This window comes from Vibrio sp. 1CM24A, assembly GCF_023161725.1.
GTDB classification, from domain to species: Bacteria; Pseudomonadota; Gammaproteobacteria; order Enterobacterales; family Vibrionaceae; genus Vibrio; species Vibrio coralliirubri.
The window spans coordinates 1-57,671 of sequence record NZ_JALNTS010000013.1; the positions used below are offsets into that span (position 1 = coordinate 1).

The 57,671-nt window shown below is 45.8% G+C and carries 53 protein-coding genes and 1 riboswitch (1 of these 54 running past the window's edge); of the genes, 35 read left to right on the top strand and 18 right to left on the bottom strand.

The genetic code is table 11. From position 1 onward, the window contains the following. Positions 1 to 59: 59 nt before the first annotated feature. From hemG to MSG38_RS22100, 3 genes are read right to left on the bottom strand one after another with little or no spacing between them, the layout of a single operon-like run. On the bottom strand, positions 60 to 587 hold the full coding sequence (hemG, locus tag MSG38_RS22090; RefSeq protein WP_048611256.1) for a menaquinone-dependent protoporphyrinogen IX dehydrogenase: 528 nt from the start codon (positions 585 to 587) through the stop codon (positions 60 to 62). Between the two features lie 10 nt (positions 588 to 597). Next, entirely contained in the window at positions 598 to 2,055 is a 1,458-nt protein-coding gene (locus MSG38_RS22095) for a TrkH family potassium uptake protein (protein WP_017077285.1), read from the bottom strand. A gap of 34 nt (positions 2,056 to 2,089) precedes the next feature. Further along, positions 2,090 to 2,713, bottom strand: coding sequence for a YigZ family protein (locus MSG38_RS22100; RefSeq protein ID WP_060983439.1), 624 nt, complete (start codon positions 2,711 to 2,713; stop codon positions 2,090 to 2,092). A 227-nt stretch (positions 2,714 to 2,940) separates the two neighbouring features. Here MSG38_RS22100 and fadB point away from each other — a divergent pair, with 227 nt between their 5' ends. The 3 genes from fadB to MSG38_RS22115 all read left to right on the top strand — a co-directional run bounded on the left by fadB (position 2,941) and on the right by MSG38_RS22115 (position 7,525). Continuing rightward, positions 2,941 to 5,112: a fatty acid oxidation complex subunit alpha FadB gene (gene fadB, locus MSG38_RS22105; RefSeq protein WP_086971988.1), complete on the top strand. Its 2,172-nt coding sequence runs from the start codon at positions 2,941 to 2,943 to the stop codon at positions 5,110 to 5,112. A gap of 26 nt (positions 5,113 to 5,138) precedes the next feature. Beyond that, on the top strand, positions 5,139 to 6,302 hold the full coding sequence (gene fadA / locus MSG38_RS22110) for an acetyl-CoA C-acyltransferase FadA (RefSeq protein WP_017058821.1): 1,164 nt from the start codon (positions 5,139 to 5,141) through the stop codon (positions 6,300 to 6,302). 242 nt (positions 6,303 to 6,544) lie between these two features. After that, positions 6,545 to 7,525: an MDR family oxidoreductase gene (locus MSG38_RS22115; RefSeq protein ID WP_248402632.1), complete on the top strand. Its 981-nt coding sequence runs from the start codon at positions 6,545 to 6,547 to the stop codon at positions 7,523 to 7,525. Positions 7,526 to 7,653: 128 nt separating this feature from the next. Here the strand turns inward: MSG38_RS22115 and MSG38_RS22120 are convergent, their stop codons facing one another. Together MSG38_RS22120 and MSG38_RS22125 are read right to left on the bottom strand one after the other, a co-directional pair. Then, complete coding sequence (locus MSG38_RS22120; protein WP_004736673.1) at positions 7,654 to 8,595, bottom strand: LysR family transcriptional regulator; 942 nt, start codon at positions 8,593 to 8,595, stop codon at positions 7,654 to 7,656. Positions 8,596 to 8,751: 156 nt separating this feature from the next. Beyond that, positions 8,752 to 8,937: a hypothetical protein gene (locus tag MSG38_RS22125; protein ID WP_004736674.1), complete on the bottom strand. Its 186-nt coding sequence runs from the start codon at positions 8,935 to 8,937 to the stop codon at positions 8,752 to 8,754. 149 nt (positions 8,938 to 9,086) lie between these two features. Here MSG38_RS22125 and tusA point away from each other — a divergent pair, with 149 nt between their 5' ends. Next, positions 9,087 to 9,338, top strand: a complete 252-nt coding sequence (gene tusA / locus MSG38_RS22130) for a sulfurtransferase TusA (RefSeq protein WP_004736675.1) — start codon at positions 9,087 to 9,089, stop codon at positions 9,336 to 9,338. A gap of 83 nt (positions 9,339 to 9,421) precedes the next feature. On the opposite strand, the gene MSG38_RS22135 is transcribed toward tusA, so the two are convergent. Together MSG38_RS22135 and MSG38_RS22140 are read right to left on the bottom strand one after the other, a co-directional pair. Beyond that, positions 9,422 to 9,676 (bottom strand): hypothetical protein, encoded by a 255-nt coding sequence (locus MSG38_RS22135; RefSeq protein WP_017058818.1) that lies wholly within the window; start codon positions 9,674 to 9,676, stop codon positions 9,422 to 9,424. 151 nt (positions 9,677 to 9,827) lie between these two features. Beyond that, positions 9,828 to 10,382, bottom strand: coding sequence for a TMEM165/GDT1 family protein (locus tag MSG38_RS22140; RefSeq protein WP_017055491.1), 555 nt, complete (start codon positions 10,380 to 10,382; stop codon positions 9,828 to 9,830). Positions 10,383 to 10,416: 34 nt separating this feature from the next. After that, positions 10,417 to 10,592, bottom strand: a riboswitch (yybP-ykoY riboswitch). Positions 10,593 to 10,802: 210 nt separating this feature from the next. Between MSG38_RS22140 and glyQ the strand changes: the two genes are divergently transcribed. From glyQ to MSG38_RS22160, 4 genes are all read left to right on the top strand, one after another. Beyond that, positions 10,803 to 11,717: a glycine--tRNA ligase subunit alpha gene (gene glyQ, locus MSG38_RS22145; RefSeq protein ID WP_017632669.1), complete on the top strand. Its 915-nt coding sequence runs from the start codon at positions 10,803 to 10,805 to the stop codon at positions 11,715 to 11,717. A gap of 2 nt (positions 11,718 to 11,719) precedes the next feature. Next, a complete protein-coding gene (gene glyS, locus MSG38_RS22150; RefSeq protein WP_050622178.1) occupies positions 11,720 to 13,786 on the top strand; it encodes a glycine--tRNA ligase subunit beta in 2,067 nt (688 codons plus the stop codon). Between the two features lie 202 nt (positions 13,787 to 13,988). Then, entirely contained in the window at positions 13,989 to 16,076 is a 2,088-nt protein-coding gene (locus MSG38_RS22155) for an alpha-amylase (RefSeq protein WP_248402633.1), read from the top strand. A 254-nt stretch (positions 16,077 to 16,330) separates the two neighbouring features. Further along, entirely contained in the window at positions 16,331 to 17,581 is a 1,251-nt protein-coding gene (locus MSG38_RS22160; protein ID WP_048618375.1) for a valine--pyruvate transaminase, read from the top strand. Between the two features lie 218 nt (positions 17,582 to 17,799). Here the strand turns inward: MSG38_RS22160 and MSG38_RS22165 are convergent, their stop codons facing one another. Further along, positions 17,800 to 18,234, bottom strand: a complete 435-nt coding sequence (locus tag MSG38_RS22165) for an Hsp20 family protein (protein WP_009848140.1) — start codon at positions 18,232 to 18,234, stop codon at positions 17,800 to 17,802. 421 nt (positions 18,235 to 18,655) lie between these two features. Between MSG38_RS22165 and MSG38_RS22170 the strand changes: the two genes are divergently transcribed. Continuing rightward, positions 18,656 to 19,582 carry a patatin family protein gene (locus MSG38_RS22170; RefSeq protein ID WP_048611242.1) on the top strand — a complete coding sequence of 309 codons (927 nt, stop codon included), beginning with the start codon at positions 18,656 to 18,658 and terminating at the stop codon, positions 19,580 to 19,582. Positions 19,583 to 19,641: 59 nt separating this feature from the next. Here the strand turns inward: MSG38_RS22170 and gyrB are convergent, their stop codons facing one another. From gyrB to dnaA, 4 genes are all read right to left on the bottom strand, one after another. Next, entirely contained in the window at positions 19,642 to 22,059 is a 2,418-nt protein-coding gene (gene gyrB, locus MSG38_RS22175) for a DNA topoisomerase (ATP-hydrolyzing) subunit B (protein WP_017058811.1), read from the bottom strand. Between the two features lie 17 nt (positions 22,060 to 22,076). Next, positions 22,077 to 23,156, bottom strand: coding sequence for a DNA replication/repair protein RecF (gene recF / locus MSG38_RS22180; protein WP_019825571.1), 1,080 nt, complete (start codon positions 23,154 to 23,156; stop codon positions 22,077 to 22,079). A 53-nt stretch (positions 23,157 to 23,209) separates the two neighbouring features. Next, positions 23,210 to 24,310 carry a DNA polymerase III subunit beta gene (dnaN, locus tag MSG38_RS22185; RefSeq protein WP_017058809.1) on the bottom strand — a complete coding sequence of 367 codons (1,101 nt, stop codon included), beginning with the start codon at positions 24,308 to 24,310 and terminating at the stop codon, positions 23,210 to 23,212. 81 nt (positions 24,311 to 24,391) lie between these two features. Continuing rightward, a complete protein-coding gene (dnaA, locus tag MSG38_RS22190) occupies positions 24,392 to 25,813 on the bottom strand; it encodes a chromosomal replication initiator protein DnaA (protein ID WP_019825569.1) in 1,422 nt (473 codons plus the stop codon). Between the two features lie 311 nt (positions 25,814 to 26,124). Between dnaA and MSG38_RS22195 the strand changes: the two genes are divergently transcribed. The 24 genes from MSG38_RS22195 (at position 26,125) to MSG38_RS22310 (ending at position 48,157) form a co-directional block, all read left to right on the top strand. Beyond that, entirely contained in the window at positions 26,125 to 26,874 is a 750-nt protein-coding gene (locus MSG38_RS22195; protein WP_050649810.1) for an amino acid ABC transporter substrate-binding protein, read from the top strand. A 135-nt stretch (positions 26,875 to 27,009) separates the two neighbouring features. Continuing rightward, the gene (locus MSG38_RS22200) at positions 27,010 to 27,681 is read left to right on the top strand and encodes an amino acid ABC transporter permease (protein ID WP_009848134.1); all 672 of its coding nucleotides are present in this window, start codon (positions 27,010 to 27,012) and stop codon (positions 27,679 to 27,681) included. Then, entirely contained in the window at positions 27,678 to 28,415 is a 738-nt protein-coding gene (locus MSG38_RS22205) for an amino acid ABC transporter ATP-binding protein (protein WP_215407469.1), read from the top strand. The genes MSG38_RS22200 and MSG38_RS22205 overlap by 4 nt, the downstream gene beginning before the upstream one ends. 207 nt (positions 28,416 to 28,622) lie before the next feature. Further along, positions 28,623 to 28,757, top strand: coding sequence for a 50S ribosomal protein L34 (rpmH, locus tag MSG38_RS22210; protein WP_004735800.1), 135 nt, complete (start codon positions 28,623 to 28,625; stop codon positions 28,755 to 28,757). A 45-nt stretch (positions 28,758 to 28,802) separates the two neighbouring features. Continuing rightward, positions 28,803 to 29,126, top strand: coding sequence for a ribonuclease P protein component (gene rnpA, locus MSG38_RS22215; RefSeq protein ID WP_017055478.1), 324 nt, complete (start codon positions 28,803 to 28,805; stop codon positions 29,124 to 29,126). After that, positions 29,093 to 29,350: a membrane protein insertion efficiency factor YidD gene (gene yidD, locus MSG38_RS22220; protein WP_004735802.1), complete on the top strand. Its 258-nt coding sequence runs from the start codon at positions 29,093 to 29,095 to the stop codon at positions 29,348 to 29,350. Before rnpA ends, yidD begins: the two co-directional genes overlap by 34 nt. 2 nt (positions 29,351 to 29,352) lie before the next feature. Then, a complete protein-coding gene (yidC, locus tag MSG38_RS22225; protein WP_248369665.1) occupies positions 29,353 to 30,972 on the top strand; it encodes a membrane protein insertase YidC in 1,620 nt (539 codons plus the stop codon). 130 nt (positions 30,973 to 31,102) lie between these two features. Then, the gene (gene mnmE / locus MSG38_RS22230) at positions 31,103 to 32,464 is read left to right on the top strand and encodes a tRNA uridine-5-carboxymethylaminomethyl(34) synthesis GTPase MnmE (RefSeq protein WP_029235098.1); all 1,362 of its coding nucleotides are present in this window, start codon (positions 31,103 to 31,105) and stop codon (positions 32,462 to 32,464) included. A 50-nt stretch (positions 32,465 to 32,514) separates the two neighbouring features. Next, the gene (gene mioC / locus MSG38_RS22235) at positions 32,515 to 32,949 is read left to right on the top strand and encodes an FMN-binding protein MioC (protein WP_048611234.1); all 435 of its coding nucleotides are present in this window, start codon (positions 32,515 to 32,517) and stop codon (positions 32,947 to 32,949) included. A gap of 482 nt (positions 32,950 to 33,431) precedes the next feature. Then, a complete protein-coding gene (gene mnmG / locus MSG38_RS22240) occupies positions 33,432 to 35,327 on the top strand; it encodes a tRNA uridine-5-carboxymethylaminomethyl(34) synthesis enzyme MnmG (protein ID WP_017058802.1) in 1,896 nt (631 codons plus the stop codon). Beyond that, the gene (rsmG, locus tag MSG38_RS22245) at positions 35,327 to 35,959 is read left to right on the top strand and encodes a 16S rRNA (guanine(527)-N(7))-methyltransferase RsmG (RefSeq protein WP_017058801.1); all 633 of its coding nucleotides are present in this window, start codon (positions 35,327 to 35,329) and stop codon (positions 35,957 to 35,959) included. Before mnmG ends, rsmG begins: the two co-directional genes overlap by 1 nt. A gap of 14 nt (positions 35,960 to 35,973) precedes the next feature. Next, a complete protein-coding gene (locus MSG38_RS22250) occupies positions 35,974 to 36,747 on the top strand; it encodes a ParA family protein (RefSeq protein WP_019825554.1) in 774 nt (257 codons plus the stop codon). Positions 36,748 to 36,770: 23 nt separating this feature from the next. Then, a complete protein-coding gene (locus tag MSG38_RS22255; protein WP_048611230.1) occupies positions 36,771 to 37,652 on the top strand; it encodes a ParB/RepB/Spo0J family partition protein in 882 nt (293 codons plus the stop codon). A gap of 192 nt (positions 37,653 to 37,844) precedes the next feature. Next, complete coding sequence (locus MSG38_RS22260) at positions 37,845 to 38,234, top strand: F0F1 ATP synthase subunit I (RefSeq protein ID WP_017058798.1); 390 nt, start codon at positions 37,845 to 37,847, stop codon at positions 38,232 to 38,234. Between the two features lie 8 nt (positions 38,235 to 38,242). Next, a complete protein-coding gene (atpB, locus tag MSG38_RS22265) occupies positions 38,243 to 39,040 on the top strand; it encodes a F0F1 ATP synthase subunit A (RefSeq protein WP_017632650.1) in 798 nt (265 codons plus the stop codon). Between the two features lie 51 nt (positions 39,041 to 39,091). Continuing rightward, a complete protein-coding gene (gene atpE, locus MSG38_RS22270) occupies positions 39,092 to 39,349 on the top strand; it encodes a F0F1 ATP synthase subunit C (protein WP_004411110.1) in 258 nt (85 codons plus the stop codon). Between the two features lie 58 nt (positions 39,350 to 39,407). After that, entirely contained in the window at positions 39,408 to 39,878 is a 471-nt protein-coding gene (gene atpF / locus MSG38_RS22275) for a F0F1 ATP synthase subunit B (RefSeq protein WP_010433231.1), read from the top strand. 15 nt (positions 39,879 to 39,893) lie between these two features. Further along, positions 39,894 to 40,427 (top strand): F0F1 ATP synthase subunit delta, encoded by a 534-nt coding sequence (gene atpH, locus MSG38_RS22280; protein WP_009848122.1) that lies wholly within the window; start codon positions 39,894 to 39,896, stop codon positions 40,425 to 40,427. Between the two features lie 13 nt (positions 40,428 to 40,440). Then, positions 40,441 to 41,982, top strand: a complete 1,542-nt coding sequence (gene atpA, locus MSG38_RS22285) for a F0F1 ATP synthase subunit alpha (protein WP_010433235.1) — start codon at positions 40,441 to 40,443, stop codon at positions 41,980 to 41,982. A gap of 48 nt (positions 41,983 to 42,030) precedes the next feature. Beyond that, positions 42,031 to 42,897 (top strand): F0F1 ATP synthase subunit gamma, encoded by an 867-nt coding sequence (gene atpG / locus MSG38_RS22290; RefSeq protein ID WP_016794171.1) that lies wholly within the window; start codon positions 42,031 to 42,033, stop codon positions 42,895 to 42,897. A gap of 34 nt (positions 42,898 to 42,931) precedes the next feature. After that, on the top strand, positions 42,932 to 44,335 hold the full coding sequence (gene atpD, locus MSG38_RS22295) for a F0F1 ATP synthase subunit beta (protein ID WP_048610850.1): 1,404 nt from the start codon (positions 42,932 to 42,934) through the stop codon (positions 44,333 to 44,335). Positions 44,336 to 44,353: 18 nt separating this feature from the next. After that, the gene (locus MSG38_RS22300; RefSeq protein WP_004735742.1) at positions 44,354 to 44,776 is read left to right on the top strand and encodes a F0F1 ATP synthase subunit epsilon; all 423 of its coding nucleotides are present in this window, start codon (positions 44,354 to 44,356) and stop codon (positions 44,774 to 44,776) included. 182 nt (positions 44,777 to 44,958) lie between these two features. After that, positions 44,959 to 46,317 (top strand): bifunctional UDP-N-acetylglucosamine diphosphorylase/glucosamine-1-phosphate N-acetyltransferase GlmU, encoded by a 1,359-nt coding sequence (gene glmU, locus MSG38_RS22305; RefSeq protein WP_048610853.1) that lies wholly within the window; start codon positions 44,959 to 44,961, stop codon positions 46,315 to 46,317. Between the two features lie 220 nt (positions 46,318 to 46,537). Further along, positions 46,538 to 48,157 (top strand): sensor domain-containing diguanylate cyclase, encoded by a 1,620-nt coding sequence (locus MSG38_RS22310; protein ID WP_248402634.1) that lies wholly within the window; start codon positions 46,538 to 46,540, stop codon positions 48,155 to 48,157. A 71-nt stretch (positions 48,158 to 48,228) separates the two neighbouring features. On the opposite strand, the gene punC is transcribed toward MSG38_RS22310, so the two are convergent. Beyond that, complete coding sequence (punC, locus tag MSG38_RS22315) at positions 48,229 to 49,440, bottom strand: purine nucleoside transporter PunC (RefSeq protein ID WP_017063021.1); 1,212 nt, start codon at positions 49,438 to 49,440, stop codon at positions 48,229 to 48,231. 163 nt (positions 49,441 to 49,603) lie between these two features. On the opposite strand from punC, the gene punR reads away from it, so the two are divergent. Beyond that, positions 49,604 to 50,518, top strand: coding sequence for a DNA-binding transcriptional activator PunR (gene punR, locus MSG38_RS22320; RefSeq protein ID WP_248402635.1), 915 nt, complete (start codon positions 49,604 to 49,606; stop codon positions 50,516 to 50,518). Positions 50,519 to 50,617: 99 nt separating this feature from the next. Here punR and ilvA read toward each other — a convergent pair whose 3' ends face one another. The 5 genes from ilvA to ilvG are packed head-to-tail and all read right to left on the bottom strand — an operon-like array spanning position 50,618 to position 56,953. Then, positions 50,618 to 52,162, bottom strand: coding sequence for a threonine ammonia-lyase, biosynthetic (gene ilvA, locus MSG38_RS22325; protein ID WP_048611225.1), 1,545 nt, complete (start codon positions 52,160 to 52,162; stop codon positions 50,618 to 50,620). Positions 52,163 to 52,164: 2 nt separating this feature from the next. Next, positions 52,165 to 54,006, bottom strand: a complete 1,842-nt coding sequence (gene ilvD / locus MSG38_RS22330) for a dihydroxy-acid dehydratase (protein ID WP_048610861.1) — start codon at positions 54,004 to 54,006, stop codon at positions 52,165 to 52,167. Positions 54,007 to 54,039: 33 nt separating this feature from the next. Next, a complete protein-coding gene (locus MSG38_RS22335) occupies positions 54,040 to 55,008 on the bottom strand; it encodes a branched-chain amino acid transaminase (RefSeq protein WP_050642868.1) in 969 nt (322 codons plus the stop codon). Between the two features lie 12 nt (positions 55,009 to 55,020). Beyond that, complete coding sequence (ilvM, locus tag MSG38_RS22340) at positions 55,021 to 55,305, bottom strand: acetolactate synthase 2 small subunit (RefSeq protein WP_017055442.1); 285 nt, start codon at positions 55,303 to 55,305, stop codon at positions 55,021 to 55,023. Between the two features lies 1 nt (position 55,306). Continuing rightward, positions 55,307 to 56,953, bottom strand: coding sequence for an acetolactate synthase 2 catalytic subunit (gene ilvG / locus MSG38_RS22345; RefSeq protein ID WP_248402636.1), 1,647 nt, complete (start codon positions 56,951 to 56,953; stop codon positions 55,307 to 55,309). Between the two features lie 472 nt (positions 56,954 to 57,425). Here ilvG and MSG38_RS22350 point away from each other — a divergent pair, with 472 nt between their 5' ends. Further along, positions 57,426 to 57,671, top strand: the beginning of a protein-coding gene (locus tag MSG38_RS22350; protein WP_086971967.1) for a YifB family Mg chelatase-like AAA ATPase. The gene runs 1,278 nt beyond the window's last position; the window shows 246 of its 1,524 coding nt (coding positions 1–246); its start codon is at positions 57,426 to 57,428; its stop codon lies beyond the right edge, outside the window.

Consider the following 57,671-nt stretch of genomic DNA (forward strand, 5'->3'; position numbering starts at 1 on the left):
CGTTTTTTTATTCGTTCGATTAAAAAGAACTCAAAACGCCTCAAAAGTAGGCTTTTCTCTTACATCTCTTGTAGTTTCTTAGAGAATAAAGAGACTTTTTCCCAGTTTGTGTACTCAACTTCCTTGGTTGTATCCGTTTCTCCACCTGTCATATTCATAATGAAGCGAATCATGGTTTTATCGAACCAGTTATAACGTGGGTAATAGAGAGCCCCCGCGAATACACCGATCAAAGTTGGCTGCCACGGTGACTTAAGAAGAAACTTCTTAATATAAGCGCTACCTTCAGGGGTATCTTTACCTTGGTCTTCTTTACGAGCCGTTAAGTTAACGCAGAAGAAAGCGACCTTGTTTGATTGCAGCTGAGCAAGGTTGGCATCAATGAACTGATATAGCTTCTTATTAAGGTGGCCATAACGAATAGATGCGCCAATCAAAACTCTGTCGTATTGAGCAAAGTCGACACTAGTAATAGTGTGCAGATCTTGAAGCTCACATTCGAACTCATTCATTTCTTCTTTTATATAGTTCAAGATTTTCTTGGTCTGCCCTTCACGGCTTGAATACAAAAATAGAGCTTTTGCCACAATGTTGTCCTTAGCTACGCCAAAACGTAGGGGTCAATAAAATTAATAAGGTGAATATCTCTAAACGACCAAACAGCATAGATACGATCAACACCCACTTAGCCTTGTCATTCACATCGCCGAAGTGCATTGCCACTTCACCCAAGCCCGGGCCAAGGTTATTCAATGTTGCCGCTACGGCAGAGAAAGCACTCAGCTCATCCATACCGGTTGCAATAAGAGCCAACATACAAACCACAAAAACCAAGGCATAAGCAGAGAAGAAACCCCAAACTGCATCAACAACACGTTGTGGCAGTGCAGAACCGCCAACCTTGATGGTATAGACAGCACGAGGGTGAACAAGACGCTTCATTTCACGAGCACCTTGCAGAGTAAGCAGTAAGATTCGAATGACTTTCATACCACCGCCCGTTGAACCTGCACAGCCCCCTATAAAAGAAGAGAACAGAAGCAGAACAGGTAAGAACAATGGCCACTCGGAGAAACCAGTAGTGGTGAAGCCTGCTGTCGTAGATATAGATACTGTTTGGAACAAGGCTTGATCAAAGGCATCGTAATACGAGTCATAAGAGTGGTGATTAAGCAGTAATAAGAAACAAACTAAGAACAAGACCGCCTGAATAAAGATAAAGGCGCGGAATTCAGGGTCTTTCCAGTAATACTTAGGATGTACACCACCAGAAGCAAACGCAGCAAAGTGAAGCGAATAGTTACATGCGGATATAAGAAGGAACACGACTGTAATCATGTTGATCGCAGGGCTATTGAAATACCCCATGCTCGCATCGTGAGTAGAGAAGCCACCAATCGCAATAGTAGAGAAACTATGACTGATGGCATCAAAGAAGCTCATCCCAGCAAGCCAAAACGCTACTGCACAAGCAATCGTTAGACTCAGATAGATGTACCAAAGCGCTTTTGCCGTTTCAGCAATACGCGGAGTCATCTTACTATCTTTTACTGGACCCGGGATTTCAGCACGATATAGCTGCATACCACCGATACCCAGAACAGGGAGGATGGCTACCGCTAATACGATGATACCCATACCACCGAACCATTGTAGGAACTGACGGTAAAACAGAATCGCCTTAGGCAGATCATCAAGGCCAACAATCACAGTCGCGCCGGTGGTAGTTAATGCAGAGAAGGATTCGAAGAAAGCATCGGTTACCGACACATTGGGGTTATCGGCGATCAAAAACGGCAGCGCACCCGCACTACCGATTACCGTCCAAAACAGAACAACAATCAAAAAGCCATCGCGCGCTTTCAATTCATGCTTATAACGTCGGTTTGGAAACCAGCAAGTTGCTCCACAGAATAAGAGAACGAAGAAGGTCGTCACAAATGGCACACCCGCACCATCTCGATAGATCAGTGCGACGAGCGCAGGAGCAAGCATTGATACACTAAAAAGTGCTAATAATAATCCGACGATTCGAATAATTGAGCGAAATTGCATGAGCTATTGAACGAAGCGAAATGCTTCACACTTCCTAGTTGTCTTTGACTTTCGTTACCAGTGCCTTAGCACCGCTTTTATTGATCATGGTTTGGGTAAACGAATCTACCTGAAGGAGCTCTATTTCAATAATAAGCTCAACTTGAACACCATAATCCGCTTGGACCTCAACAGCCTGATGCTGAGCCATAATGGATTGTGCGATCGGCACAAAGCCATAGTCTAACTCTAGCCGTAATTTTGTGGTTATTTTTTTCTCGATAGTTTGAAGCAGCTTGAGAGCTTGTTGCACGCCACCACCATAAGCCTTAACCAGACCACCGGTACCAAGCTTGATTCCACCAGAATAACGAGTGACCACAGCCGTTAACTCGCCAACACCAGACCCAGATAGTTGTGCCAAGATGGGCTTACCAGCAGTCCCAGAGGGTTCACCATCGTCACTAAAGCCCCATCGCATTGAGTCTTCAGGTCGCCCAGCCACAAACCCCCAGCAGTTATGTCGTGCTGAAGAGTGCTCTTTTTTTACCTGCTCTACGAATTGTTTAGCAGTTTCTATACTTGGTGTATGAGCAAGGTGCGTAATAAAGACGCTCTTTTTTATCTCTTCTTCAAACAGAGCTGACGCTGACGGTATTAAATAGGGCTGTTCATTCATATCGTTAACTTAGTAAATAAGAGCGGAGAAGTGTATCACGCGTGAATAATAAGGGTTAGAGGATCTGTGCTATCGCACAATGTTAAACAATTGTTTAAAAAATGTATTGAAATTAATCAAGCAGAGGTACAGACTAAGATAACTGGTCTTACCAGGTATTCTACAATAATAGAAAGATAACAAGATTCTCTCAAACAATCGTGGATTGTATGTCATGGAGATAGACAATGATTTACCAAGCTAACACCCTACAGGTAAAGGAATTACAAGATGGTATTGCGGAATTAAGCTTCTGTGCACCAGCCTCTGTAAACAAACTCGACCTTGCTACTTTAGAATCACTAGATAAAGCGTTAGATGCTCTTAATGCTCACGCTGGATTACGTGGTTTAATCTTAACTTCAAACAAAGACGCGTTCATTGTAGGCGCAGACATCACTGAATTTCTTGGCCTATTTGCTAAGCCAGAAGCAGAACTTGATGAATGGTTAAGATTCGCTAATTCAATCTTCAGCAAGCTCGAAGACCTTCCTGTCCCAACTCTTTCAATGATGCGTGGCCATGCCCTTGGCGGCGGCTGTGAATGTGTACTCGCTACTGATTTCCGTATCGGTGACAAGACCACCAGCATTGGCCTACCTGAAACCAAACTTGGCATCATGCCTGGTTTTGGTGGTTGTGTGCGCTTACCTCGTGTTATCGGTGCTGACAGCGCAATGGAAATTATCACACAAGGCAAAGCATGCCGTGCAGATGAAGCGCTTAAAGTTGGCTTGTTAGATGCGATTGTTGAAACAGACCAGTTACTAGAATCGGCAATCAACACCGTTTCTCTGGCTGCTAATGAAAAATTAGACTGGCAATTACGCCGTAAACAAAAAACATCAGCGCTTTCGCTAAGCAAACTCGAAGCGATGATGAGCTTTACCATGGCTAAAGGCTTAGTTGCTCAAAAAGCAGGGCCTCACTACCCAGCTCCAATTACTTCTGTGATTGCGATTGAAGAAGCAGCACGTAGCGATCGCGATGCAGCACTCGACATCGAACGTAAACACTTCGTTAAGCTAGCAAAATCTGAAGAAGCGAAAGCACTGGTTGGTCTGTTCTTAAATGACCAATATATTAAAGGCTTAGCAAAACAGGCTGGTAAATCTGCAAATAAAGCGACTGAACGTGCTGCAGTACTTGGTGCTGGCATCATGGGCGGCGGTATTGCTTACCAGTCAGCATTGAAGGGCGTGCCAGTGATGATGAAAGACATTGCACAGGCGTCTCTTGATCTTGGTATGAACGAAGCTTCTAAGCTGTTGAATAAACGCTTATCACGCGGTCGCCTAGATGGATTCAAGATGGCAGGCATTCTGTCTTCTATTACTCCAAGTCTGCATTATGCAGGTGTTGAGCAATCAGATGTGATTGTGGAAGCCGTTGTAGAAAACCCTAAAGTAAAAGCAGCAGTGCTGAGTGAAGTTGAAGGTCTCGTGGGTGAAGATACAGTTCTTACATCAAACACCTCAACGATTCCAATCAACCTATTAGCGAAATCTTTGAAGCGCCCAGAAAACTTCTGTGGCATGCACTTCTTTAACCCTGTGCATCGCATGCCTTTGGTTGAGATCATCCGTGGTGAGCACACTTCAGAAGAAACAATCAATCGCGTAGTCGCTTACGCTGCGAAGATGGGTAAATCTCCTATCGTTGTTAACGACTGCCCAGGCTTCTTCGTTAACCGTGTACTTTTCCCTTACTTTGGCGGTTTCAGCATGTTGCTACGCGACGGTGCTGACTTCACTAAGATCGATAAAGTGATGGAGCGTAAGTTCGGTTGGCCAATGGGCCCAGCATACTTGCTAGACGTTGTGGGCCTAGATACAGCACACCACGCACAAGCCGTAATGGCGCAAGGTTTCCCAGAGCGTATGGGCAAAGAAGGTCGTGATGCGATCGACGCGCTTTATGTCGCTGAAAAATACGGCCAGAAGAACGGCAGCGGTTTCTACACATACAGCGTAGACAAACGCGGTCGTCCTAAGAAGACCTTCTCTGAAGAGATTCTTCCTATCTTGGCTGACGTGTGCCAACAGCCGCAAGACTTTGATGACCAGACAATTATCCAACGTGTGATGATTCCAATGATCAACGAAGTAGTGCTTTGTCTAGAAGAGGGCATTATCGCGACACCGCAAGAAGCGGATATGGCACTGGTTTACGGTTTAGGCTTCCCTCCATTCCGAGGCGGCGTATTCCGCTACTTAGACAGTGTGGGTATTGGTAACTTCGTTGAAATGGCGAAAGGCTACCAAGACTTAGGTGCAATGTACCAAGTTCCTCAACTATTGCTTGATATGGCAGCGAAGGGCGAAAGCTTTTACGACAGCCAACAAGCCAGTTCTCTGTAACCCACATTTGGAAAAGGAATAGCAAAATGAAAAATGTAGTTGTTGTTGATTGCCTTCGTACCCCAATGGGACGTTCCAAAGGTGGAGCTTTCCGTCACACTCGTGCTGAAGATCTGTCGGCACATTTGATGAAAGGCATTTTAGAGCGCAACCCAGAAGTAAACCCTGTCGAAATTGAAGATATTTACTGGGGCTGTGTACAACAAACGCTAGAGCAAGGCTTCAACGTTGCACGTAACGCTGCCTTGCTTGCTGGTCTACCGATTGAGATTGGTGCGGTAACAGTCAACCGTTTATGTGGTTCATCTATGCAAGCTCTGCATGATGCAACCCGCTCTATCATGGTTGGTGACGCTGAAATCTGTCTGATTGGTGGTGTGGAGCACATGGGCCACGTACCAATGAACCACGGTGTTGATTTTCACCCTGGCATGTCAAAACACGTAGCAAAAGCGGCCGGCATGATGGGTCTAACGGCTGAGATGCTAGGTAAAATGCACGGTATCAGCCGTGAAGACCAAGACGCATTCGCAGCACGCTCACATGCTCGCGCTCAAGCAGCTACTGTTGAAGGTCGTTTCAAGAATGAAATCCTACCGACAGAAGCTCACGCTGCAGACGGTTCTCTGTTCACTCTGGATTACGACGAAGTCATTCGTCCAGAGACAACAGTTGAAGGCCTATCTCAGCTGCGTCCGGTGTTTGACCCAGCAAACGGCACAGTAACAGCAGGTACTTCATCAGCTCTGTCTGATGGCGCTTCTGCAATGCTTATCATGAGCGAAGAGAAAGCCAACGCACTTGGCCTTAAGATTCGCGCTCGCGTGAAGTCTATGGCTATCGCTGGCTGCGATCCTTCAATCATGGGTTATGGCCCAGTACCAGCAACCCAAAAAGCGCTGAAGCGTGCAGGTTTAACGATTGAAGACATGGGTGTGATTGAGCTGAACGAAGCGTTTGCTGCTCAATCTCTTCCATGTGCGAAAGACCTAGGTTTACTGGATGTGGTTGACGAGAAAGTAAACCTTAACGGCGGTGCCATTGCTCTTGGTCACCCACTAGGCTGTTCTGGTTCTCGTATCTCGACGACGCTAATCAACCTGATGGAAGCCCAAGACGTGAAATACGGCCTGGCGACTATGTGTATTGGTTTAGGCCAAGGTATTGCAACGGTATTTGAACGCCCATAGCGTTTACTGACTGTAATACTTGAAGGGTAATCTTTTGTGCAGCTATATTTATATAGCTGCACTTTTTATTACTTGGCATCCAACAATGCATCGGTTGCGTTCAGCGAACTCAACGAGAGAAAAACCAACTCTGACATCTATGCACAAAACGCATATATTCAATGTTGATGTTTCATTATTTTTTCTCGGATGATTCAACTAAAGTTACTTCAGTTTCCTAATATTCCTCCACGGAGCAGATCATGTTTAAAGCACTTGTACTAAACCAAGAAGACAAAAAAACTATCGCGTCAGTTTCTCAAATTGAAGAGTCTCAATTACCAGAAGGTAACGTGAAGATTGATGTTAGCTACTCTTCTTTGAACTACAAAGATGGTTTGGCGATTACAGGTAAAGGGCGCATTGTTCGTAACTTCCCTATGGTTCCTGGTATCGACCTTTCAGGTGTGGTTTCACAATCTGATGATCCACGCTACAAAGCAGGCGACGAAGTTGTGCTAACGGGTTGGGGTGTTGGTGAAGGTCACTGGGGCGGCATGGCTGAGAAAGCGAGCCTAAACGGTGATTGGTTAGTGCCACTGCCTGCAGGTCTAGACGCTAAGAAAGTCATGGCGATCGGTACAGCAGGCTTCACAGCAATGCTTTGTGTGCAAGCTATCGTAGATGCAGGCATCAAGCCAGAAGACGGTGAAATCCTAGTAACAGGTGCAAGTGGCGGCGTAGGTAGCGTATCTATCACTCTACTAAACCAACTGGGCTACAAAGTGGCAGCAGTGACTGGCCGTGCTTCTGTAAACGGTGAACTACTTAAATCACTAGGCGCGACACGCATTGTAGAGCGTGCTGAACTAGAAGAACCAGCAAAACCACTAGAAAAACAATTGTGGGCTGGCGCTATCGATACGGTAGGCAGCAAAGTGCTTGCGAAAGTGTTAGCGCAAATTGATTACAACGGTGCGGTTGCGATGTGTGGTCTAGCAGGCGGTTTTGACTTACCAACTACGGTAATGCCATTCATTCTGCGTAACGTTCGCCTACAAGGTGTTGATTCTGTAATGTGCCCTCGTGAAAAACGTATTAAAGCGTGGGAACAACTGGCTGAGCTACTACCAGAATCTTTCTACGCTCAAGCAACCAAAGAAGTGTCTTTAGACGGTGCAATTCAAGCAGCAGAAGACATCACTAACGGTCAAATCACTGGTCGCGTAGTCATTAAACTATAGGTTCTCAAACATAAAGTTATCAAACCTTAAGCAACAACTTTAGGCTTGAATAACCCAAAACAACAAAGGGCTGATTTTTATCAGCCCTTTTGCGTTTTTGTCATTCAGGTCCGTGAACCCAGCCCCGGTTAACCCAAACCGACATCCGCAATCCGTTTTTGAATCAACTCACCACACTCCTCTTTTACCACTCTTCTTAACCATTGTTGTGAAGCAGAAGAATCGCAACGCGAATGCCAGATCAGTGAGTAATCAAACGGCATGAATTCAAATGGTAATGGCTTAACAACCAAGTCATAACGCTCAGCCACCAAATAAGCCAAATCAGCAGGTACCGTAATCACTAATGGCATTCTATCGACAATCGCCAATGCAGCTTCAAGGTGATAAGCACGCAACACCATTTTTCGTGGTTGTTGATTGGCTAAGGCATTGTCTAATAAAGCCTTAACACCATCACTGATCGCAATCATCGCGTGCGGGAGTGACACATAGTCTTCAAGGCTTAAAGGTTGATCCGCCAACGGGTGGTTTTTAGATAACAGACACGACACACCAACCGGCCCCAAGACCTCTTGATGAAGTGGTGCAATGCTGCCACTCGGACGACAGATCGCCATATCAACGCGTTCGGTGCTGAGTTGTTTAAACAAATGCTCATGCTGCAACGGAGCAAACTCCAAAGATATATTGGGTGCTTGTTCATAAATCTTCGGCAACGCATAAGGCAAGATGGTTTGCATCGCATAGTCGGTGGTTGCGATCAGAAAACGTTCGCTGCAATAGTAAGGATCAAAGTCACTCGGACTCAGCAATTGGCGAAAAGACTCCAAAGGCTGATCAATACGCTGGCTGATCTCGAGTGCTTTCTTGGTAGGAATAAGGTGCTGACCTTGGCGTGTAAACAGCGGATCGTTGAGTAATTCTCTTAAACGCCCTAGTACTCGACTGGTTGCCGACTGGCTTAAGTTAAGACGAAGCGCGGCCTGGCTTACGCTGCCCTCTTCAATCAATACCTTTAAAGCGACCAATAAATTAAGGTCTCTACGATAGATGTCTTCTAATTCCACGCCACTTACCTAGCTGTATACGATTGCCATTAGTCACTAAGTTGTTTATAGCATGCTTTAGATAAAAAAAATCCCGCAATTACGCGGGGAAGCCCAAGAAAATTTGGGGATAGTGTCGGAATGTTGTCGTATCGGAATTCGCTTGCTGTATTCGGGTTAGTGCTCTTGCTCTTCGGCTATGCCTTGCCAACGGCGCATCTCTACCCAAATACCAATAATCGTTGCTACTATGCCAAAAATAGGCATCAGTGAGGTCTCTGTCGATGAGCGTAGTACTAACGCACAAAAAGAAATAAAACAGAGAACCGAATAAATTGTTAATCTATCTAATCCTGTCAACATCGCCACTCCTTAGCTAGTTGCCTTTGTTTCAAGTTGTTATCAACTTGTTAACTAAGTTATAGGAAATGATTCTGTTTGCCAAGCACTTATTGCATATTTTTTCTGCAGACGTATTATTCACTCGTTAGATAGATATAGAGATACAAACCATGACATTCAAACCTGAACTGGCAACCCATACTTTAGAAGCTGAAGGCCTGCGTTGCCCGGAACCAGTAATGATGGTCAGGAAGACAATTAGAAACATGCAGGATGGCGATGTGTTACTGGTAAAAGCTGACGATCCTTCGACAACTCGAGATATTCCGAGCTTTTGTCGATTCATGGATCACCAGTTGGTAGGCCAAGCAACAGAAACGTTGCCTTACCAGTATTTGATCAGAAAGGGATTGGAGGCGTAACGCCCCACCGACTATCAAGTATCAAAAAAGCCGCTCGTACCTTATGTTCTTAAACAGAACTCAGAGTACGAGCGGCTTTTTGTTTATTCGCTTCTAGATTTGTTTTGCAGATGCTCCAGCTGATGCTGAATTTCTCGGATATCTTTGCGCATCGGAATAATATGCGCGACCCGAATCCAAGCCTCAACCGCAAGTGCAGTCATGATGATGGCACCCGCGACCATTGGCAGCCACATGTCCGTCAACACCATGCCTAATAGTGTAAGTGCAAGACCAAAAGTAAATAGATAACTTTGGCTTTGTGGAGTAATACCCATATAACGCGTCAACATAATCATGCCCTCGTGTTCTTAACTCACAAGATTAAAATATCATGACAAGTATGACAGTTATATGTCCATTCGCTCGATAAACCCCACAATACTTTAAGAGTATGACCTACAACACATTACTCTACTGATTGAGTATAATAAGACTCAATACCGGCTACTAATAGAAAGCCGCAGCGATAGCTAAGCCCACGAATAGTAAGGCTGTGATCTTACGAATCAGATCAAGAGGCATCTTATCCGCAGACAGCTTACCGATGATCACCACTGGCACATTCGCCAGCAACATACCGATCGTAGTACCCAGAATCACCCACGTTAATGCATCAGAGTATTGAGCCCCTAGAATGGAGGTTGCGATCTGGGTTTTATCACCGATCTCAGCAATGAAGAAGGCGATGAAACTGGCGACAAACGGGCCTCGATTCGAGATCTGCTCATCGTCATCCAACTTATCCGGAATCAGAATCCAGCCCGCCATAGCGATGAAACTGACCACCAGCACCCACTTTAATACTTCAGGTGAAAGATAGTCGGCGACCACAACCCCGAGCCATGCAGCAAGGGCATGATTGGCAATGGTGGCAAAGAAGATAGCCGCGATGATAGGTATCGGCTTGCGATATCGACTGGCTAATAAAAGAGATAGCAACTGAGTCTTATCACCGATCTCGGCTAAGGCGACAGTTGTAATTGAAATTGCTAAAACGCTCACGACATGCTCATTTGGGATGGAGATTATTATATTTAACCAAAGACAAACCTCGCGCCCCATCCCGGTTCACGATGCTTGTCTAAGGTCTTGCTAAGCGCCACCAAGGTGGTGGTTGCCTCGAACGCCATGATGATTTTGCATCAATTATGTTGACGAACGAACTCATTCAATAGGATATGAATAAGTAAGCTACTCCCCAAAGACCGCGAGATTTTAATCACCCACGCTTTCAAACACAAGTGTCAAACTTATCAAAATATCCACTTGTGCCGAAAAACAAACATTAAAGGCAAAAAAATCCACTAAACGACATTTTAGACCACTAATTAAACAAGATTACCCCTACTCGCTTTACGAATATCTCGGTATACTCAGAAGTTATTTTTCTCATTCATTTAAAAGAATCGCGCGAACCTGACTATGCAAAAATACGATATCAAAACCTTCCAGGGAATGATCCTCGCGCTGCAGGATTACTGGGCTCAAAACGGTTGTACCATTGTTCAACCTCTAGATATGGAAGTAGGTGCAGGCACCTCTCACCCAATGACATGTCTACGAGCACTTGGCCCAGAGCCAATGTCTACAGCTTACGTTCAACCTTCTCGTCGTCCGACCGATGGCCGTTACGGTGAAAACCCTAACCGTCTGCAGCACTACTACCAATTCCAAGTAGCGCTAAAACCATCGCCAGACAATATCCAAGAGTTGTACCTAGGCTCCCTAGAGGTTCTTGGTGTTGACCCACTTGTTCACGACATTCGCTTCGTTGAAGATAACTGGGAAAACCCAACACTAGGCGCATGGGGCCTTGGTTGGGAAGTATGGCTAAACGGCATGGAAGTAACTCAGTTTACTTACTTCCAACAGGTTGGCGGCCTTGAGTGTAAGCCAGTAACTGGCGAGATCACTTACGGTATCGAGCGTCTAGCAATGTACATCCAGGAAGTAGATTCTGTTTACGACCTAGTATGGAACGTAGCACCAGACGGTTCTAACGTGACTTACGGTGACATCTTCCACCAAAACGAAGTTGAGCAATCAACGTACAACTTCGAGCACGCAGACGTAGATTTCCTATTCACTTTCTTCGACCAGTGCGAGAAAGAGTGTAAAGAGCTACTTGAGCTTGAGAAGCCACTGCCGCTTCCAGCTTACGAGCGCATTCTAAAAGCAGGTCACGCATTCAACATCCTTGATGCGCGCAAAGCTATCTCTGTAACAGAGCGTCAACGTTACATCCTTCGTATCCGCAACCTGACTAAATCAGTTGCTGAGGCGTACTACGCGTCACGTGAAGCGCTTGGCTTCCCAATGTGTAAGAAGGATAAATAATCATGGCGAAGAATTTTCTAATTGAACTGGGTACGGAAGAGCTTCCACCAACAGCACTTCGTTCTCTAGCAGAAGCATTTGCTTCTAACTTTGAAGCAGGCCTTAAAACGGCTGAACTTTCTCACGAAGGCATCAAGTGGTACGCAGCACCTCGTCGTCTAGCACTTAAAGTAACTGCACTGGCTGAAGGCCAAGCAGACAAAGTGGTTGAGAAGCGTGGCCCTGCTGTTTCTGTTGCATTCGATGCTGAAGGCAACGCGACCAAAGCAGCACAAGGTTGGGCTCGTGGTAACGGTATTACTGTTGAGCAAGCTGACCGTCTGAAAACAGACAAAGGCGAGTGGCTTCTTTTCAAACAAGAAGTAGCTGGCAAACCTGTTCAAGAATTGGTGATGGACATCGCTGCGAAAGCACTAGCTGGCCTACCAATTCCTAAAGCAATGCGCTGGGGTAACTCAGACATTCAATTTATCCGTCCAGTGAAAACACTGACAGTACTACTAGGTGATGAGCTTGTTGAAGGCGAAATCCTAGGCGTAGCATCTGCTCGTACTATCCGTGGCCACCGTTTCATGGGCGAACAAGAGTTCACAATCGATTCTGCTGACCAATACCCTGCGATCCTAGAAGAGCGCGGTAAAGTAATGGCGGATTACGAAGCGCGTAAAGCGATCATCCTTGCTGATTCGCAAAAAGCGGCAGCTGCGGTTGGCGGTACAGCTGACCTAGAAGATGACCTTGTTGAAGAAGTAACGTCTCTGGTTGAATGGCCAGTAGTACTTACAGCGAAGTTCGAAGAAGAGTTCCTAAAAGTTCCTTCTGAAGCTTTGGTTTACACCATGAAAGGTGACCAAAAGTACTTCCCTGTTTACGATGACAACAAGAAACTACTACCAAACTTCATCTTCGTATCAAACATCGAGTCTAAAGAGCCTCGTCACGTTATCGAAGGTAACGAAAAAGTGGTACGTCCGCGTCTTGCTGATGCTGAATTCTTCTTCAACACAGACCGTAAGCGCCCGCTTATCGACCGTCTTGCTGAACTAGACCAAGCTATCTTCCAGAAGCAATTGGGTACGATCAAAGACAAAACAGACCGCATCACAGAACTTGCTGGCTACATTGCTGAGCAAATCGATGCTGACGTTGAAAAGTCTAAGCGTGCTGGCCTACTGGCTAAGTGTGACCTAATGACATCAATGGTATTCGAATTTACGGATACACAAGGTGTAATGGGCATGCACTACGCAACTCACGATGGTGAAGACGAGCAAGTTGCACTAGCACTTTACGAGCAGTACATGCCTCGTTTCGCGGGTGACGACCTACCAAGCACAGGCATCTCTTCAGCAGTTGCAATGGCAGACAAGCTAGACACTATCGTAGGTATCTTCGGTATTGGCCAAGCACCAAAAGGTTCTGACCCATTTGCTCTACGTCGTGCATCACTCGGTGTGCTTCGTATCATCGTTGAAAACGGCTACAACCTAGACCTAACAGACCTTATCGGTAAAGCGAAAGAGCTACTAGGCGACAAGCTAACCAACGACAACGTAGAAGCTGACGTTATCGACTTCATGCTAGGTCGTTTCCGCGCATGGTACCAAGATGCTGGTTTCAGCGTTGATATCATCCAAGCGGTACTAGCACGTCGTCCAACTAAGCCAGCTGACTTTGACCAACGTGTTAAAGCGGTTTCTCACTTCCGTGAACTGGAAGCAGCAGAAGCACTAGCAGCAGCGAACAAACGTGTAGGTAACATCCTTGCGAAATTCGATGGCGAACTACCAGCAGAAATCGACCTAACGCTTCTTCAAGAAGACGCAGAGAAAGCACTGGCTGAGAACGTTGAAGTCATGACGGAAGCACTAGAGCCAGCATTCGCAACAGGTAACTACCAAGAAGCCCTAAGCAAACTTGCTGACCTACGCGAACCAGTTGATGCATTCTTCGATAACGTAATGGTTATGGCTGATGATGAAGCGCTTAAGAAGAACCGTCTAACGCTACTGAACAACCTACGTAACCTGTTCCTACAGATTGCTGACATCTCTCTACTGCAAAAATAAGCACGAGTGAGACTGTTGCTCTAAGTCATACTCTGAGTAACTAACTATAAACACCCAAAGGGAAGCGAAAGCTTCCCTTTTTGTTTTTGTGAACCAAGCATTTGTTTGTAGAGGTGTTATTGATTAACTGAATGAATCAGCACTCAGACTGTAGAGGGCATTGTTTGCTATAACTGATCTGTTTATTCAGGGGAAGGGAACAATGAAAAAAACAGTACTCGCGCTTTCAATACTCGCACTCAGCGCATGCAGCCAAACCAGTGATGACAGCTTATTGCTGACGATTGATAACAACACTGTCGTATTTGAATCGACAGGAAAAGGCACTGTTATTGCTGAACAGGAACTCGCTAAAGGTAGCTATACCTTCTCTATCAGCGATACTCAAAATACCTGTGGCACCAACTATGCGCTGGCTGAAGAAAACCGCATCAAATTCAATAAACCCCTTCGCCTAGACGACTGCGCCGAGAAGTCTGAATTAGATATCAAGGTCTTTCGCGCTAACACCTATCAGTTTACGCTCAACCCACAGACCAATGAACTCACGGTTCAGATAAAGCCGAAGCAACAACAAGTTCAAAGCTTTGCCTGTCCTGTACCCAGTGATCAACCAACCACCATCGATGTTACTCAAACCTTTGATGATGGCACCGTGGTAAGAGACGCTCTTTCGGGCAAACAAGTCACAGTAACGAATGGCAGCGTCACCATGCAGCCTGCAGAAAACAGCCAAGGTGTTCTGCTGCTTGAGAAAGTAGAACCAGAAACCAAGGCAGACTTTAGTTGGGACAACGCCACGGTATACTTCGTAATGACCGACCGTTTCCATAATGGTAATCCTGATAACGACAACAGCTATGGTCGCAGCCAAGACGGACAAGATGAAATCGGCACCTTCCACGGTGGTGACTTGGCAGGCTTAACCGAAAAACTCGACTATATAGAATCGCTAGGTGCCAATGCTATCTGGATTACCTCTCCACTAGAGCAGATCCATGGCTGGGTTGGCGGCGGTGATCGCGGTGACTTCAAACACTACGGCTACCACGGCTACTACCATCAAGATTGGACTAAGCTCGATGACAACATGGGCACCGAAGATGAGCTGAAAACCTTCATCGATACCGCGCACAGCAAAGGCATTCGCGTTGTTTGGGATGTGGTAATGAACCACACGGGCTATGCGACACTTGCCGACATGCAAGAGTTCGACTTCGGCAAGCTCAACCTTACCGATGAACAAGCCAAACAAACCCTCGGCGAAAACTGGACAGATTGGCAACCAGAAGCAGGCCAGAACTGGCACTACTTCAATAACTACATCTCTTACAGTGACAAAGAAGCGTGGGAAAAGTGGTGGGGCAAAGCTTGGTTGCGCAGCGATATCGGCGCCTATGACTCTCCGGGTTACAATAACCTCACCATGTCTTTGGCGCACCTGCCCGATTTCAAAACAGAGTCGACAGAGACAACCGGGCTGCCTAATTTCTATCGCAATAAGTCCACCAGCGCGACCGATGAACTCAAAACACCTCGTGACCATTTAATCACTTGGTTATCAGATTGGGTGCGCGAATACGGCGTGGATGGTTTCAGGGTCGATACCGCTAAACACGTTGAACTCGAAGCATGGGCAGAACTGAAAGAGAGCACCAACCAAGCACTTGCCGAGTGGAAACAGAACAACCCAGACAAGGCCTTGGATGACTTACCCTTCTGGATGACTGGCGAAGTATGGGCACACAGCGTGGTCAAATCAGATTACTTCGCTAACGGATTTGATTCGATCATCAACTTTGAATTCCAGAGTGATATCGCACCCAAAGCACTTAAGTGTCTATCCGATCTCGATGCTGACTACCTTCGCTATGCAGAGAAGATCAACAGTGACAGCGAGTTCAACGTGTTGAGTTACCTTTCATCTCACGACACCTCGTTATTCTGGACACAACACGGCAGTGACTTTGCCAAGCAGACCAAAGCCGCGAATGCACTGATGCTGGCTCCAGGCGCGGTACAGATCTATTACGGTGATGAAATAGCCCGTGACTTTGGCCCAACAGGTTCCGATCCAATGCAAGGCACGCGTTCAGACATGCCTTGGGACAAAATCACCGGAGAGCGTGCCGAGTTGCTAGAACACTGGCAAGCGCTTGGCCAATTCCGCCAACGCCACCCAGCTGTCGCGCAAGGTAAGCACATCATCCGTAACAGCAAGGGTTATTACGCCTTCGAGCGCCAATACCAAGATGACAAGGTGTTGGTTGTGTATACAGGTTCGAAGTAAACACGCACGGTTATCAAACGACATAAATTAAAAGGGAAGCTTGGGCTTCCCTTTTTTGATCACCAAAAGCGCGTTCAATAAGCAAGCTGTCACTCATTAGCCAAACTTTATAGAAGTTTTTTTCGTGTTAGAGCATTTGGCGCTATGCGTCGCAAAAACATTGCGGTATGTTCAAGGAATACACTGATGGCAGGCATAAGGTCTGCCTTACTGACACATAACAAGCAATCACAATGAATTAGGTAAAATAAGTAATGCAGTTCTCTAAGTTTGGTGAAAAGTTTAATCGATACTCTGGAATCACTCGTTTAATGGATGATTTAAATGATGGCCTGCGCACTCCAGGCGCAATCATGCTCGGTGGTGGTAACCCAGCCGCTATCCCAGCCATGCTCGATTACTTTAACCAAGCCAGTGCCGACATGCTCGCCAGTGGAGAACTCATCGCCGCCCTCGCCAACTACGATGGTCCGCAGGGCAAAGACAGCTTCATCAAGTCGTTAGCGGCAATGCTGAAAGAGACCTATGGTTGGGACATCAGCGAAAAGAACATCAGCCTGACTAACGGCAGTCAAAGTGGCTTCTTTTACCTGTTCAACCTTTTAGCAGGTCAACAGCCTGACGGCTCACATAAGAAAATCCTACTGCCGATCGCACCGGAATACATCGGCTACGGCGACGCGGGCATTGATGACGATATCTTTATCTCTTACCACCCAGAGATCGAGCTGCTAGAAAACCGCCAGTTCAAATACCACGTCGATTTTGAACAACTAAAGGTTGATGACTCAGTAGCGGCTATCTGTGCATCTCGTCCAACCAACCCAACGGGTAACGTACTGACCGACGAAGAAGTACGTAAATTGGATAAACTGGCGCGTGAAAACAACATCCCACTGCTGATCGACAATGCTTACGGCCTGCCGTTTCCAAATATCATCTTTGAAGATGTCGAACCGTTCTGGAATGAAAATACGATTCTGTGCATGAGCCTTTCTAAGCTTGGTTTGCCAGGTGTGCGTTGCGGTATCGTGATTGCGAGTGAAGAAGTAACACAAGCATTGACCAACATGAATGGCATCATCAGCTTAGCGCCAAACAGCGTCGGCCCTGCGATTGCCAACCACATGATTGAAAAAGGCGATTTACTACGCTTGAGCAGTGAGGTGATCAAACCTTTCTACAAAGAAAAATCGCTACGTGCAGTTGAACTGCTACAAGAGGCTATCGATGACCCACGCTTCCGCATTCACAAACCTGAAGGCGCTATCTTCTTATGGCTATGGTTTGATGAGTTGCCGATCACCACAATGGAATTGTACGACCGCCTTAAAGCTCGCGGCGTATTGATTGTTCCGGGTGAATACTTCTTTATCGGTCAAGAAGACGAGTGGGATCATGCTCACCAGTGCTTGCGTATGAACTACGTACAAGACGATGAAGCGATGCAGAAAGGTATTGCTATCATTGCTGAAGAAGTGAAAAAGGCTTACTCAGAGCAGTAATAAGAGCTTTTAGCTTACCGTAGGTCAAATACAAAAAGAGCACCTCATGAGGTGCTCTTTCACTTTTACTTCCCGATGATGTTTGTCACTTGAATACCCTAAATAATTGAGGGTTCAGCTAGGCGACTAGAAAATTCAGCCCTATGAGCATAGGGAACCTATGTGATTAGGGGGGATTTACGACGTCAACAACGCTGTAGCTTCAAGTATGACGGGTATTAGCCTTCTAGTAGACTATTACCATTAATAGCAATCTTGCGTGGTTGCATCGCTTCTGGGATTTCGCGTTCTAGGTCGATGTGAAGAAGACCATTTTCCATGCTTGCACCTACCACTTTTACGTAGTCAGCCAGTTGGAATTTACGCTCGAAATCGCGCTCTGCGATACCTTGGTATACGAAGGTTTTCTCTGCTTCAGCTTTACGCTCACCTTTCACAATTAGCATGTTCTCTTTCTGAGTCAGGTCTAATTGGTCATCAGCAAAACCAGCGACTGCCATAGTAATACGGTAGTTGTTCTCGTCTTTTTGCTCGATGTTGTATGGAGGGTAACCGCCAGAAGAGTTCTTCGATGTGTTCGCTTCCATCATGTTGAATAGACGATCGAAGCCGATTGCGTTGCGGTAAAGTGGAGTGAAATCTACAGTTCTCATAATGCTATCCTTTTAGTAAGCAATAGTCTTAGCTGCGAATTTTACTTAGATCGAACCTGTGTGTGATCCAGTAAACAGCTAAGAGATTCAATTCGCATTCCTCGGGTTTCACCTCTATTGGCGACAACGCTGGGACATGGCAATGAATCAATTTTTAAATTGTGTGCTGCCAAAGCTATCCTCTATTGAGCGATACTTCGTTAGCGGTAATGAAGGTTCTGTTTCTTCTCTTTTGAGCAAGACAGTCATCCTCTTCATAAATAGATATGTGGTGCCACAAAGCGCTTTTCAAGCAGCTTGATTCAACTTTTAGTTAAGAAAAACCAAACGCTGTATAAATATTACTTAATTTTAATTAACCACCATTGGTCATATCCTAATCAGGTTGAATCCTTTTTTATCGCTTTTGGTGGCAATTCTGATGTCTTCTACGCATATTTCTTACGCACTCCACTCCTACGATGCCTTGGCGCACCTAGATATCCACATCGATAAGGTGGCTCTGGTAACGGAAGGCGGCGGCCAGCGCGGAATTTTCACAGCGGGCGTGTTGGATGCCTTTCTCGAACAAGGCTTTAATCCGTTTTCATTGATGATTGGCACATCAGCGGGTTCTCTTAACCTAGCATCCTATATATGCGGCCAACATCGCCATGCTTATCGCGTCATCACAGAAGCAACAGCCAGCCCTGAATTCTTTGATACATATAAGTTCTTACTGCAAAAGAAAGGATTAGACCTAGATTGGTTACTTGAGCAAACCGAAACAAGCTTGCCGCTCAACTGGCAGTTAGGTCATGACAATATGAAAAGTTGTCAGGTGCTTGCCTGTGCGTCCCACGCGACTCGTCACGAGCCAGCCTATTTTGACTTAGACTCACACGCTTGGCAGGACGCTCTCAAAGCCTCATGTGCCGTTCCCTTTATCAGCCCAAAGGCAATTCAAGCAAATGATGAAGAGTGGCTTGATGGTGGCATTGCTGCTCCGATCCCAGCACAAGAAGCCTATAAGCGGGGTTATAAACATATTGTGGTGATTCGGACAGTACCTATCTCAACGTCTTTTGATCACCGCTGGATGTGCAAATACAGTAAGTTGTTAGGGAAAACAAAAGCTAAAGCGATGATTGAGCTGTTACTCAAACACGAAGCCCATTACCGCGCGACACAAGACTTTCTGAGTAACCCGCCAGAAGACGCCACTATCTATGAGATTCACCCAGACAAAGCGCTGCACTCTACATTGCTGGGAAGTCCACAGCATGCACTTGAACATGACTACGAAGTAGGACTTTTATCCGGAAAGTACTTCCTCGCAACGGCTGGTCGCCATATCGAACAGGCATAAAAAAGCACCGCCTGTGGGCAGTGCTTTATCATTTTGAGTTTCTTTATTACTAAAGAAATCTATACATCAAGGTTAGCAACCTTCAATGCGTTCTCTTCGATGAAGTTACGGCGAGGTTCAACTTGGTCACCCATTAGCGTCGTAAACAACAGATCAGCACCAACAGCATCTTCAATTGTTACTTGCATCATACGGCGAGTTTCAGGATCCATTGTGGTTTCCCAAAGTTGATCAGGGTTCATCTCACCTAGACCTTTGTATCGCTGTAGGCTTAGACCACGACGAGACTCTTTCACTAACCAGTTCAGAGCATCGACGAAGCTAGAAACTTCTTGAGTACGCTCACCACGCTTAATGTAAGCGCCTTCTTCAATCAAGCCATCAAGTGCTTCAGAAAGGTCCGCTAGCTTACCAAACTCTTTAGAGTTAATAAGATCGATGCTCAGAAGGTGCTCATGAGTCACACCATGAGTACGAACCACAATCTTAGGAACGCTTAAGCCTAGCTCTTCGTGTTTTTCAACTTCAAGGCTGTATTGGCTCGCACCTACTTCTTTCGCGTTTAGCTGCTCAACAAGCTGCTTACCCCAAGCTTCAACTGCCGCGTCATCGTGACACTGCTCAGCCGTTAGACGAGGAACGTAAATCAGTTCGTGAACCAATGCGCGTGGGTAACGGCGGCTCATACGATCAACAAGCTTGATGCCTGCATTGTATTGCTGAACAAGCTTCTCTAAACCTTCACCTGCAAATGCTGGCGCTTCAGGGTTTACGTGCAGTTCTGCATTGTCTAAAGCCAAAGATACTTGATACTGGTTCATCGCATCTTCATCTTTAATGTACTGCTCTTGCTTACCTTTCTTCACTTTGTAAAGTGGCGGTTGAGCAATGTAGATATAACCACGTTCAATCAGCTCTGGCATTTGACGGTAGAAGAACGTCAGTAGCAGAGTACGGATGTGAGAACCATCGACATCGGCATCGGTCATGATGATGATGTTGTGGTAACGCAGTTTATCTGGGTTGTATTCGTCACGGCCAATACCACAACCAAGAGCTGTGATTAGCGTTGCTACTTCTTGAGAAGACAGCATTTTATCGAAACGTGCTTTCTCTACGTTAAGGATTTTACCTTTCAGCGGTAGGATTGCTTGGTTCTTACGGTTACGCCCCTGCTTAGCTGAACCGCCAGCAGAGTCTCCTTCCACAATATATAGTTCAGATAGTGCAGGATCTTTTTCCTGACAGTCAGCAAGCTTACCTGGAAGACCCGCTAAATCTAATGCGCCTTTACGACGAGTCATTTCACGAGCTTTACGCGCTGCATCACGAGCACGTGCTGCATCAATAATTTTAGAACAAACTGTTTTCGCTTCACCTGGGTTCTCAATAAGGAACTCAGACAACTTCTCACCCATTGTAGATTCAACGGCAGACTTCACTTCTGAAGAAACCAGCTTATCTTTAGTTTGGCTTGAGAACTTAGGATCAGGCACTTTAACAGAAACAATCGCCGTCAGACCTTCACGAGCATCATCACCAGAGGTCGCAGTCTTCGCTTTCTTAGAGAAGCCTTCCTTGTCCATGAAGCTGTTCAGGGTACGCGTTAGCGCCGCACGGAAACCTGCTAAGTGAGCACCACCATCGCGTTGAGGGATGTTGTTGGTGAAACAGTAGATGTTTTCTTGGTAGCCGTCATTCCACTGCATCGCAACTTCAACGGTAATACCGTCTTCGCGCTCAGAGTTAAAGTGGAAGATTTTTTGGATGATTGGCGTTTTGTTAGTATTAAGGTGTTCAACAAACGCTTGGATACCGCCTTCGTATTCGAAGTGATCCATTTTGTCTTCTTCGCGCTCATCAATTAGCTTAATTGATACACCAGAGTTCAAGAATGATAGCTCACGTAGACGCTTAGCTAAAATGTCGTAATGGAACTCGATGTTAGTGAAGGTTTCTTCACTCGGCCAGAAACGAATCTCTGTACCTGTTTTATCCGTGTCACCGATAACCGCTAGCGGCGCTTGAGGCTCACCGTGGCTGTAGGTTTGAGTGTGGATTTTGCCACCGCGGTGGATAGTAAGAGTAACTTGCTTAGAAAGTGCGTTAACTACTGAAACACCAACACCGTGCAGACCACCAGATACCTTGTACGAGTTATCATCGAACTTACCACCAGCGTGAAGAACCGTCATGATTACTTCTGCTGCTGATACGTTTTCTTCTGGGTGCAATTCTGTTGGAATACCACGGCCGTCATCGCTCACAGACACAGAACTATCTTCATGGATAGTTACAATGATGTCATTACAGTGACCAGCTAGCGCTTCATCAATAGAGTTATCTACCACCTCAAAAACCATGTGGTGCAGACCGGTACCATCATCCGTGTCGCCAATGTACATTCCAGGACGCTTACGTACCGCATCCAGACCCTTCAGTACTTTAATACTCGATGAATCGTAATTATCTGACATAGTTACTCTCTGACTAATTATCCTTGCTCTATTTTGCCATGTTCCACATGAAACATCCTGCTATTTTCGTCATGCATATCTGCAATCTGATCAGCGGTAATAGAGCTTACAAAAACTTGAGCCTGGGTCGCCTTTAAACACTCAGCAAGACGTGCTCGGCGTTGGCTATCTAATTCGGAAGCGAAGTCATCTATCAAATAGATGCACTGCTTACCTGTCATTTGAGTGAGGTGTTGCCCTTGTGCTACTCGTAGCGCGCACACCATCAACTTCAATTGACCTCGTGACAAGACATCTTCCACTGGAGTGCCGTTCACTTTTATCTTCAGATCCGCTTTGTTTGGCCCACTAAAGGTGTAACCAAGCTGCTGATCCCTTTCAAAATTCTTTTCTAATATCTCGGCGTATGGGGTGTCTTTGTCCCAGCCGCGATAGTAGTTAATCTTTATCTCAAACTCAGGAAGGAAGGTCGCACAGATCTCTTCGGCGACTTCTTTGAGCTGATCAACGTAGGTGGCACGCCACTGACTGATGCTTTCTGCTAAACGGGCCAATTCTTGGTCCCAATAGCTCAGCTCTCGATAGTGAGTTGCCGTTTTCAATAAGGCGTTTCGCTGCTTATTGAGGCGCTTTACCCTGCCCCACGCATCATAAAAGCCCGACTCACTGTGGAAGACTCCCCAATCAATGAATGCTCGGCGATGCTTAGGTCCATCGGTTAGTAAATCAAACCCTTCAGGGTGAATCAACTGCAAAGGTAAGACTTGAGCTAGCTGAGCCAACTTTTGCCCAGTTTGACCGCTTATTTTAACCTCTGTCGTGCCATCGCGCTGCTTATTAATGCCAATTGGCAGCTCAAATTGATCCGAGGTCATAAAACGGCCATGTACAAACAGCTCACTACACTCGTTTTGTATGATACGACCGGTAAGTGAACTCTTGAATGAGCGACCATGTCCGAGCAGATACACCGCTTCAAGGACGCTGGTTTTGCCGCTTCCGTTAGCCCCTATAAGAAAGTTAAAGCCTGATGACGGTTGAATGTCACAGGCTTCAATATTTCTAAACTGCTTAACGATTAAGCGCGATAAAGGCATAACGTCTTCATATTAATCTTCAATCACGACTCGGTAGGTCAACATAGGGCAGCTTATAAGCGAATTGGCATAACAACGTACATCGCGCTGTCATCTTGTGCGTTCTCGATAAGAGCACTCGCATTGGCGTCTGACATTGAGATACGAACCTGTTCACAACGCAGTGTGTTCAGAACATCCAATACGTAGCTTACGTTGAAGCCAATCTCTAATGCGTCACCGTCGAAGTTAACATCGAGTACTTCTTCCGCTTCTTCTTGCTCTGGGTTGTTCGCGGTAATACGCATCTCGCTATCAGCAAGGTTAACGCGAACACCACGGAATTTTTCATTAGATAGAATCGCAGCACGAGAAAATGCTGAACGTAATTCATCACAGCCAGCTTCAAGTGTCTTGGTGGTATTTTGCGGCATTACGCGGCGATAATCAGGGAAACGACCATCAACAAGCTTAGAAGTGAAGACATAGTTGTTCACTTCAGCTCGCACGTTAGAGTTACCAATTTGCAGTGTTACTGGCTGTTCAGGTGCATCCAATAGCTTCACTAGCTCTTGAACACCTTTACGAGGAACAATGATCTGCTTCTGAGCAAAATCGGCACCCAGTTGTGCTTGAGATACTGCCATACGGTGACCATCGGTCGCTACGCTGCGCAGGATAGAACCTTCAATCTCAAACAACATACCGTTGAGGTAATAACGAACATCTTGGTTCGCCATTGAGAATTGTGTTTTCTCGATAAGACCGCGAAGTTCAGCTTGTGTCACTGACACTTCAACTTCACTGCTCCAATCTTCAATATTTGGAAAATCTGCCGCAGGTAATGTTGCTAATGAGAAGCGGCTACGACCTGAACGAACCTGAATACGGTCACCATCCAATACCACAGTGATCACTGAGTTATCTGGCAATCCACGGCAGATATCTAGGAATTTACGTGAAGGTACGGTAATGCTGCCCGCTTCGAAATCACCTTCAAGCGTTACACGGCTGATCAGTTCAACTTCTAGATCCGTCGCTGTCATCGACAACACGTTATCTTCTACTTTAATCAGTAGGTTTCCTAGAATTGGAAGCGTTGGCCTACCACCGAGTGCGCCAGATACTTGTTGTAATGGCTTAATCAGGTGACTACGTTCAATGGTAAATTTCATATCTTGCTCTTACGGTCTAAATGGCACTGCGTAATAGTACGTGGCCAAGATTCTGCTTATTAAGGTTAAGAATACTGTGTATTAAGAAGAAAGGGTACGAATCAAGTTCGAATAATCTTCTTTAATGTCGTGGCTCTCTTCACGCAGCTGAGCAATCTTACGACAAGCATGCAGTACCGTCGTGTGGTCACGACCACCGAATGCATCGCCAATCTCAGGCAAGCTGTGGTTTGTTAGCTCTTTCGCCAGTGCCATCGCCAATTGACGTGGACGAGCAACAGAACGAGAACGACGCTTAGACAATAGATCAGCGACTTTGATTTTGTAGTACTCGGCTACTGTCTTTTGAATGTTATCAATAGTGACCAGTTTTTCTTGCAGTGCAAGTAGGTCACGCAGTGCTTCACGCACGAAGTCGATCGTGATCGGGCGGCCAGTGAAGTTTGCATTCGCAATAACACGGTTCAATGCGCCTTCCAGCTCACGAACGTTAGAGCGTAGACGCTTGGCAATAAAGAACGCTACTTCATCCGCAAGGTGAATTTGGTGGTCTTCGGCTTTCTTCATCAAGATCGCAACACGCGTCTCAAGCTCTGGTGGCTCAATCGCTACCGTCAAACCCCAGCCGAAGCGAGATTTAAGACGATCTTCTACCCCGTTGATCTCTTTTGGATAACGGTCAGACGTTAGGATGATCTGTTGGTTGCCTTCAAGCAGCGCGTTAAAGGTATGGAAGAACTCTTCTTGAGAACGCTCTTTATTAGCAAAGAATTGGATGTCATCGATAAGCAATGCATCAACACTACGGTAGTAGCGCTTAAATTCTTCGATCGCGTTGTTTTGCAGGGCCTTTACCATATCCTGAACAAAACGCTCTGAGTGCATATAAACCACTTTCGCATTCGGCTTATTATCAACAATGGCGTTACCCACCGCATGCAACAAGTGTGTTTTACCTAAACCAGTGCCGCCGTATAGGAACAACGGGTTGTAGGCTGTACCTGGGTTATCAGAAACCTGACGTGCCGCAGCCAAACCCAGTTGGTTCGACTTACCTTCAACAAAGTTATTGAACTTATGTTTTGGGTTCACGTTTGAGCGGTGATTCAAGTCAACCGCGACAGGCTCTTCATCACGCCAGATATTATGGACAGGCTTGCGAGCTTGTAATTGCGCAGGTGCTGATGACTCAGCGGCCACATCAGCTGCAGTACGAGTCTGAGTCGGTGCCGGTGTCGCAGGCTTTGGTGCAATCACACGCTTGCTTCCCACTTCAAAATGAAGATGTGGGATATCGTTACCGCAATATTCTTGCAGCAGACGGTTAATGCTATTTAGATACTTATCACGAACCCAATCGAGTACGAAACGGTTCGGTGCAAATAGAGTTAGAGTATTGTCATTGAGTTCCGCTTGTAACGGACGAACCCACATACTGAATTCTGTAGCTGGTAACTCTTCTTGAAGCTGTTGCAAACACTGCAACCAAAGCGAAGATGACACGGTGCCCTCACTCTATTTAAAGTAATATGAAATGACCGCTAATTTTACCTGTTGATAAGTCAGATCACCAGCAATTGATCACAGATCCAGTGAATAAGATCCAAGTTATTCACAATAAATTTGTAATTTATCGGTGGATCCACACATCTTGCCCCTAATTTACTCACACAATGATCCACTTATGCCCGGATCCTTGCTAGTTATCCCCAAATCGGGAATTCAATCTGGTTATGGTTAATAACATCTGGTTATTTATTCTAGTGAGCATTTTCCCAGTAACATCCAAACCCATAAATATAAGGAGTTACCAAATGAATAACTGGATTAAGGCTGCAATTGCGGCTATCGCACTCTCTGCTGCTACTGTTCAAGCTGCGACTGAAGTTAAAGTCGGCATGTCTGGTCGCTATTTCCCGTTTACGTTCGTTAAACAAGACCAATTACAGGGTTTTGAAGTGGATTTATGGGATGAGATCGGTAAGCGTAACGATTACAAGGTTGAATACGTAACGGCAAACTTCTCTGGTCTGTTTGGTCTTCTTGAAACGGGTCGCATCGATACCATTTCAAACCAAATTACAATGACGGATGCACGTAAAGCGAAATACCTATTCGCAGACCCATACGTAGTAGACGGCGCACAAATTACCGTTCGTAAAGGTAATGACAGCATTAAAGGTATCGAAGACCTTAATGGCAAGACAGTTGCGGTAAACCTAGGTTCAAACTTTGAACAACTGCTTCGCAGCTACGACAAAGATGGCAAGATCAATGTAAAAACCTACGATACAGGTATTGAACATGATGTGGCACTGGGCCGTGCCGATGCATTCGTAATGGATCGCCTATCAGCACTAGAGCTTATCAAGAAGACTGGTCTACCATTACAACTGGCGGGTCAGCCATTCGAAACCATTGAAAACGCTTGGCCTTTCGTCGACAACGATAACGGCAAAAAACTGCAAGCAGAAGTAAATGAAGCATTAGCAGCAATGCGCGCAGATGGTACGCTAGAAAGTATCTCTCAGAAATGGTTTGGTGCGGACATTACTCAGAAGTAATTACTCACTTTCTCCATTCAAGGCCCACTGCTTTATACAGCGGTGGGCTTTTTGCTTTTGTGCACTGATTAAAAAACCTGATAGAACAGTACTTACATATAGAACAACACTGCCAATAAAAATACGAGATAGATTATGGGATTTGACTTTAATTACATGCTAGAGCTGTTGCCGATACTACTGAAGTATTTAGGCACCACGATGGAGATGGCGACTTGGGGCTTGTTCTTTGCTCTAATTCTGTCTCTGATACTGGCGAATATTCGTGTATTCAAAATCCCAGTACTCGACCAACTGAGCCAGCTGTACATTAGCTTCTTCCGAGGCACCCCACTGTTGGTGCAGCTGTTCCTCCTTTATTACGGCTTACCACAAGTCTTCCCGTGGATGGTTGGGTTGGATGCCTTCAGCGCCGCTGTGATTGGCTTAACCCTGCACTTTGCCGCGTATATGGCAGAAAGTATTCGTGCCGCGATTATCGGTATTGATCGCAGCCAGATGGAAGCCAGCCTTTCGGTCGGGATGACAACCAGCCAAGCGATGCGCCGAGTGATCTTGCCGCAAGCAACTCGCGTGGCACTGCCGTCATTGATGAACTACTTCATCGACATGATCAAGTCGACCTCACTTGCCTTCACCCTAGGTGTCGCCGAAATCATGGCTAAAGCTCAGATGGAGGCTTCTTCAAGTTTCCGCTTCTTCGAGGCTTTCTTAGCGGTAGCGCTGATTTACTGGGGCGTGGTCGTTATCCTCACTCGTATTCAAATTTGGGCCGAAGTGAAACTGAATAAGGCGTATGTACGATGATCAAATTACAAAATATCCACAAGCAGTTTGGTGACACCGAAGTTTTGAAAGGGATCGACCTAGAAATCAAGCAAGGTGAGATAATTGTCATCATAGGTTCAAGTGGTACGGGTAAATCTACCCTACTGCGTTGTGTGAATTTTCTAGAGCAAGCCGATCAAGGCACGATTTCGATTGATGATATCAAGGTTGATACTCAGAAACACACTAAGGCAGAGGTGCTTGCATTGCGTCGTAAGACCGGTTTTGTATTCCAAAACTATGCACTGTTCGCTCACCAAACCGCGAGACAGAATATTGCTGAAGGTTTAATTACCGTTCGTGGTTGGAAAAAACAGCAAGCCCATGAAAAAGCACAACAAATACTTGATGATATTGGCTTAGGTGACAAAGGTGATAGCTACCCAGCCGCGCTCTCTGGTGGCCAGCAACAACGGGTGGGTATTGGCCGTGCAATGGCACTACAACCCGAGCTTTTACTGTTTGATGAGCCGACTTCAGCACTTGATCCTGAGTGGGTTGGCGAAGTGCTTAACCTAATGAAAAAACTGGCAAATCAGCATCAAACCATGCTGGTGGTTACCCATGAAATGCAGTTCGCTAGAGAAGTAGCAGACCGAGTGATCTTCATGGCTGACGGTCATATTGTCGAGCAGGGATCTCCACAGGATATTTTTGGTAATCCACAGGATCCTAAATTAATAAAATTCTTAAATAAGGTTGGGATCGACTAAGGATCCTTGTGATTTTGGTTATTCTACGTATAATCCCCCGACCGGAATTTTAGTTAACCCAATCATTGACACTTTTTGTGACAGTGATTACAATTCCGCCTCTTTGTTGAGAGGCGTCGGTTTTCCTTTCTTATATAAAGAAGAGAAAAAATGCCCACGCCGGGTTTAACAAAAACCTAAAACTACTGATCAGTAAGGTAATTACAAATGAAACGCACTTTTCAACCTACAGTTCTAAAGCGTAAGCGTACTCACGGTTTCCGTGCTCGCATGGCTACTAAGAACGGTCGCGCAACAATCAATGCACGTCGTGCAAAAGGCCGTAAGCGTCTTTCTAAGTAATCTTTGATTATTTTGAATAAGCTAGCCTTCGGTCGGGAGTTACGCTTGTTAACTCCCGAACATTATCAAAATGTCTTCAAGCAAGCTCATCGAGCTGGCTCCCCTCATTTCACCATCATTGCCCGAAATAACTCTCTTTCAAATCCTCGTCTTGGATTAGCCGTTCCGAAAAAGCAGATTAAAACCGCCGTGGGTCGTAACCGATTCAAGCGTCTTACTCGTGAAAGCTTTCGTAACACTCAACACAAACTTCCTAACAAAGATTTTGTTGTAATCGCTAAGAAGAGCGCGCAAGATTTAAGCAATGAAGAAATGTTCAAGCTACTCGACAAATTATGGCTTCGCCTGTCTCGCCCTTCGCGTGGATAGCGCTAATACCCATCTATTTTTATAGATGGTTTATTAGTCCACTCATCGGCCCACGCTGCCGATTTACTCCAACCTGCTCTTTATATGCGATAGAAGCGTTGAAAGCTCACGGTTTTGTAAAAGGGTGTTGGTTATCAGGCAAACGTCTATTAAAATGCCATCCTTTGAACGAAGGGGGCTTTGACCCCGTTCCACCAGTCCAAAAACAAGACAGAGATAAATAACGATGGATTCTCAACGTAATATCCTGTTAATCGCATTGGCTTTGGTTTCTTTCCTACTGTTCCAACAATGGAACGTAGCTCAGAATCCAGCACCACAAGCGGTTGAGCAGGCACAATCTGGCAGCACCCTACCAGCGCCATCTTATGCAGATGATCTAGACCCGGCTCCTGGTCAAGTTGCTTCTGCTAAAACTATCACAGTAACAACTGATGTACTGACTCTGTCAATTGATACGGTTGGTGGTGATGTCGTTAAAGCAAACCTAAACGATTACTCTGCTGAGTTCGATTCAGACGATACGTTTGTTCTTCTTAAAAACGAACCTGGTCACCAATTTATCGCACAAAGCGGTCTAGTGGGTCCTCAAGGTATCGACCTAAGCAGCACAAACCGCCCAAGCTACACAGTTTCAGCAGACAGCTTCACGCTTGCTGATGGTCAGGATGAACTACGCATCCCGATGACTTACCAAGCGAACGGCCTTGATTACACGAAAACATTCATCCTTAAGCGTGGAAGCTACGCAATGGATGTTGAATACGATGTAGTCAACAACTCTGGTAACAACGCGACATTCGGCATGTACGCTCACCTACGTCAGAACGTAATGGATGACGGCGGTAGCCTAACAATGCCAACTTACCGTGGTGGTGCTTACTCTACGGAAGATACGCGTTACAAAAAATACAGCTTCGACGACATGCAAGATCGCAACCTGTCTCTTAACCTAGCAAACGGTCAAGGTTGGGCAGCGATGATTCAGCACTACTTTGCAAGTGCATGGATCCCACGCGACGAAGCAGGCAGCAACCTTTACACTCGTGTAATTGGTAACCTTGGCGATATCGGTGTTCGCATGCCGAACAAAACCATCGCTACTGGCGACGAAGCAAACTTCAAAGCAACGCTTTGGGTTGGTCCTAAACTTCAAGACCAAATGGCTGCTGTTGCACCAAACCTAGACCTAGTAGTTGACTACGGTTGGTTATGGTTCATTGCTAAACCACTTCATACTCTGCTTTCGTTCATTCAAGGCATCGTTGTGAACTGGGGTCTGGCAATCATCTGTCTAACTTTCATCGTTCGTGGTGCTATGTACCCACTAACGAAAGCTCAGTACACGTCTATGGCGAAAATGCGTATGCTTCAGCCTAAGCTGACTGCAATGCGTGAGCGTATTGGCGACGACCGTCAACGCATGAGCCAAGAAATGATGGAGCTTTACAAGAAAGAGAAAGTAAACCCACTAGGTGGCTGTTTACCTATCCTTCTGCAAATGCCTATCTTCATTTCGCTATACTGGGCACTAATGGAGTCTGTTGAACTGCGTCACTCACCGTTCTTCGGTTGGATTACTGACCTTTCAGCACAAGACCCATACTACATCTTGCCACTTCTGATGGGTGCTTCAATGTTCTTAATCCAGAAGATGAGCCCGACAACTGTAACGGATCCTATGCAGCAGAAGATCATGACCTTTATGCCGGTTATGTTCACATTCTTCTTCCTGTTCTTCCCTTCAGGTCTGGTTCTATACTGGCTAGTATCGAACATCGTAACTCTGATTCAGCAAACGCTTATCTACCGCGCGCTGGAAAAGAAAGGCTTACATTCTAAGTAAGTTCGATAATAGAAAGAGATAAAGAAAGGCGACCAAAAGGTCGCCTTTTTGTTTTTAGCTGATTACAATTCAGCTAATTGATTAATCGTGAGCGCCCCTTTTTGGCTTTCACATGCTAGCAGGCACAACTATGACTACAGATACGATTGTTGCTCAAGCGACTGCACCCGGCCGTGGCGGCGTCGGTATTATTCGCGTTTCAGGCCCACAAGCAGCCCAAGTTGCGCTTGAAGTTACCGGCAAAGTACTGAAACCACGTTACGCTGAGTACACCCCTTTTAAATCTCACGATGGTTTAGAGTTAGACCAAGGCATCGCGCTTTACTTTCCTAACCCGCACTCGTTTACCGGTGAAGACGTATTAGAGCTACAAGGCCACGGTGGTCCTGTGGTAATGGATATGCTCATCAAGCGTATCCTCGCGATTCCAGGGCTACGCGCAGCACGCCCAGGTGAGTTCTCGGAGCGTGCCTTCTTAAACGACAAAATGGATTTAACCCAAGCAGAAGCGATTGCTGACCTCATTGATGCCAGTTCAGAAGAAGCGGCGAAATCAGCTCTGCAATCGTTGCAAGGTGAGTTCTCAAAACGCATTAATACGCTGGTGGACTCTCTGATTCACTTACGCATCTATGTTGAAGCCGCTATCGACTTCCCAGAAGAAGAGATTGATTTCCTTGCTGACGGTAAAGTAAGTGCTGACTTACAAGCTATCATCGACAACCTCGAAGCGGTTCGCCAAGAAGCCAATCAAGGTGCCATCATGCGTGAAGGTATGAAGGTGGTGATTGCAGGTCGTCCTAATGCCGGTAAGTCGAGCTTACTGAATGCATTATCGGGTAAAGACTCCGCGATTGTGACTGATATTGCTGGTACCACCCGTGATGTACTGCGTGAACATATCCATATTGATGGTATGCCACTGCACATTATTGATACCGCAGGCCTGCGTGAAGCCTCGGATGAAGTCGAAAAAATCGGTATTGAACGCGCTTGGGAAGAAATTGCTCAAGCCGATCGCGTTTTATTTATGGTCGATGGCACCACTACTGACGCAACCGACCCGAAAGATATCTGGCCAGATTTCGTTGATCGTCTGCCGAATAACATCGGAATGACCGTGATTCGTAACAAAGCCGATCAAACTGGTGAAGATCTCGGGATTTGCCATGTTAATGATCCAACTCTGATTCGACTATCAGCAAAGACGGGACAAGGCGTTGATGCACTGCGTAATCATTTAAAAGATTGCATGGGCTTTGCTGGTGGCAATGAAGGTGGCTTCATGGCACGTCGTCGCCACTTAGATGCCCTAGAACGCGCATCTGAGCACCTAGATATTGGTCAGCAACAGCTCGAAGGCTATATGGCAGGTGAAATCTTGGCAGAGGAGCTACGTATAACGCAGCAACACCTCAACGAGATTACTGGTGAGTTCAGTTCCGATGACCTACTCGGCCGTATCTTCACCTCTTTCTGTATTGGTAAATAACCTTTAAAGGCCGGATCATGCTGGCCTTTTTCTTTAGTAAGGACAGCTTAATGATCCACATTATTACAGGCAGCACCTTAGGTGGTGCAGAGTACGTTGGCGATCACCTTAATGATCTTCTTGAAGAGCAAGGCCACGAGATCACCCTTCATAATCAGCCTGAATTCGATGATATTCCCCAACAAGGCTTTTGGTTGCTGGTGACTTCAACTCATGGTGCGGGTGAATTTCCAGATAATATTAAGCCGTTTATCGACGCATTGACCCAGCAATCTCCAGATTTAAGCCAGGTTCGCTTTGCTGTCGTGGCGCTTGGTGATTCGAGTTACGATACCTTCTGTTTAGCGGGAAAATCAATCCACAGCCAGATGAAAGAGCTCGGTGCTCAGCCTATTTCTGACTGTTTTACCATCGATGTATTGGAAACTCCGGTACCAGAAGACGCAGCAGAAGCTTGGTTCAACGATCATAGCGACCAGTTTTAACCTCTCTCTTCTCTCAAAAAGCGGCTTATGCCGCTTTTTTTGTCTCTGAACATCGCGATTGTGAATAACTTTTTTTCAAAAACATCGAAAATTAGCGATCTATTTTCAATTTCTGCTGTGGATAAGATCATACATATACGGTGATTAACCTATAGTTATCCAAATAACAAGTTTTAGGCTAATTTCCTCCTGTGAATAAGTAGCCATTTTGATCCCAGCTAATCCTCATCCTGATCAAAGTTAGATCACATCATTTGATCCAAAAAAGATCCATGATCTCGTTGATCATTTTCGACTTATCCACAGATACCCTCGATCCTAATAATAGATCTAATAAAAGATCTCCTTAAAGATCTTATCTATATTAATTAAAAACAGCTTTTTCGAAAAATCCCAAAAACGTTTTCTCAGGCTATGAAAACAGGTAGAATATCGCTCCTTTTTATCAATCTAGAAAACGTTTGAATACCTGAGGTCGGTTCATGCTTTATCACGAAAAATTTGACGTCATCGTTGTTGGTGGTGGCCATGCAGGAACGGAAGCCGCACTCGCATCTGCACGTACTGGTCAAAGTACGTTATTACTTACTCATAATATCGATACACTAGGACAAATGTCTTGTAACCCAGCCATTGGCGGGATCGGTAAGGGCCACTTGGTAAAAGAGGTCGATGCAATGGGTGGATTAATGGCGCAAGCTATTGATCATGCAGGTATTCAGTTCAGAACATTGAACGCATCAAAAGGCCCTGCGGTTCGTGCTACTCGTGCACAAGCTGACCGCGCACTGTACAAAGCCTTTGTTCGTAACGTTCTTGAAAACACGCCAAACCTAACTTTGTTCCAACAGTCGGTTGATGACTTGATCGTTGAACAGGATCAAGTGGTGGGTGTGGTAACGCAGATGGGCCTTAAGTTCCGCGCAAGCGCTGTGGTTCTGACTGTGGGCACATTCCTAGGCGGCAAGATCCATATTGGCATGGAAAGTTCTTCAGGTGGCCGTGCTGGTGATCCACCATCGATCGCACTGGCTGACCGTCTTCGTGATCTTCCATTCCGAGTTGATCGCCTGAAAACAGGTACACCTCCTCGTATCGATGCACGTAGCGTTGATTTTTCTGAGCTTGAGGTTCAGCACGGCGATAACCCGACGCCTGTTTTCTCGTTCATGGGTAGCCGAGCTCAACAACCTCGTCAGATTCCATGTTACATCACGCATACCAATGAAAATACGCATGACGTAATTCGTGCCAACCTTGATCGCAGCCCTATGTACGCGGGTGTGATTGAAGGCATTGGCCCTCGTTACTGTCCTTCGATTGAAGACAAAGTAATGCGTTTTGCTGACAAGAACAGTCACCAAATTTTTATTGAGCCTGAAGGTCTAACGACTCACGAGCTATACCCTAATGGTATCTCTACCAGTCTGCCGTTTGATGTACAGGTTCAAATTGTTCGTTCGATGAAGGGCTTTGAAAATGCTCATATCGTTCGCCCTGGCTATGCGATTGAGTACGATTTCTTTGATCCTCGCGACCTTAAGCTGACTTACGAAACTAAGTTTATTAAAGGTCTATTCTTTGCCGGTCAAATCAACGGTACCACTGGCTATGAAGAAGCGGCTGCACAAGGCTTGATGGCCGGTCTGAATGCAAGTTTGTTTACTCAAGGCAAAGAAGGCTGGAGTCCACGTCGTGACCAAGCTTACATGGGCGTGCTTATTGACGACCTATCGACCATGGGTACCAAAGAACCTTACCGCATGTTTACATCTCGCGCGGAATACCGTTTGCTGCTTCGTGAAGACAACGCCGATATCCGCTTGACTGAAAAGTCGCGTGAACTTGGCCTTGTTGATGACGCTCGTTGGGCTCGTTTCAACGAGAAGATGGAAAACATGGAGAAGGAGCGTCAACGTCTGAAAGAGACTTGGATTAATCCAAAATCTGAAGATATTGATCAACTGAACCAAATTCTGAAAACACCAATGTCTCGTGAAGCGAGTGGTGAAGATCTTCTTCGTCGCCCTGAAATGACTTATTCACAGCTAACCGCATTGGATCGTTTTGGTCCTGCACTGGAAGATCAACAAGCGTCTGAGCAAGTTGAGATCCAAGTGAAGTACGATGGTTACATTCAGCGTCAACAAGACGAAATTGAAAAATCACTGCGTCATGAAAACACCAAACTGCCTGCTGATATCGATTACAGCAAGGTAAAAGGACTTTCTAACGAAGTGGTTCTTAAACTAACGACAGCTAAGCCTGACTCAATTGGTATTGCTTCGCGAATTTCAGGTATCACACCTGCTGCAATCTCAATTCTGTTGGTTTACTTGAAAAAACACGGCCTGTTGAAAAAAGGTGAGGAAGCATAATGAGCGCATTACGCGAAAAACTGGATCACCTTATTGGCCAGACTGAACTTGAAGTATCTGAAAAACAACGTGGCCAGTTGGTTGGCTACGTTGAGCTACTGAACAAGTGGAACAAAGCTTATAACCTAACGTCAGTTCGTGACCCGCAAGAAATGATGGTGAAACATATCTTAGATAGCATCATTGTTAGCACTCACTTACAAGGTAAGCGCTTTATCGATGTGGGCACGGGACCTGGTCTTCCTGGGATTCCGCTCTCAATCATGAATCCAGACTGCGAGTTTTACTTGCTAGACAGCCTAGGTAAGCGTATTCGTTTTATCAAACAGGTGATTCATGAGCTGGGTATCGACAATGTGGTACCGGTTCAAAGTCGCGTTGAAGAATTTCAACCAGAAGAAAAGTTTGATGCAGTGCTCAGTCGTGCATTTGCGTCAATGACAGACATGGTAGAGTGGTGTCACCATTTACCTAAAGAGCAATCCGGTGTATTTTTGGCTCTTAAGGGACAACATCCTAGAGACGAAATCGACCTGTTACCTGAATGGTGTTCAGTGACAGACATTAAAGCTTTGCAAGTGCCAGAGCTTGATGGAGAGCGTCATCTAGTTACTTTATCGCGTCAGGGATAATCAGCGAGGCCATAGTGGGTAGAATCGTAGCAATTGCCAACCAGAAGGGTGGCGTAGGAAAAACAACAACTTGCATTAATTTAGCAGCATCAATGGCGGCAACAAAACGCAAGATATTGGTTGTTGACCTCGATCCTCAAGGTAATGCCACTATGGCGAGCGGTGTCGACAAGTATCAAGTTGAAGCAACTGCTTACGATTTGTTGGTTGAAGACACCCCATTTGATGAGGTGGTTTGCCGGAGTACATCTGGTAATTATGACCTCATCGCCGCGAACGGCGACGTTACTGCGGCAGAAATCAAGCTGATGGAAGTGTTTGCTCGAGAAGTTCGTTTAAAAAACGCACTCGAATCCATTCGCAATAACTATGATTTCATCTTTATTGATTGCCCACCCTCATTAAACCTTCTTACAATCAACGCGATGGCTGCGGCCGACTCCGTATTGGTTCCTATGCAATGTGAATACTTTGCTTTGGAAGGTTTGACTGCATTGATGGATACCATCAGTAAGCTAGCGGCTGTTGTAAATGAGAACCTGAAGATCGAAGGTCTTCTGCGTACTATGTACGATCCTCGCAACCGCTTATCGAACGAAGTATCTGATCAACTCAAAAAACACTTTGGTAGCAAAGTCTACCGAACTGTGATCCCTAGAAATGTGCGTCTGGCAGAAGCCCCGAGTCACGGCAAGCCAGCAATGTACTACGACAAATATTCCGCAGGAGCTAAGGCTTATCTTGCTCTTGCAGGCGAAATGTTGCGTCGTGAAGAAGTCCCAGTATAGGTCCAACCAAAGGAATTCGCTCAATGTCTAAGCGTGGTTTAGGAAAAGGGCTAGATGCATTGCTTGCAACTAGCTCATTGGCTCGTGAAAAACAGCAAGTTGCTTCTCATAGTCAGGCGTTGTCGGCTGATGGTGAGCTTATCGAACTGGCTGTTGGTTGCTTGAAGCCTGGTGTGTATCAACCGCGTAAGGATATTGCGCCTGAAGCGCTAGAAGAACTGGCTGCATCAATTCAATCTCAAGGCATTATCCAACCGATCGTAGTTCGCCCATTGGCGCATGACCAGTTCGAGATTATTGCTGGTGAACGTCGTTGGAGAGCGGCTCGTCAAGCTGGCCTTAAACAAGTGCCATGCCTGATCAAGAGAGTTGAAGACAAGGCCGCTATCGCGATGGCATTGATTGAGAATATTCAGCGTGAAGACCTGAATGTTATCGAAGAAGCACAAGCGCTAGAGCGCCTACAGAACGAATTTGAGCTGACACACCAACAAGTCGCTGATGTTATCGGTAAATCGAGAGCAACGGTGAGTAACTTATTACGTCTAAATCAGCTCGAAAATGAAGTAAAAGGTTTAGTTTCCAATAAACAACTGGAAATGGGGCATGCTCGAGCACTGCTTGCGCTTGAAGGTGATACCCAGGTTGAAGCAGCAAACACTGCGGCAACCAAAAAAATGACCGTGCGTCAAACTGAGCAACTTGTCAAAAAGTGCTTAAAACCAGACGTTGAAGGTGAATCGAAGCCTGAAGACACAGAAGCTATCGAACTTTCACGAAGACTCACGGAAAAATTGCAAGCAAACGTTTCAGTTACTCGTTCTGTTAGCGGTAAGTCAAAAGTGACAATTACTCTTGATGAGCCTCACAAATTAGAGCAACTTATTGCTAAACTAGAGTACTAGATGAGATAATTGATTTAGGTCAATTATGTAATAAACAAGTAATTTCGTACAAAAGTTGTCGGTTTGTATGCAAAAATGTAAATGATTGCTGCGTTGTTATTGCAATCAATTTGGCTGAACGTATAATTTTCGCCAATTTCTCAGCACGCTTTTAAGCGAGTAGTAAAGAAGGCTTAAAAGAGGAACGAATACATGGTAGCGGCGTTAGCAAGACCAGGACGAGTGCTTGCAAAGCAAATGTTATTGATCGAGCTTAGCGCGGTTATATTAGTGGCGATAGGGTTAGGTTTAGCTGTTAATCCTGATTGGGGTTTTGCTGCATTAATCGGTGGCGGTATTTTTGTCATCGCAAATGCAGTTTTTTGTGTGTGTGCTTTCCTTTTTAGTGGAGCTCGCGCAACTAAGTTAGTTGCGGCGTCGTTCTATGCAGGCGAAGCGCTAAAAATCCTTATCACAGTTCTACTATTCTCTATTGTCTACATGTATATGCAGGTGGAATTAGTTCCCCTCAAACTGACCTATTTACTGGTTCTAGGTATTAATATCTTTGCGCCAGTGCTTTTCATTAACAATAAAAAATAGGATGAGTTATGGCTGCGCCAACAGCATCCGGATACATTGAGCACCACTTACAAAACCTTTCTTTAGCTAAGTTTGGTCTTGTAGAGGAGACAAGTTTCTGGAACGTACATATAGACAGTCTGTTTTTTTCGGTGTTGACAGGGATGTTATTCCTTTGGGTTTTTCGCTCAGTCGCAAAGAAAGCAACAGTAGGTGTACCTGGTAAGCTTCAGTGTTTTGTTGAAATGGTAGTGGAATTCGTTGGTGACAACGTTAAAGAAACTTTCCATGGCCGCAACCCTCTGATTGCCCCACTAGCACTGACTATATTCTGCTGGATTATATTAATGAACTTGATGGACTTAGTGCCTATCGATTTCTTACCATATCCTGCAGAGCATTGGCTAGGTATCCCTTACTTGAAAGTGGTTCCTACAGCTGATGTAAATATAACAATGGCAATGGCTTTAGGTGTTTTTGCTCTGATGATCTACTACAGCATCAAAGTGAAAGGTCTAGGCGGATTTGCTAAAGAATTGGCACTGCATCCATTTAATCACCCAATCATGATTCCATTTAACTTGGTACTTGAGGTAATTTCGTTATTAGCGAAGCCACTATCTCTAGGTATGCGTTTATTTGGTAATATGTTTGCGGGTGAGGTGGTGTTTATTCTTATCGCGGCAATGCTACCGTGGTACTTACAATGGGTAGGTGCACTACCTTGGGCTATCTTCCATATCTTGGTTATTTTGATTCAAGCGTTTGTTTTCATGATGTTGACAATCGTTTACTTATCAATGGCTCATGAAGATAGTGATCACTAAAAAAAATTTTTAAGCTTTATTCTAACTATTAATGTTAATCGGAGAACGTAAATGGAAACTGTACTAAGTTTTTCAGCAATCGCTGTTGCTATTATTGTTGGTCTTTGTGCCGTAGGTACTGCAATTGGTTTTGCTATTCTTGGTGGTAAATTCCTAGAAGGCGCTGCGCGTCAACCTGAAATGGCTCCAATGCTACAAGTTAAGATGTTCATCATCGCTGGTCTACTGGATGCTGTTCCAATGATCGGTATCGTAATCGCACTACTATTCACGTTTGCTAACCCATTTGTTGGTCAACTAGCAGGCTAATTAACTCTCAATAGTTAATTAAATTTTTGTAGTTGATTCTTAACGAGGGGTAGCTGTTGTGAATATGAACGCAACTCTGTTAGGTCAAGCAATTGCTTTTTCATTGTTTGTTTGGTTCTGCATGAAATATGTATGGCCACCAATCATGCAAGCAATTGAAGAACGTCAGAAAAAAATTGCTGACGGTCTAGTAGCCGCTGAACGCGCTGCTAAAGACTTGAACCTGGCACAAGCCAACGCTTCTGAGCAAATGAAAGAAGCAAAGCGCACTGCAACTGAGGTTATTGATCAGGCAAACAAACGTAAAGCTCAAATTATTGATGAAGCACGCGAAGAAGCTCAGGCAGAACGCCAGAAAATCTTAGCGCAAGCTGAAGCAGAAATTGAAGCAGAGCGTACACGTGCCCGTGATGACCTGCGCAAACAAGTCGCAACTCTGGCTATAGCTGGTGCTGAGAAAATCCTTGAGCGTACAATCGATAAAGATGTACACGATGATCTTCTTAACAACATTACTGCAAAACTTTAAAGCAAGGGGCTGTATATGTCTGATTTGACTACAATCGCACGCCCCTATGCTAAAGCAGCGTTTGACTTTGCGGTAGATAAAGGTGAGCTAGACCAATGGGGTCAGATGCTTACTTTTGCTGCCGAAGTGGCACAAAATGATGATGTTCATAATTTATTAAGCGGTTCTATGACTGCTGAAAAATTAGCTGAAGTATTCATTGTAATTTGTGGCGAACAATTTGATGAATTCGGTCAGAACTTAATTAAAGTGATGGCAGAGAATGGCCGCTTAATGGCTTTTCCTGATGTTTGTAAAGAGTTCTTTATACTCAAAAAAGAGTATGAGAAAGAGATCGACGTTGAAGTAACTTCAGCGGTAGAACTTTCTGAAGAACAACGCGCAGAGATCAGCAGCAAATTGGAACAGCGCTTAGCGCGCAAAGTTCAGCTGAATTGCAGTATAGATGAGACTCTACTTAGTGGAGTTATTATTCGAGCCGGAGACCTAGTCATCGATAACTCAGCGCGCAGTCGTTTAGACCGCCTGAGCGATGCATTGCAGTCTTAATGGGGATTGGAGCATGCAACTTAATTCCACTGAAATTAGCGATCTAATTAAACAACGTATTGAATCTTTCGACGTTGTTAGTGAAGCTCGCAATGAAGGTACTATCGTTTCTGTAAGCGATGGCATCCTTAGCATCCACGGCCTAGCGGACGTGATGCAAGGTGAAATGATCGAACTACCGGGTGGCCGTTACGCTCTAGCACTAAACTTGAACCGTGATTCGGTTGGTGCTGTTGTAATGGGCCCGTATGCTGACCTACAGGAAGGCATGAAAGTTACAGGTACTGGTCGTATTCTAGAAGTACCAGTAGGTCCTGAAATGCTTGGTCGTGTTGTAAACACGCTAGGTGAGCCAATTGATGGTAAAGGTCCAATCGAAGCTAAATTGACTTCGCCTGTAGAAATTATCGCACCAGGTGTAATCGACCGTAAATCGGTAGATCAACCTGTTCAAACTGGTTACAAGTCTGTTGACTCAATGATCCCTATCGGTCGTGGTCAACGTGAACTAGTAATCGGTGACCGTCAGACTGGTAAAACAGCAATGGCGATCGATGCGATTATTAACCAAAAAGATTCTGGTATTTTCTCTATCTACGTAGCTATCGGCCAAAAAGCGTCGACTATTGCTAACGTAGTTCGCAAACTAGAAGAGCACGGCGCACTAGCAAACACTGTTGTTGTTGTTGCATCTGCATCTGAATCTGCAGCGCTGCAATACCTTGCACCGTATGCTGGTTGTGCGATGGGCGAATACTTCCGTGATCGCGGTGAAGATGCACTGATTGTTTATGATGATCTATCTAAGCAAGCTGTAGCTTACCGTCAAATCTCGCTACTACTTAAGCGTCCACCAGGTCGTGAAGCGTTCCCAGGTGATGTTTTCTACCTTCACTCTCGTCTACTAGAGCGTGCTGCTCGTGTAAGCGAAGCATACGTAGAAAAATTCACTAACGGTGAAGTGACAGGCAAGACTGGTTCTTTAACTGCTCTACCTATCATCGAAACGCAAGCTGGTGACGTATCTGCATTCGTACCAACGAACGTAATCTCGATTACTGATGGTCAGATCTTCCTACAAACTGAGCTATTCAACGCGGGCGTACGTCCAGCTGTTGACCCAGGTATCTCAGTTTCTCGTGTAGGTGGTTCGGCGCAGACTAAAATCATCAAGAAGCTATCTGGCGGTATCCGTACTGCTCTAGCTCAATACCGTGAACTTGCAGCATTTGCTCAGTTCTCTTCGGATCTTGATGAAGCGACTAAGAAGCAGCTAGACCACGGTCAAAAAGTTACAGAACTGATGAAGCAGAAGCAATACGCTCCTATGTCTGTATTTGACCAAGCTCTAGTAATCTTCGCTGCAGAGCGTGGATACCTTCAAGACGTTGAACTTTCTAAAGTTCTAGACTTTGAAGCTGCTTTACTGTCGTTTGCTCGTGGTCAATATGCCGATCTAGCAACACAGATCGACACAACGGGTGCTTTCAATAAAGAAATCGAAGCTGAGCTGAAGAAGCTTGTTGACGATTTCAAGGCAACCCAGACCTGGTAATTGGTAGGTGGTCTTAGGGCCACCTCATACCATTAACGGAGAGTAACGATGGCCGGCGCAAAAGAGATACGTAATAAAATCGGTAGTGTTAAAAGCACACAGAAGATTACGAAAGCAATGGAAATGGTAGCAGCTTCAAAAATGCGTCGTTCTCAAGACGCAATGGAAGCTACTCGTCCATATGCAGAAACAATGCGTAAAGTGATCGGTCATTTGGCTAATGGTAGCCTCGAGTATAAGCATCCTTATCTTGAGGAACGTGAAGCCAAACGTGTTGGTTACATCATCGTTTCTACAGACCGTGGTCTTTGTGGTGGTTTGAACATTAACTTGTTCAAAAAAGCCATGAACGACATGAAAGATTGGTCTGAGAAAGGTGCTGACGTTGAACTTGCAATTGTAGGTTCAAAAGCGACAGCATTTTTCAACAACAGCGGCGCGAAAGTAGCAGCTCAAGTTTCTGGTCTGGGCGATCGTCCAAGCCTTGAAGATTTGATTGGCTCTGTAAGCGTTATGCTGAAGAAATATGATGAAGGCGAATTAGATCGCCTGTTTGTAGTGTTCAACAAGTTTGAAAACACTATGGTTCAAGAACCAACGATCGATCAATTACTTCCTTTGCCTAAATCAGACAGCGAAGAAATGAAACGCAGTCATTCTTGGGACTACATTTATGAGCCCGAGCCAAAACCACTACTAGATGCACTATTGGTTCGATACGTCGAATCTCAAGTGTACCAAGGTGTGGTTGAGAACCTTGCTTGTGAGCAAGCGGCTCGAATGATTGCAATGAAATCAGCAACAGATAACGCTGGTGACATTATTGATGACTTAGAACTTGTGTATAACAAAGCGCGTCAAGCGGCGATTACACAAGAACTTTCTGAGATCGTTTCAGGCGCAGCTGCGGTTTAAGCTTAGGTAAAACTAAATAGTTAGAGGATTAACGATGGCTACAGGTAAGATCGTACAGATCATCGGTGCGGTAGTCGACGTAGAGTTCCCACAGGGTGAAGTACCTCGTGTATACGACGCTCTGAATGTTAATGAAGTACAAGAACGTCTAGTTCTTGAAGTTCAGCAACAACTTGGCGGTGGCGTAGTTCGCGCAATCGTAATGGGTAGCTCTGATGGTTTACGTCGTGGTTTGACAGTTGAAAATACTGGCGCTCCAATCTCAGTACCAGTTGGTACTAAGACATTGGGTCGTATCATGAACGTCCTAGGTGACGCGATTGATGAGTGTGGCGAGATTGGTGCTGAAGAGCATTACGCCATTCACCGTGAAGCTCCAAGCTACGAAGAGCAGTCTAACGAGACAGCTCTTCTAGAAACTGGTGTTAAAGTAATCGACTTGATTTGTCCATTCGCTAAGGGTGGTAAAATCGGTCTATTCGGTGGTGCTGGTGTAGGTAAGACCGTTAACATGATGGAACTTATCAACAACATCGCACTTCAACACTCAGGCCTATCTGTATTTGCAGGTGTAGGTGAGCGTACTCGTGAAGGTAACGATTTCTACTTTGAGATGCAGGAAGCAGGTGTTGTAAACATCGAAAAACCTGAAGAATCAAAAGTAGCGATGGTTTACGGTCAGATGAACGAGCCACCAGGTAACCGTCTACGTGTTGCACTGACTGGTCTAACAATGGCAGAGCGCTTCCGTGACGAAGGTCGTGACGTTCTACTGTTCGTTGATAACATCTACCGTTACACACTAGCAGGTACTGAAGTATCAGCACTTCTAGGTCGTATGCCTTCAGCGGTAGGTTACCAACCTACACTAGCTGAAGAAATGGGTGTTCTACAAGAGCGTATCACGTCAACTAAATCTGGTTCTATCACGTCTGTACAGGCGGTATACGTACCAGCGGATGACTTGACTGACCCGTCTCCAGCAACAACGTTCGCTCACTTGGATGCAACGGTTGTACTTAACCGTAACATCGCATCTATGGGTCTATACCCAGCGATCGACCCGCTAGATTCTACTTCACGTCAACTGGATCCATTGGTAGTTGGACAAGAGCACTACGACATCGCTCGTGGCGTTCAGTCTACTCTTCAGCGCTATAAAGAGCTGAAAGATATCATTGCTATCCTAGGTATGGACGAGCTATCTGAAGAAGATAAGCAAGTTGTATCTCGTGCTCGTAAGATTGAGAAGTTCCTAACTCAGCCTTACCACGTAGCGGAAGTATTTACAGGTGACCCAGGCGTTTACGTACCTCTTAAAGAGACTCTACGTGGCTTCCAAGGTCTTCTATCTGGTGAATACGATGACATTCCAGAGCAAGCGTTCATGTACTGTGGTGCAATTGACGAAGCTATCGAGAATGCTAAGAAGCTATAAGGCTAACTAGGAGGCGATATGGCAGCAATAACCTTTCACCTAGACGTTGTAAGTGCAGAGAAACAAATTTTCTCAGGCCTTGTTGAGACGTTTCAGGTGACCGGTAGTGAGGGTGAGCTTGGTATTTTCCATGGTCATACTCCACTGCTGACCGCTATCAAGCCTGGTATGGTGCGTATTGTTAAGCAGCACGGCCACGAAGAAATCATTTATGTTTCTGGTGGTATGGTAGAAGTTCAGCCTGGTACAGCGACTGTACTGGCTGATACAGCTATCCGTGGTGAAGAGCTAGACGCAGCAAAGGCGGAAGAAGCTAAACGCAAGGCTGTGGAGAATATCCAAAATCAGCATGGCGACATAGACTTCGCACAAGCGGCCGGTGAACTGGCTAAAGCCATTGCTCAGTTACGAGTTATCGAACTGACAAAACAGCGTCGTTAATCTTTTTAAGATTATAGACTCTGAGATAAAGGCGACCTAAGGGTCGCCTTTTTGCATTTTTAGATTCTCAAAAATGCTTCTTTTACGTATCACTACTGGTTAAATGGTTATTGCGATTTAATTTTTTGGCCAAAAACGGTTAGAATATCGGCTTAATAAAAATAACGTTGGATAGGTTTACAATGAAGTTTAGCGCGGTAATTCTCGCGGCGGGCAAAGGCACTCGCATGTATTCAAACACACCAAAGGTTCTGCACACACTTGCGGGTAAGCCAATGGTGAAGCATGTTATCGATACATGTAATGGTCTAGGCGCTCAAAACATCAACCTGGTTTACGGCCACGGTGGTGATCAGATGAAGGCTACTCTAGCTGAAGAATCTGTAAACTGGGCACTGCAAGCTGAGCAGCTCGGCACAGGCCACGCTGTGGATCAAGCATCTGCACATTTCGCTGATGATGAAAAAGTATTGGTGCTATATGGTGATGTTCCACTGATCTCACCTGAAACCATTGAAAACCTATTAGACGCTCAACCAAACGGTGGCATCGCGCTACTTACTGTCGTGTTAGACAACCCAATGGGCTACGGACGTATTATTCGTCGTAATGGTCCTGTTGTGGCTATCGTTGAACAGAAAGATGCAACGGATGAGCAGAAGCTTATCAAAGAGATCAACACTGGCGTTATGGTGGCGACTGGTGGCGATCTGAAGCGCTGGTTGTCTGGCCTAAGTAACGACAACGCACAGGGTGAATACTACCTGACTGACGTTATCGCAGCGGCTCACGACGAAGGTCGTGCAGTTGAAGCGGTACACCCAGTAAGCCCAATTGAAGTGGAAGGCGTAAACGACCGCTCTCAACTGGCTCGTCTAGAGCGCGCTTACCAAGCTGAGCAAGCAGACAAGTTATTGAAGCAAGGCGTAATGCTGCGCGACCCAAGCCGCTTTGATCTACGTGGTGAACTGCAGTGCGGTATGGACGTTGAGATTGACACTAACGTTATCATCGAAGGCAGCGTAAGCATTGGCGACAACGTGATTATCGGCACTGGTTGTGTATTGAAAGACTGCGAGATTGATGACAACACCATCGTTCGCCCATACAGCGTGATCGAAGGTGCAACGGTCGGTGAAGACTGTACGGTTGGTCCTTTCACTCGTCTACGTCCTGGTGCTGATATGCGTAATAACTCGCACGTTGGTAACTTTGTCGAAGTGAAGAACACTCGCCTTGGTGAAGGTTCTAAAGCGAACCACTTAACGTATCTAGGCGATGCTGAAATTGGTCAGCGCGTAAACGTGGGTGCGGGTGCAATTACTTGTAACTACGATGGTGCGAATAAGTTCAAGACCATCATTGGCGACGACGTATTCGTTGGTTCAGATAGTCAATTAATAGCGCCTGTTACTATTGGTAATGGTGCTACCGTTGGTGCTGGCTCTACAGTGACACGCGATGTTTCTGAAAATGAGCTGGTTATCAGCCGTGCGAAAGAACGTAAGATTGCTGATTGGAAGCGTCCAACTAAGAAATAATCTCTAACGTTCAAAAGATATTCTTACGAAAGCCAGTAGCATCGCTACTGGCTTTTTTGTATCGGTCACTCACTGCTAACAAAATAATCAATTTGGCAATTGTATTTTTTTAATAGATTGTTAATATTCGGGCAGTGGTTCGGTATAAATGGGTTGATGTACGGTGATATTGGTTGAAAAGAAATGGCAAACATTGCCGATCATTATTTTGTCTTTTTCAATGTTAATAGGTCTCTATGGCTTTTATGTAACGTTGGAAAAGCTGGTTGTTGAGAATGAGCGTGATCATCTTGTCTCTTTGATGTCAGACGTTATCTATGAAATTCGTGAAGATAGCGAGTTATTTACGGCTGATATGGATGTCGATGATTACATCGGAGACTTAACGCAAGCCAACACTCGACTCCGAATCCAAGTGATCAGTCCCGATGGTGTCGTGATTGGTGATACGGATCTTTCAGACCATGCACTAGCTAGAGTTGAAAATCACGGTAACCGCCCCGAATTCAAGCAAGCCCTTCAACAAGGTACTGGCAGTGATGTCCGTTTTAGTACCGTTACCTCCATCGACCGAATCTACTATTCAATGAAAGAGAGCATAAACGGGCAAGACTTCGTTATCGTGATCTCTTCGCCAATGCATCAACTGAAACAGATGAACTTCCAATTGATGGGGATTCTGGTTGGTATGGTGTTGCTGAGTTTGAGCTTCTTGATTGGTACCTCTTACGTGAGCAATCGCCAAATTGTTCATCGAGTGGAAGAAGAACAGAAGAAGCAAGATGAGCGTATTCGCCAACGAACCCATGAAATTGAGTTAATGCACCGCCTCGCGAATATGCTGGCAGCGTGTAACAACATGGTCGAAGCCCAACAGATCGTGTCGGATATCTTACCGAGAATTCTTGGTAACGTGAACGGCAGTGTTTCTTTGATGCGTGCATCGCGTAATCAGTTGATCACTCAGCTCGATTGGGGAGAGACTTGGCCGGGAAGCGCGAGCTTTGCTCCTGAAGAGTGCTGGTCACTGCGTAAGGGGCGTGCACACCAATCAAATGACGATTTCCACTCGTTAACCTGTGGTCACATGCATGAGATGGAAAACAACCAAACCCTGTGTATTCCGTTGACGGCACACGGCAACACCATCGGCATCATGCACCTTTATTTCGGCGTTGGTGATATCAAGATAGATCCCATTACTGAACAATTGGCGTTCAGCGTTTCCGAGCACTTAGGTTTAGCATTGGCTAACCTGAGCCTGCAAGAGAAGCTTCGCTCACAAGCATTGAGCGATCCGCTGACTGGCTTATTCAACCGTCGTTTCTTCGAACAAAAACTGGAAGAGCACTCGATGAATTCGGCCACCAGCGAACAGCCATTATCGCTATTGATGCTCGATTTGGATCACTTCAAACGCTTCAATGACAACTTTGGCCATGATGCGGGTGACTTCGTATTGAAAGAGATTAGTGCGCTACTCAAACAGAGTGTCAGCGAAGACGAGATTGCTTGCCGACTCGGTGGTGAGGAGTTAGCGGTACTGCTTCCACATTATTCAATGCAGGAAGCGACGGAGTTTGGTCAAACCTTGTGTGATGCTGTGCGTTCGATGCATCTTGAACATAAAGGTCTGTCATTAGGTCAGTTGGGTGTTTCGATAGGTGTCGCCACGTATCCTAAGCCAGCGTCTGATACCGAGTCTCTGGTTAAGATGGCCGATAGTGCTTTGTATATGGCGAAAGATATGGGCCGCAGCCGAGTGGTTAACTATGATGAATATAGCCGCCATAAAGCGCCAGCGTTAGAAATTGTCGACGGTGACGTTGCTGCAAAATAAGTAGAAGTGAAATTTAGATATAAAAAAAGAGCGAGTAATCTCGCTCTTTTTTGTTTTCGTTAACTTAGAAACTAGTCTTGTTTCTCGTCAGCGACCACTCGAGAGTTATCAGGTGTCGCGAAGTGTTCAGAAAGCTCTTTGTTCGAAACAATATAACCAACCCACAATGCACCCAAACAGATTACAACCGCGATACCTGTCGCGCTTAGTGCTTGGCTAGCCATTGCTGCGACCAATGCACTTGATAGGCCACTGATACTGATTTGCAGGCTGTTTTGTAGACCAGCAGCTGTCGCAGGGCTCTGTTTAGCGCTTGATAGAGCACGGTTTACTACGATTGGGTAAAGAGCACCGTTTGCGACAGCAATCAAACAGAAAGGTGCTAGTAAAGGCCAGATTGACGTCAATTCCCATTGTGATGCAATAAAGATAAGCATCGCTGCTACGCTGAACAAACCGATAAGATTTCTTAGTACAACGCCATCGCCATATTTCTTCACAGCTTGCTTACCGAAGTAGCCACCCGCCATGAACGCGATTGTTTGTGGGATAAAGCTCAAACCGATATCTTTTGCTTCATAACCTAGCTGAGCCATGATCTCTGGCATACCCGTTAGGTAAGCGAAGAACGCTGCAGATGCTGATGCAAACATTAAAACATTACCCATGTAAGGCTTTGATTTAAGCAACATCTTGATGTCTGTCTTAATCGATGTCTGTTTTACTTCAGGCGCTTCTTTTGGTTGAGCCATTGTTGTCGCCACTAGCAGTGCACCCATCAAGGTTAATGTGATGAAGATGCTGTGCCAACCAAAGCTATCCGCCAGTAACACTCCTAGCTGAGGTGCTAGTGCAGGAGATAGCGCAACCAAAGGCATGATGGTTGCAAAAATTTGTTGGCTACTGCTTTGTGAGTAACGCTTGATAACCATTGCTTGCCAGATTACAGCTGGAGCACATACACCGATCGCTTGAATGAATCGTAGTGTCAGTAGGTGCCATACCTCGGTGCTGAATGCTAAGCCGAATGAAGCTGCAGTAAAGATAACAAGACCAACCGCCAGCGTATTACGGTGACCATACTTGTCACTCGCCAGACCCCAAAGAAGCTGACCCATTGCCATACCGCCAAGGAATACCGTTAAAGACAAAGCAATTTGCTCTGGGCCGGTTGCGAAATCAACTTCCATTGCCTTAAATGCAGGAAGGTACATATCGGTCGCAATAAAGCCAAGCATTGAAAGAACTGCAAGGTAGACCAATTGAAATTTAGAAATATTCATAAGATGCCATTAAGCTAAAGGTAGTGATGTTTTTATCATCAAAAAAATTGTTTGATATACAGAAGTAAAAGCCCCTGTTTATTTATGCTGACATTCTATTTTTCAGACCTGATAAAATAAAACGCTAAAATATGTGGTTATTAATCAAAAAATTTGAAGGCTTATGTTCTCTAAATCCTCTTTAGAAATGCTCGATACGGTTGCTCGCTTAGGCAGTTTTACTGCGGCGGCAGAACAATTGCACAAAGTACCATCGGCGATCAGCTACGGTGTTAGGCAGGTTGAGCAAGAACTGGATGTTCTACTTTTCAGACGTTTACCGAGAAAAGTAGAGCTGACACCGGCAGGTGAATTGTTCATTGAAGAGGCACGTGCGTTGTTGAGGCAGATGGAAGAGGTCAGTGCTCAGACTCGCCGAGCAGCGCGTGGTTGGAAGAAAACCTTGCGCCTAACGCTCGATAACGTAGTTAAGCTCGATAAGATGAAGCCGATGATTGAAGAGTTCTACCAAACCTTTGAGTTCGCAGAGCTTCAGATCAACATGGAGGTGTTTAATGGCTCTTGGGAGGCGATTGCACAGGGCAGAGCGGATATTGTGATTGGCGCAACCTCAGCGATACCGGTCGGTGGCGACTTTGAGGTTAAAGATATGGGACGCCTAGATTGGGCGTTTGTAATGTCGCCAAGTCACCCGTGTGTGCGAGAGCAAAACCTCAACGAAGAATTTGTTAGCCAGTATCCCGCGATATGTTTGGACGATACCTCTAGTGTGCTCCCCAAGCGACACACAGGCCACTACTCAAGTCAAAGACGCCTGTTGTTACCCAACTGGTATAGCGCCATAGAGTGTCTTAAGAATGGAGTCGGAGTGGGTTATATGCCAAGGCACATTGCCGCGCCAATTATCGAACAAGGCCTGCTGGTGGAGAAAATACTGCCTGAACCGAGTCCGCAGAGTCATTGTTGTTTGGTATGGCGAAAAGACGATAACCATAAACTGATCGAATGGATGGTGAAGTACCTAGGATCGAGTGAGAAACTTCACCAAGATTGGTTGGATCATCGCAAGGCGATCTAATGATCTCTTTATAAGAAGATCCTTTTCAAGCTTGAGCTGAATCAGCACCAATAAAAAGAGCGAGTAAATACTCGCTCTTTTTGATTCGGTCGTTAACTCTTATGACAAGAAGAACTTGTAGGAAGGGTTATCGGTTTCATCTTTACACTGGTAGCCAAGTTCTTCTAAGTGTGTTGAGAACTGAGCCAAGTCATCGTCATCAAGTTCAAAGCCACACAATACACGGCCGTAGTCGGCACCATGGTTACGGTAATTGAATAGGCTGATGTTCCAGTGGGTACCTAAGGTATCAAGGAATTTAATCAATGCACCTGGGTATTCTGGGAACTCAAAGCTGTATAGGCGTTCTTTCAGTGGCTTCGATGGTTTACCGCCAATCATGTAGCGAATGTGCAGTTTTGCCATCTCATCATCAGAGAGATCGACAACCGGGTAGCCGCCCTCACGTAGGTCATTGATGATGTGTTCGAGTTCTTCTTGGCCACCTTGCAGGCGTACACCAACGAAGATATTCGCGAGGCTTTCGTCGTTGTGGCGGTAGTTAAACTCAGTCACCGCTCGACCACCAATGATATTACAGAACTCTAGGAATGCCCCTTGTCGCTCTGGAATCGTCACCGCAAGTAGGCCTTCTCGCTTCTCACCCAGCTCACAACGTTCAGAGACATATCGCAGGCCGTGGAAGTTGGTGTTAGCACCAGACAGTACCGTTGCCAATTGCTTGTCTTGCAGTTGGTTCTGCTCAGCAAACTTCTTCAAGCCAGCCAGAGCAAGCGCTCCTGAAGGTTCAGCAATCGCACGAGTGTCTTCAAAGATGTCTTTCACAGCAGAGCAGATCTCATCGCTAGAGACTGCAATGTGACCGTCAATGTACTGTTGGCAAAGACGGAAGGTTTCTTCACCAATGCGTTTAACCGCAACACCATCAGCAAACATGCTGACCTGATCCAGTACTACAGGTTCACCAGCATCGAGAGCCGCTTTCAAGCACGACGAATCTTCTGGTTCTACTGCAATGACTTTAATCTCTGGCATCAGCTGTTTTACTAATACAGCAACACCCGCAGCTAAGCCACCACCGCCAACCGGCACAAAGATATAATCCATGTGACCGTTTTGCTGCAGCATCTCCATACCCATCGTACCTTGCCCTGCAATCACTAGTGGGTGATCGAAAGGAGGCACAAAGGTAAAGCCATGTTCAGCAGAAAGACGCTCGGCTTCTGCCTTGGCTTCATCAAAGTTGCTGCCGTGCAGAACCACGTTACCGCCAAATCCACGTACCGCATCAACCTTGATGTCTGGTGTGGTTTTTGGCATCACAATCGTGGTCTGAATTCCCAACTTAGAACCAGACAGCGCCATACCTTGAGCATGGTTACCCGCCGATGCAGCAATCACACCTGCGGCTTTTTGCTGCTCAGAAAGGCTTGATACCATGTTGTAGGCGCCGCGTAGCTTGAACGAGTGCACCGGCTGACGGTCTTCTCGTTTAAGCTGAACCTGATTACCAATGCGCGCGCTTAAACGCGGCATATCCTGTAGAGGTGTTACGATTGCCGCTTCGTAAACCGGCGCTCTCAGGATCTGACGCAGATAATCTGCGCCAGTTTGTTTCTGGGGACTGGAGGTGTCATCACTCATAGTTAGCCCTCAAGTTTAGACTTATCACGCACTGCGCCTTTGTCGGCACTGGTCGCCATGCTTGCGTAAGCCTTCAGTGCAAAAGACACTTCACGCTGACGGTTTTCTGGTTTCCAGCCTAGTGCATCTTGTTTAACTCGACGTGCTTCAAGCTCTGCTTCAGGCACATCAAGTGTGATTGAGCGGCTAGGGATGTCGATAGTGATAATATCGCCCGTGTTCACTAGACCAATCACACCGCCACTTGCTGCTTCTGGAGAAGCGTGGCCGATAGATAGACCTGATGTACCACCAGAGAAACGTCCGTCAGTTAGAAGAGCACAAGACTTACCTAGACCCATAGATTTTAGGTAAGTCGTTGGGTAGAGCATTTCTTGCATGCCCGGACCACCTTTGGGACCTTCGTAACGGATAACAACCACTTCGCCTGCTTTTACTTTACCCGCTAAGATGCCGTCTACTGCTGTGTCTTGGCTTTCGAATACGATTGCAGGGCCTTGGAATTTAAGGTTTTCTTCATCAACACCCGCGGTCTTAACTATACAACCATCAACCGCGATGTTACCCGAAAGCACCGCTAGGCCACCTTCTTGGCTGAATGCGTTCTCTTTGGTACGAATACAACCATCGACGCGGTCATCATCAAGGCGATCCCAACGACAATCTTGTGAGAAAGCTTTGGTAGTACGGATACCAGCAGGCCCAGCGCGGAAGAACTTAAGCACCGCTTCATCTTCTGTCTGCATGATGTCGTATTGAGCTAGTTGCTCTTGCATGCTTAGACCAAGCACGGTGCGAGTCTGGTTGTTCAGTAGGCCAGCACGATCAAGCTCACCTAGGATAGCCATTACGCCACCAGCGCGGTGAACGTCTTCCATGTGGTATTTAGGTGTTGAAGGAGCAACCTTACATAGGTGTGGAACGCGACGAGACATCTCGTCGATATCACCCATATCAAAATCAATCTCACCTTCTTGAGCTGCCGCTAAAAGGTGAAGTACTGTGTTGCTTGAACCACCCATCGCGATATCTAGCGCCATTGCATTATCAAAGGCTGCGCGGTTAGCAATGTTGCGTGGTAGTGCTGATTCGTCGTCTTGCTCGTAGTAACGCTTAGTTAGGTCAACGATACGTTTACCAGCATTGATGAACAACTCTTCACGGTCTGCGTGGGTGGCTAGCATAGAACCGTTACCTGGCTGAGATAGACCAAGCGCTTCTGTTAGACAGTTCATTGAGTTCGCTGTGAACATACCTGAACATGAACCACATGTCGGACATGCAGAACGCTCTACTTGCTCACTTTGCTCATCAGAAATGGTTGGATCAGCACCTTGGATCATTGCGTCAACAAGGTCTAGTTTGATGATTTGATCAGAAAGCTTGGTTTTACCCGCTTCCATTGGACCGCCAGATACAAAGATCACTGGGATGTTAAGACGCATTGCTGCCATCATCATTCCCGGAGTGATTTTGTCACAGTTAGAGATACACACCATCGCATCCGCACAGTGTGCATTGACCATGTATTCTACTGAATCCGCGATAAGCTCACGTGATGGCAGTGAGTACAGCATGCCGCCGTGACCCATTGCGATACCATCATCAACTGCGATGGTGTTGAATTCTTTAGCGATACCGCCCGCTTTCTCGATTTCACCCGCAACCAGTTGACCCATGTCTTTAAGGTGAACGTGGCCTGGTACGAATTGAGTGAACGAGTTTACAACTGCGATGATTGGCTTACCGAAGTCATCATCTTTAACGCCAGTTGCACGCCATAAAGCGCGCGCACCAGCCATGTTGCGTCCGTGGGTAGTCGTTGCTGAACGATAGATTGGCATTGCTTAAATCCTTATAAAATATTTGGCTGTTGCTTACTTAGCTGTTTGCGTTTGGTTTTCTGAAGTGTGGTCTGCTGGGTAAACATAATCTAACCAGCCCCACTTATCTTCAGTGGTTCCATTGAATAGACCAAAGTAAGCCGCTTGAACTTTTTCAGTGATAGGACCGCGTTTGCCTTCACCTACTGTAATTTTGTCTACGCTGCGAACCGGAACGATTTCCGCCGCTGTGCCTGTCATGAAGACCTCATCGGCAAGGTATAGCGCTTCACGAGCAATGTTCTCTTCACGGATCTCATAACCCATGTCTTTTGCTAGTGTCATGATCGAATCACGAGTGATACCCGGCAGAATTGCGCTGGTCGCTGGTGGCGTTGATAGCACGCCATTGCGTACCACAAAGATATTCTCACCTGCACCTTCAGAAAGGTAACCATCAACACTCAGTGCGATGCCTTCATCGTAACCATGACGGCGAGCTTCACCACCAACCAGTAGTGAAGATAGGTAGTTACCACCGGCTTTTGCTGCGGTTGGGATCGTGTTTGGAGCGGCACGGTTCCAGCTAGAAATCATCGCATCAACGCCATTTTCTAGCGCTTCTTCGCCTAGGTAAGACCCCCAAGGGAAAGCTGCGATGATCAGTTCCATCTCAGTGTTTTCTGGCGGGCAGACACCCAAACCAACGTTACCTACGAAACCTAGAGGGCGGATGTACGCTGACTCTAGCTTATTTTGGCGTAGCGTTTCGCGAGTCGCTTCCATAATTTCTTCCTCTGTATAAGGAATAGGGAAGCGGTAGATTTTTGCTGAGTCTTTTAGGCGCTTAGCATGTTCAGGGTGACGGAAGATAACCGGCCCTTTTGGTGTGTTGTAACAACGAACACCTTCAAACACAGAAGTACCGTAGTGCATTGCGTGAGTCAGGACGTGAACGTTCGCCTCTGCCCAAGGAACCATCTCACCGTTAAACCAAATATAGTCTGCTGTTTTAGCTGTCATGTTTGCGGTTCCTTATGCGTTTATCTTTTGTTGTAAGTTGTTGTTTGGCAGTTCATTACGGCTGATCGAGATAACGTCAACGGTACGCACATCCCACAGCTTTTCGATTTGGTTTACCAAGAAAGAGATCGGACGGTCACTGTCTACGATGATCTCAACACTCGCCACTTTGCTTTCGTGGTTTTGAGTGCCCGCAACTTGCTTAACAATGAAGCCACGGTGGCGGATAACACGAAGAACACGCTCTAGTAGTACAGGCTTATCATCGGCTTTGATGTCTAATAGGTATCTTTTCATGTTATGTGTTCTCCAACATCTCACTGTTTGAAGCACCTGGTGGTACTAGTGGCCATACGTTTTCTTCTTCATCGATAAGAACATGAAGTAGGTAAGCGGTTTTGCTCTCTAGCATCTCTTTCAATGCTGGTTCTACTTCTTCTTTACGAGTGATGGTTTTGCCCGGGATATCGAACGCTTTCGCGAGCATCACGAAATCAGGGTTGTCATCTAAGATGGTTTCACTGTGGCGGCCATCAAAGAACAGCGATTGCCATTGGCGAACCATGCCCAAACGAGAGTTATTAAGCAGTACCATCTTCACTGGGATCTGACGACGCTTCAATGTGCCAAGCTCTTGAATGTTCATCATGAACGAGCCGTCACCAGAGATAAGTATAGATTGGTCATCAGGACGCCCAACCGATGCACCCATTGCAGCTGGCAAGCCAAAGCCCATAGTGCCTAAACCGGCAGAGGTGATGAAATTCTGTGGATCGCGCGGCTGAATGTGCTGAGCTGCCCACATTTGGTGTTGGCCGACATCGGTCGAAATCATCGAGCTTGCTGGCATCATGTCTGACAGTTGCTTCAACAGCAGTGGAGCAAAAATCAGATCACCAGGGTGGTCGTAACGCCATTTGAATGAGCTACGAAGGCCTTCAGAGTGGTGAACCCAAGAGGAGATGTCTTGGTTTAGCTCTAGTTGAGGCATGATCTTGTTGATGTCACCGCGAATTGGCGCATTGGCAAGACGCAGTTTGCTGAACTCAGCGGCATCGATATCGATATGGATAACCTTAGCATGCGGCGCAAAGGTATCGAGTTTGCCTGTTACTCGGTCATCAAAACGAGCACCAACAACAATCAGTAGGTCACTCTCTTGAACCACAAGGTTAGCAGCTTTGGTGCCGTGCATACCCAGCATACCAAGGTAGTGTGGGTCATCACGTTCGATAGTCCCCAAACCTTTCAGTGTGCTTACTGCTGGCATTGGGTTAAGGCGTAAAAACTCACGAACCGCATCGGTTGCTTTAGCAAGTTGAACACCACCACCTACGTATAAAACAGGACGGGTTGCTTGAGACAAAAAGTACTGTGCCTGTTCAATGGCATCAGTTGTCGCAACAGGAATTGCGGGTGGAGTAAATTCAGGAAGAGTGTTAACAGGTGCTTCTGCTAGTTGAACATCTTTAGCGATATCGACGATAACCGGGCCAGGACGGCCAGACTTAGCTACCACAAACGCTTCAGCGAGCGTTGGAGCTAGATCTTCAATATCAGTCACTAGGTAGCTGTGTTTGGTACATGACAGAGACATACCAATCACATCCATTTCTTGGAATGCATCGGTACCAATGTGGGAACTCGCAACTTGACCAGTGATGGCAACCATTGGGATAGAGTCCATAAAGGCATCAGCAAGGCCAGTGACTAGGTTGGTAGCACCTGGGCCAGACGTTGCCATACAAACAGCGACATCTTGTGTTGCTCGAGCCATGCCGATCGCGGCCATAGCAGCGCCTTGCTCATGGCGACATAGGATATGTTCAACCCCGCCGTCATAGAGTGCATCGTAGATTGGCATGATGGCACCACCTGGGTAACCAAATACGGTCTCAATTCCTTGTTGCTTGAGTGCGGATACGACTAGTTCTGCGCCTTTCATCGGAATTCTCCCGTATTACCTTTATTTTGGTAACTGTTTCCTTTGTCTCTGCACATCTTGTGCTCCCATTCTTCCTGTAAATCGGCAAAGCCGAAAATGCTCAAAAATATAAAAATCGAATGTTTAAATTAGAAAAAACCCCCGGACTTGTCAGTGCGGGGGTTTTTTCTAATTCGTGGTTACTTTCTTCCCACTCGCCCCCGCGCAGTCTTAATAATGACTACGATAATCAGGTTAATCAGTGCGTAAATGCGAGCGTTAAAAATCATAATATTCGAGTTTTCTCGTTTATTGTCTTCAGTAAATGTCTACATCTCTAGTGTTATCACACAAATCTGCCGCATGACAAGGAAAATGTCATTCTTTTTTCACATTAAAACACCATTCCACCAAGCTATATAACAACCTTATAGCTTTGGTGAGCAACGAATATCCAGAGCGAATACTTTTAAATCAAAGACAAAGGAAAGTTATGGGACTCGCGATAATTCATAGCCGAGCTAGTGTGGGTGTAGAGGCGCCAGAAGTGACCGTTGAGGTGCATATAAGCAACGGAATGCCTGGCTTTACGCTGGTGGGTCTACCTGAAACAACGGTCAAGGAATCTAAAGATCGAGTGAGAAGCGCGATCATCAATTCTCGCTTTGAGTTTCCTTCGAAAAGAATCACGGTCAACCTCGCACCTGCCGATTTGCCCAAAGAGGGAGGCCGTTTCGAC

What these genes read in the sequence shown, in the direction of transcription:
- fadB (WP_086971988.1), top strand. Translation starts at nt 2,941, where the DNA reads ATGATTTACCAAGCTAACACCCTACAGGTAAAGGAATTACAAGATGGT.
- ilvD (WP_048610861.1), bottom strand. Translation starts at nt 54,006, where the DNA reads ATGCCAATCTATCGTTCAGCAACGACTACCCACGGACGCAACATGGCT.
- MSG38_RS22160 (WP_048618375.1), top strand. Translation starts at nt 16,331, where the DNA reads ATGCAGTTCTCTAAGTTTGGTGAAAAGTTTAATCGATACTCTGGAATC.
- tusA (WP_004736675.1), top strand. Translation starts at nt 9,087, where the DNA reads ATGACATTCAAACCTGAACTGGCAACCCATACTTTAGAAGCTGAAGGC.
- MSG38_RS22205 (WP_215407469.1), top strand. Translation starts at nt 27,678, where the DNA reads ATGATCAAATTACAAAATATCCACAAGCAGTTTGGTGACACCGAAGTT.
- atpA (WP_010433235.1), top strand. Translation starts at nt 40,441, where the DNA reads ATGCAACTTAATTCCACTGAAATTAGCGATCTAATTAAACAACGTATT.
- punC (WP_017063021.1), bottom strand. Translation starts at nt 49,440, where the DNA reads ATGAATATTTCTAAATTTCAATTGGTCTACCTTGCAGTTCTTTCAATG.
- glmU (WP_048610853.1), top strand. Translation starts at nt 44,959, where the DNA reads ATGAAGTTTAGCGCGGTAATTCTCGCGGCGGGCAAAGGCACTCGCATG.
- atpB (WP_017632650.1), top strand. Translation starts at nt 38,243, where the DNA reads ATGGCTGCGCCAACAGCATCCGGATACATTGAGCACCACTTACAAAAC.
- ilvA (WP_048611225.1), bottom strand. Translation starts at nt 52,162, where the DNA reads ATGAGTGATGACACCTCCAGTCCCCAGAAACAAACTGGCGCAGATTAT.
- rsmG (WP_017058801.1), top strand. Translation starts at nt 35,327, where the DNA reads ATGAGCGCATTACGCGAAAAACTGGATCACCTTATTGGCCAGACTGAA.
- MSG38_RS22195 (WP_050649810.1), top strand. Translation starts at nt 26,125, where the DNA reads ATGAATAACTGGATTAAGGCTGCAATTGCGGCTATCGCACTCTCTGCT.
- yidD (WP_004735802.1), top strand. Translation starts at nt 29,093, where the DNA reads ATGGCTTCGCCTGTCTCGCCCTTCGCGTGGATAGCGCTAATACCCATC.
- ilvG (WP_248402636.1), bottom strand. Translation starts at nt 56,953, where the DNA reads ATGAAAGGCGCAGAACTAGTCGTATCCGCACTCAAGCAACAAGGAATT.
- MSG38_RS22095 (WP_017077285.1), bottom strand. Translation starts at nt 2,055, where the DNA reads ATGCAATTTCGCTCAATTATTCGAATCGTCGGATTATTATTAGCACTT.
- atpE (WP_004411110.1), top strand. Translation starts at nt 39,092, where the DNA reads ATGGAAACTGTACTAAGTTTTTCAGCAATCGCTGTTGCTATTATTGTT.
- MSG38_RS22310 (WP_248402634.1), top strand. Translation starts at nt 46,538, where the DNA reads ATGTTAATAGGTCTCTATGGCTTTTATGTAACGTTGGAAAAGCTGGTT.
- punR (WP_248402635.1), top strand. Translation starts at nt 49,604, where the DNA reads ATGTTCTCTAAATCCTCTTTAGAAATGCTCGATACGGTTGCTCGCTTA.
- mnmG (WP_017058802.1), top strand. Translation starts at nt 33,432, where the DNA reads ATGCTTTATCACGAAAAATTTGACGTCATCGTTGTTGGTGGTGGCCAT.
- glyS (WP_050622178.1), top strand. Translation starts at nt 11,720, where the DNA reads ATGGCGAAGAATTTTCTAATTGAACTGGGTACGGAAGAGCTTCCACCA.
- MSG38_RS22100 (WP_060983439.1), bottom strand. Translation starts at nt 2,713, where the DNA reads ATGAATGAACAGCCCTATTTAATACCGTCAGCGTCAGCTCTGTTTGAA.
- MSG38_RS22155 (WP_248402633.1), top strand. Translation starts at nt 13,989, where the DNA reads ATGAAAAAAACAGTACTCGCGCTTTCAATACTCGCACTCAGCGCATGC.
- MSG38_RS22260 (WP_017058798.1), top strand. Translation starts at nt 37,845, where the DNA reads ATGGTAGCGGCGTTAGCAAGACCAGGACGAGTGCTTGCAAAGCAAATG.
- MSG38_RS22335 (WP_050642868.1), bottom strand. Translation starts at nt 55,008, where the DNA reads ATGACAGCTAAAACAGCAGACTATATTTGGTTTAACGGTGAGATGGTT.
- gyrB (WP_017058811.1), bottom strand. Translation starts at nt 22,059, where the DNA reads ATGTCAGATAATTACGATTCATCGAGTATTAAAGTACTGAAGGGTCTG.
- ilvM (WP_017055442.1), bottom strand. Translation starts at nt 55,305, where the DNA reads ATGAAAAGATACCTATTAGACATCAAAGCCGATGATAAGCCTGTACTA.
- MSG38_RS22125 (WP_004736674.1), bottom strand. Translation starts at nt 8,937, where the DNA reads ATGTTGACAGGATTAGATAGATTAACAATTTATTCGGTTCTCTGTTTT.
- rpmH (WP_004735800.1), top strand. Translation starts at nt 28,623, where the DNA reads ATGAAACGCACTTTTCAACCTACAGTTCTAAAGCGTAAGCGTACTCAC.
- MSG38_RS22300 (WP_004735742.1), top strand. Translation starts at nt 44,354, where the DNA reads ATGGCAGCAATAACCTTTCACCTAGACGTTGTAAGTGCAGAGAAACAA.
- mnmE (WP_029235098.1), top strand. Translation starts at nt 31,103, where the DNA reads ATGACTACAGATACGATTGTTGCTCAAGCGACTGCACCCGGCCGTGGC.
- atpG (WP_016794171.1), top strand. Translation starts at nt 42,031, where the DNA reads ATGGCCGGCGCAAAAGAGATACGTAATAAAATCGGTAGTGTTAAAAGC.
- dnaN (WP_017058809.1), bottom strand. Translation starts at nt 24,310, where the DNA reads ATGAAATTTACCATTGAACGTAGTCACCTGATTAAGCCATTACAACAA.
- yidC (WP_248369665.1), top strand. Translation starts at nt 29,353, where the DNA reads ATGGATTCTCAACGTAATATCCTGTTAATCGCATTGGCTTTGGTTTCT.
- MSG38_RS22165 (WP_009848140.1), bottom strand. Translation starts at nt 18,234, where the DNA reads ATGAGAACTGTAGATTTCACTCCACTTTACCGCAACGCAATCGGCTTC.
- MSG38_RS22170 (WP_048611242.1), top strand. Translation starts at nt 18,656, where the DNA reads ATGTCTTCTACGCATATTTCTTACGCACTCCACTCCTACGATGCCTTG.
- MSG38_RS22115 (WP_248402632.1), top strand. Translation starts at nt 6,545, where the DNA reads ATGTTTAAAGCACTTGTACTAAACCAAGAAGACAAAAAAACTATCGCG.
- mioC (WP_048611234.1), top strand. Translation starts at nt 32,515, where the DNA reads ATGATCCACATTATTACAGGCAGCACCTTAGGTGGTGCAGAGTACGTT.
- MSG38_RS22135 (WP_017058818.1), bottom strand. Translation starts at nt 9,676, where the DNA reads ATGATTATGTTGACGCGTTATATGGGTATTACTCCACAAAGCCAAAGT.
- MSG38_RS22255 (WP_048611230.1), top strand. Translation starts at nt 36,771, where the DNA reads ATGTCTAAGCGTGGTTTAGGAAAAGGGCTAGATGCATTGCTTGCAACT.
- recF (WP_019825571.1), bottom strand. Translation starts at nt 23,156, where the DNA reads ATGCCTTTATCGCGCTTAATCGTTAAGCAGTTTAGAAATATTGAAGCC.
- MSG38_RS22200 (WP_009848134.1), top strand. Translation starts at nt 27,010, where the DNA reads ATGGGATTTGACTTTAATTACATGCTAGAGCTGTTGCCGATACTACTG.
- atpH (WP_009848122.1), top strand. Translation starts at nt 39,894, where the DNA reads ATGTCTGATTTGACTACAATCGCACGCCCCTATGCTAAAGCAGCGTTT.
- glyQ (WP_017632669.1), top strand. Translation starts at nt 10,803, where the DNA reads ATGCAAAAATACGATATCAAAACCTTCCAGGGAATGATCCTCGCGCTG.
- atpD (WP_048610850.1), top strand. Translation starts at nt 42,932, where the DNA reads ATGGCTACAGGTAAGATCGTACAGATCATCGGTGCGGTAGTCGACGTA.
- fadA (WP_017058821.1), top strand. Translation starts at nt 5,139, where the DNA reads ATGAAAAATGTAGTTGTTGTTGATTGCCTTCGTACCCCAATGGGACGT.